This window comes from Staphylococcus sp. FW104-15G4D (genome assembly GCF_058790135.1).
Genome location: NZ_JBYTCH010000002.1, coordinates 394,846 through 452,516 on the forward strand (window position 1 = coordinate 394,846; position 57,671 = coordinate 452,516).

Here is a 57,671-nt window from a genome sequence, read left to right on the forward strand (position 1 = left end):
GTTTAACAAAAGAACAAGGTGAAGAAGCAACGATGCATGCAGAATTTGAGATTTTAGGTGTTAAAATCTTATGTTCTGATTCTTTTGGACGTGTAGATAATATAAATAATGGTATTTCTTTATTAATTGATTTTGATACTAATGATAAAACAGATACTGAACGTGTTGAGAATTTCTACAATAAAATTAAAGATCACGAATCTATCAACATTGAAATGCCATTAGAAGAGCAATTCTGGGGCGGTAAAATGGGAACTTTTACCGATAAATATGGTGTGCGTTGGATGCTTAACGGCCAAGATTATTCTCAAATGAATTAATCATATTCATGCAAATTAAAAAAGTGGCACATCTCTTACAAACTTCACAATGTAGAGATGTGTCACTTTTTATCTATATTATATTAAATTCCCTTTTCTCGTCTTATAAGTGTTGCTGGACCATTATTAACGATTTCATAAAAATGTTGAATCAATTCCTCTTTTGAAATTCTATTTTCATCCTCAACCCAATGACGTATTAAAGATAAACCAGCGCCTGAGACATAACTCATAAAATACGGAAATGGAATATCTCCGATTTTATCATTATCGTTAACTACATGATTCAAGTGCCCAGTTAATAGTTCGTATAATTTTTCATGTAAATTGGACTCTTTACCTAAGTTTAACATAAGTTTATAGAAATCTAGATGTTCTCCTATACTATTAATCACAAAATCCATTGTCTCTCTTAACTGGCTTTCTGAAATTTTCAGTTCGTCATCATTCTTACTACTCTCGAGAAAACTTCTAATTTCATCAATTTTCTCATTTTCCATCTTATCTAATAAGTCATATTTATCTATAAAGTGAGTATAAAATGTACTTCTATTTACGTCTGCTAAATCAGATATTTCTTGAATTGTAATTTCTTCAAAACGCTTCTTTTCTAATAATGTAATGAGGGCATCTTTAATTGCAGTTTGTGTTTTTCTTACTCTTCTATCATGAGACATCTTGTCACCTTCTTTTTATCTCTTTCCACAATTATAAGCATTCTGTTGGGTTTTAGACAAACTTAAGAAAATGATTATTGTTAATTATAAACACGCTTAGTAAGATGAAAGTGTATTGAAAACCATTCTCAATAAAAGGAGGTCACATTAATGAATCATTTATTAGGTAATCCAGAATTAAATGTAACTGATGTTAATGATGTTCATAAAGGGCTCAATTATATCGTTGTAGATAGCGTCCAATATGGTAATCAAGAGATGATAATGGAAAAAGATGTAGAAGTTATCATGAAAGACGGTGAAACTCTATATTTAAATATTTTTAGACCTAATAAGGAAGGTCGTTTTCCAGTTGTCATGTCAGCAGACACATATGGTAAAGATAACAAACCTAAAATCACTAACATGGGGGCAAAATGGCCTACCTTAGGTAATATAGCAACATCTAGTTTTACACCTGAGGAATCCCCTGATCCTGGATTTTGGGTACCAAATGAGTATGTAGTAGTCAAAGTAGCACTGAGAGGTAGTTCAGGTTCAAATGGCATTCTATCACCTTGGTCAAAACGTGAAGCTAAAGATTATTATGAAGTCATTGAATGGGCGTCACAACAAGAATGGTCCAACGGTAATGTTGGAACGAATGGAGTCTCTTATTTAGCAGTGACTCAATGGTGGGTAGCCTCCCTCAATCCTCCTCACTTAAAAGCTATGATTCCTTGGGAAGGATTAAATGATATGTATAGAGAGGTCGCTTTTCATGGCGGAATTCCTGATACAGGATTTTTCCGTTTTTGGATTAAAGGCATTTTCGCTAGATGGCCAAATAATCCAAATATTGAAGGTTTAATTCAAGCTCAAAAAGATCACACACTTTTTGATAGCTATTGGAAAGCACATCAAGTACCTCTTCCTCAAATTCGAATTCCGTTATTTACTTGTGCCAGTTGGTCTACACAAGGTTTACACAATCGTGGTACATTTGAAGGCTTTAAACAAGCAAGCTCAGTTAATAAATGGTTATATGTTCATGGTCGAAAAGAGTGGGAAAGCTATTATGCGCGTGAAAATTTAGAGAAGCAAAAGTTATTCTTTGATTATTACCTTAAAAAAGAGGACAACGATTGGAAAGATACCCCAACTGTGACTTATGAAGTCCGTGAGAAGTTCTATCAAGGACATTATCGTGAAGCATCTGATTTCCCTATACCTAATACACAATATACAGCTCTATATCTAGACGGAGAGAATCATTCCCTCAATTTAGATAAACCAAAACAAACTCATGTTTCACACTATCACTCTGAAAAAGATAATGAGTCACTACGTTTCACATATACATTTTCTGAAGATACAGAGTTAACTGGAAATATGAATTTAAAACTATGGGTTTCTTCTAACGAAGCAGATGATATGGAGATATTCGCAGGTATTAAAAAATTAGATAGACAAGGTAATGAAGTTAATTTCCCTGACTTCAACCATATTGAACAAGGACAAGTTGCTACAGGTTGGTTAAGAGTATCTCACCGTAAATTAGATGATGAAAAATCTACTATTATACAACCATGGCATAAACACGAACAAGAATTAAAATTGAAAAAAGGCGAGATTGTACCAATTGAAATAGAAATTTTACCTTCAAGTACTTACTTTAAACAAGGTGAAACGCTCGTTGTAGTTATAAAAGGAAATGAAATTATTAAAGGCACTAGCTCTCCTGGTTTAAGTACACGTTATGAACATCATGAAACAGTTAATAAAGGACATCACTATATTCATACTGGTGCTAACTATGATTCTCAATTAATTATCCCAATTATACCTCAATAAATAAAAAAGCTTTAGGAAGTTAAGACAATTTTATGCCCAAGCTTCCTAAAGCTCATCTTTTAAAAATTATTTTAGTAATTAAATTCCTTCATAGACTCCTGATGAAATGTAGTTGTTGTCAGAGTCTGTTTTATATATAAATTTAATTGGAGTGTTAATACGGTATGTATAAACAAGTTTCCCTTTATTATTCTTTACCTTTACGATATTTTCACCGCTACTTTGGTAGGGTTGCAGCTCAAAAGAATAATCTTTACTTTCAAATTTATCATTTTCATACTTCTTAATGATATTTATCGCTTCTGTTTGCGTTAAGTCAGCCTTCACTCTTTTCTCAGTATTATCTTCTTTATCTTCTTTATCCTCATCTTCTTTACTTTTATGATCTTCAGATGTACCTTTGTCGCCATCGTCCCTATCTTTCTTTTCTTTGTCATCTTTATCAGAGCCACTAGAGTCATCAGACTCATTAGATTCATCTTCGTATTTATTGATTTCTTCACTATTAAAAGATAGTTCGATTGTCTTATACTCTTCAGTTCCTTCCGGCAATCCTACACGTTCACTATTTGTCTTAACTGTATGTTTTCCAATTTTTCCCTCTAAATGAACCATAATATTATCATTTGAATTGTATGGTCCATATACTTTATTTTCATCGAAACGTTCATCAACTTTATTATTAATAAACAACTTAATATCATTTACTTTATAAGTATGATTAGGCTTAATCATAAAGCGTTTTTCTTTAAAATTCTCCTTAACGATAGAACGTGCTGGTGTCATTAAAATAGTTATATTACCCTTGAATGTTTGATTACCAACTTGTTTTTTGGCATCGAGTTGATAATTACCAAGTGGAAATGTGCCTACTTCAACGGATTCATCCTTTTTTAAATTGATAGTATGAGTTTGACCATTGTAATCATAATTAATTTTCCCATCATCATGTGAATACATTGCTATAGAATATTTAGGAATATTAAACGTGTAATGGTCAAACACTCCAAAACGTTTACCATTTTTCTCTATTTTAATAATTGCTAATTGATTGATACTTATTGTATGCGTCTTAGCTTTAGACGTCTTCAAATTTTTCAGACTATCTTTTAAATCTTGAGAAAGTTCATTTAATTTTCCTTCATTTTTTAAAAATCGAAGATATGCATGTGCTTGATTATCATTAAGCTTCTTTCCATCAGAAGTGAGTAATTTAGAAAGTTGACGATGGTCTTCTTTCTTAAGTGCATCTGAAATTTGATCCACACTTTGTTCTGGAGACAGTTGATGCTTTAAAAATATGAACACACTTATTAAAGTAATGGCGATGACTGCTACTAAAATTGAAATAATAATTAATGGTTTATTCGGTTTCTTAAATTGATAAGCATCACTATAACGCCCTGGGGGATAAGGTAGACGTACATCATTTCTAGACATAGACTGTTCAGAGTATCCTGTAGGTTTACCACAACGTGTACATACTTTATGATTGGGATTTAATGGGTTTCCACAATATTTACAAAATCTCAATTAAATCACTCTTCCGAACAATCTACTTAAGTCTTGCATTACTACACTTTCAATCACGTTTTCCCCAAAGATTAAAGCTATGATGGCTAAAGCAAATATCAAAATAATCACGCCGTAAACACCTGAAATTCTAGTTTCATACAATGAACTATATTTCCCGAGGATATACGCGGGTGATATTGTAAAAAATAGATACATAACAATAATAATAAGTGCCGCAAATTTATATGAATTTAATGCAAAAATTATTCCTGAGAAAATTAATAAAGCTACTGTAAACGTATTGATGATTACATAATCTGATAATAATTTATTGAACTTGATTTCAGGAATAACTGTTAATCTTACCACCGCATATGTAATTCCAATATGAATTGCTAAGATAATAGCTAAACTTAAAACAAATCTAAGTAAGATATCTTCTTTTTGTATTTCAAATAAACCTACTTGACTCGGAATAAGCATAGTAGTAAATAAACTTATCAACAGTAGTCCTGCAACAATAAGAGTAATCAGTATTCTAAAACTAAATGTTTGATTATCTTTAATAACTTGATCTGGTCGTTTAAAAGCATTAATAAAAAATTCTTTTAATTCATTAAGAAAATCTTTCTCATTTGTACGTGCCTGTTCAAATGTTTGATTAACAGGATGATGTGTATCATTTTGATTGACTACAGATTGATTAATATTTTGATGATGATTAACATCCGTAAGTGTTGATTGTACATGCTCCTTAGTTTCTTTAGTTCGTTTATCTAATGTCTCTTTATTTGTAGTTTCTGATGATGTTATCCCAGTAGTTTCTGTAGTAACAGATTGAAGCTTAGTACCACAGTTACCGCAAAAGACGTCTTCTGGTTGAATATTCTGGCCACATTTAGGACAATTCATAGATGTTTGGACCTCCACTATTAAGATATTTTAGATTATATACCATATTTATATTGTTATCTATATAATTTTATATTTATATAATAATATTAGTTTTATCCTAGTTTTTAATATAAAAATTGCCGAGCTACTCATTAGTAACTCAGCAATAATCTTTCATATATCTTTAAGTTTTAGGTATTGCTTTTTTATGGCACAATCGAGTTCTCTTTCTCATGTATCATTTCTATAATTTCATTGTACTCATTCATAACTGCTACTTTGGGTGAATGATTTTTAACTTCTTTTTCATTTAATTGTGCATAAGTCATTATAATGACGATATCACCCACTTCTACTAAACGAGAAGCTGCACCATTTAGACAAATTTTACCGCTTCCACGTTCTCCAGCAATAACATATGTTTCAAATCTGGCACCATTATTATTATTCACAATAGCGACCTTTTCATTAGGTAAAATATCCACCGCATCTAAGATATTCGAATCTATCGTAATACTACCTACATAATTTAAGTTTGACTCCGTGACCCTCGCTCTATGAATCTTAGAATTCATCATCGTTCTTATCATTATTTGCCCTCTCCAATAATCATATTATCTATCAAACGTGCTTTTGAAAATTTAACTGCTAATGAAATAAAAACTTGTCCGCTCATCCATTTCTGTTCAACTAATTCTGGATAACTGTAGATAGCTACTTCATCAACGTGTCCACTAGTATTGTTGTTTAAATAAGAAGTAATACTTTGAATGATGACACAACTTTGTCTCTCACCTTTTTCATATAAATCACGTGCAATTTGCAAACTTTTATTTAAATGAATAGCTTCTTTTCGTTCTTCTTGAGTTAAGTATACATTTCTAGAACTCTTAGCTAACCCATCCTCTTCACGTACAATATCGACACCAACAATTTGAATAGGATGATTAAAATCTTTAACCATTTTTTCAATTATTGCTAACTGTTGCGCATCCTTTTTCCCAAAATAAGCATAATCAGGACTAACGATATTAAATAGTTTATTTACTACTGTGACTACTCCTTCGAAGTGCCCTGGTCGTTGTGCACCTTCAAGCACTTCAGCTAAACGTCCTACCTTAAGCGTAATATCTAACTGATCAGGGTACATTTCCTCCACACTAGGATAAAAGACGTAATCAACATTAATACTTTCTACAGCTTTAACATCCTGGTCAATTTGACGTGGATATGCATCAAAATCTTCGTTAGGTCCAAATTGTAAAGGATTAACAAATATACTAATGACTGTTACATCATTGTTCTCAACTGACATACGCATCATTTTCAAGTGACCATCATGTAATGCTCCCATTGTAGGTATAAAGCCTATTGTCTTCCCTTGAGAACGGTATGACTTCACAATCTCTTGCATATCATTAATAGTTGTAACGATTTTAGTCATTGATGTCGACCTCGCTCATAATCTTTTTCCTATAAGTGTGAGCTTCTGAAGGGAATTCACCTGACTTCACTTCATTATCATATTGTTTTAAACCATCCACACCAACTGAAAAGTCAGCATATTGTTTTACAAATTTGGCCTGTCGATCTATACCATAATTCAACAGATCATGGTAAACCAATACCTGACCGTCAGTCTCTTTCCCAGCGCCAATGCCAATCACTGGTATCGTTAATTGTTGGCTAATGACTTGAGCTAAATCACTTGGAATTGCTTCTAATACTAGAAGCACTGCGCCTGCTTCTTGCATAGCTTTTGCATCTTCAATCAGTTGTACTGCCGCTTCCTTCGTTCCCCCTTGTAATTTATATCCCATCACACCAACACTTTGTGGTGTAAGTCCTAAATGAGAAACAATGGGAATACCCATACGTGTTGCTTTTTGAATAAATGAAACAAGATGTGCACCTTCTACTTTTAAAGCATTCGCCTGTGTTGCTTGATAAAGTTTAAGTGCATATTTCAAATCATCTTCATCACATACACCTACAGTCCCTATAGGCATATCAACAACTACAAATGTGTTAGGTGCGCCCCTTCTCACAGCCTTTCCATGATGAATCATATCTTCAACGGTCACTTGAACTGTACTTTCGTATCCTAATACGGTCATTCCAAGTGAATCTCCAACTAAGATCATGTCAATCCTAGCTTGTTCTGCTTGCTTTGCACTCGGAAAATCATAAGCTGTTACCATAGAAATTTTAGTTTGCTCGTCTTTCATCTTTATCAATTGACTTAATGTTTTCAATTCATTTCAACCTCAATTTCCTTTATTATTAGCAATAGTATAATGAATTGCACCAAGAAAGGAAAGAATTATATTATGACAATTGCCGTTATTGGTCCAGGGGCTGTTGGAACAACGATTGCTGCTGAATTAAAAGCTGCCTTACCTGATACACAACTCATTGGTCGCCATAATAAAACAATGACCTATTTCCCGGAAAATACTTCTCAAGCACAAAACATTGATGTTGTTTCATACGATAACACGCATCATTCATTCGATGTCATAATCATCGCTGTTAAAACACATCAACTTCAAAACGTCATTAAGCAATTACCAACTATAGCCCATAAAGATTCACTTATAATCTTAGCCCAAAATGGTTATGGTCAATCACAACATATTCCTCACCAACATGTTTATCAAGCTGTTGTCTATATTAGTGGTCAAAAAAGAAACGATAAAATCACTCACTTTCGTGATTATCGCTTACATCTACAAGACTCATCAGATACTCGTAAGTTAAAACAGCAGCTTTCTTCTTCTAAGATTGAACTTATTTTAGAAAGTGATATCCAAAACAAAATTTGGTATAAACTTCTTGTTAACTTGGGAATTAATTCAATTACTGCTATAGGGCATCAACCCGCTAAAATATTACAATCAACACACATGAAAGAAATATGTCGTTCTATTCTTAACGATGGGTTACAAGTTGCTCAATCAGAGGGGATTCATTTTCCAGATCAGACAATCGATGACATTATGAAGATTTATCAAGGTTATCCTGATGAAATGGGAACAAGTATGTATTATGATGTTTTAAATCAGCAACCCTTAGAGGTTGAAGCTATTCAGGGGTATATCTATCAAAAGGCTAGATTTCATAAACTTAACACGCCTTATCTAGATACAGTTTATACTTTCTTAAAGGCTTATCATCTTAAATTTATAGAAACCAAAGATTTATAATTGAATATCAATTCATAAAAAAATCCCAAAAGCGACATTATCTATCGCCTTTGGGATTAACTTTTGTTATTCAGCTTCTCTAATTTCATCTTCAATATCTTGATAGTCAATTTCAGCGTCAGTAAATGATTTCGCATCTACTGGGAAGTGTTGTTCAAACGTTTCAAAGTTTTGAATCTCTACATTAACATTATCTACTTCAAAATCTAATATGTGACCACCAAAGTCGCGATCATCATTAGCAAAGTGAATGTGGAATCCTGCTGAACCCACCCCATGGAACAATTCTGGTGTGAAGAATCCAACAATAGAACCTTTGATATTTTCACGTGTTTCTTCAGGTTGTCTACGTGCTGAATCAATAAGACGTGTATAAGGTGGTTCTTGACCAGGCATCATACGTACATGCATTTTTTTAAATGTACCTGAAATTTTCACAGCAGAAAACATATTTTCGCTTGTCATCTCTTTTTTAACTTCATCAAAAACATCGTCTTGATTTTTATCTGAAATACTGAAATTTTTGTCTGCCTTAAACTGAGTGACTGTAGCATATGGTGTCATTTCATCGCCAGTTAATTCAATAAATTCTTTATGTTCATTTGCATGGTAAGCTTTACCATCTATAAAAATGACCTCACCATTTGAACCTGTAAGTGTCCCAATACCTAAATCCCCATGTTCTAGTAACTCATTAACTGAAGCAGTTCCTTCTAATAAACCTGCCATCAAAGTTCCTAGCGTTCCGTGTTGGTACAATACATTAGTCATATTACTTTTCACTCCTATTAATATTCATTTCTTATTACTTTAAGAAACGCAAACTAAAGATGACCTATCTCTCTAGAATGCGTTCTTTTTTATATCCTGGAAAATGATTTAACAAACACATACGCTTTCAAATTAATTTAAAGCATTCGGTAACATGTTTGTAGATAATTTAACATTATCTTCGTAGTTAACTGGGATATCGATTAATACAGGACCATCTGTTTCATAACCTTCTTTTATAGCTGCTTCTAACTCTTCTTGGTTAGATACACGTAAACCTTTTGCTCCAAAAGATTCTGCATATTTAACAAAATCAACGGCACCAAAGTCTACACCTGAAGAACGTTGATATTTCATTTCTTCTTGGAATTCAACCATATTATAGCGCCCATCATTCCAAATCAATTGAATAATGTTTAAGTTTTTACGTACAGCTGTTTCTAAATCTTGAGCTGAGAATAGGAAACCACCATCACCAGCTACAGAGACAACTTGTGTGTTAGGACGGACAAGTGCAGCTGAAATTGCCCAAGGAAGTGCCACTCCAAGTGTTTGCATACCGTTACTAAATAATAAATGTCTTGGATTATAACTTCTAAATTTACGTGCCATCCAAATGTAGTGACTTCCAACATCTACAGTTACTGTAGTATCATCAGTTAAAACTTTTTGCATAGATTCAATGATTTCAACTGGGTGCATCACATCATCTTTATGCGTCGCTTTAATACCAGTAGCCTCAATAATCTCTGCTCTTAATTTTTCAAGTTCATCTAAATGATCTTGATTAATAAATGGTTCATCAACATGTTCTGAAATAAGTTCAATTGTACCAGCGATATTACCAATTAATTCTTTGACTGGTTGCATGTAGTTTGTGATTTCTGCTTGAACTTCATCGATATTAATAATTTTAGTGTCTAATTCTTTATTCCAGTTACTTGCTTCATATTCGATTGGATCATAACCAATTGTGACTACTAAATCACTTTTTCTTAATAATTCATCACCAACTTGGTTTCTAAAGAGACCTACACGACCGAAGAAGTGATTTTCTAATTCACGACTAATCACACCTGCACCTTGGAATGTTTCAACGACAGGGAGACTTGTTTTTTCAACTAACTGACGAATAGCTTCTGTTTCAGCTTGGCTTGAACTTCTCATACCAGCTAATAAAACTGGGAATTTTGCATTTTTGATAGCATCAATGACTGCTTGAACATCTTTTTCAGCTGGTACACCAAGTTGAGGTTGTTGACAAAGTGAAATTGCTTTAGCTTCAACTGGTGAAGAGATAACGTCTTGTGGAAAACTAATAAAACTTGCACCATTTTTACCTGACGTTGCTGTACGCATGGCATTAGTCATCACTTCTGATAAAGATTCTGGGTCTTGTACTTCAGCACTATATTTTGTAGATGATTTTAATAGTGCTGCGTTATCAATACTTTGATGTGTTAAACGTAATAAGTCATTGCGTTTAACTTGACCACCGATTGCTAATACTGGATCACCTTCAGATGTAGCAGTAAGTAATCCAGTTGTTAAATTACTAACTCCTGGACCACTCGTTACAAGTGCAACGCCTGGTTTACCAGTTAAGCGTCCGATTCCTTGTGCCATCATTGCAGCATTTTGCTCATGACGTGTAACAATTAATTCTGGACCATCATCTTCTAATGCATTGAATAAGTAGTCAATTTTTGCTCCCGGAATACCAAATACATATTCAATTCCATTATTTTTTAAAGTGTCAATTACCATATCTGCTGCTGAATATTGTTTGTCAGCCATTCATTTCATATCCTTTCAAAAATTTAATTTCTTTATTTCTTTTGAATTTTAAGCATGCGTTATACTAAATGTTTAATTGAGTCGTATGTTTCTTCAAGTGTTTGAACTGATTGCTTAAATAATTGTTTCTCTTTATCGCTTAAAGGTGTTTCATATATTTTAACTGCACCATTTTGGTTAATTAATGTTGGGACACCTAAGTAAACTTCTTTATGTCCATATTCCCCATTAAGTTGACTTGATACAGTTAAAACACTATTTTCGTTATTTAATAATGCTTTAGAAATTCGTAAAAGCGCTAAAGCTATACCATAATAAGTAGAACCTTTAGCTTGGATGATATCGTAAGCAGCATCTCTAGTGTTCACATATATTTCTTCAGCTTTAGCTTCACTGCCTGTTTGTTCTTTTAAAGTATCAAATACTGAGATACCTGCAACATTTGCTTGAGACCAAACTGCAAGTTCAGAGTCACCATGTTCACCGATAATGCTTGCATGTACACTTGATGGCACAACATTTAGCTCTTGGCTAATTAAATATCTAAATCTCGCACTATCAAGAACAGTACCTGAACCAATAACGCGTTCAGCTGGTAAGCCTGTGACTTCTTTAACATAGCGAGTTAAAATATCAACAGGGTTAGCTGCGATTAGGAAGAAACCATCGAAACCACTATCCATTACACTTGATACAATACTTTTCATAATTTTAGTGTTTTTCTCTACAAGTTGTAAGCGTGTTTCTCCTGGTTTTTGTGGTGCACCTGCTGTAATGACAACTAAGTCTGCATCTTTACAATCGCTGTATTCCCCAGCTTTTACTACGACTGGTGATGCACTGTAGAGTGCGCCGTGATTTAAATCTTTCACGTCTGCTTCTACTTTATCTTTCGCAATGTCAATGATGACAAATTCATCTGCAATCCCTTGAGTAACCATAGCAAATGCATAGCTAGAACCTACTGATCCATCACCAATTAATACAACTTTTTTACTAAATTTTTTCATTTTAACGACTCCTTCGCAATAAAGTGACACAATTAATGTGCTTAGTTTTATTTTTATAATATTTTCATTAAAATAACTAGAATTTTAATTGTCCTTAGTTATAAAATCACTATTTCAGTGACGAAATTGTTACAATTTGTTCAAAATGTTTTATTTAGTGACTAACTTTATTACATAATTAATTATAGTACGAAAACATGTATTAATAAAATACATAATAACGATTATAAGTATTCTTAAAAGGAATGGTTTATATATAGAAAAATATAATATATCAATAGCTATGAGATCTTTTAATCGTAAATCGTGGTAAATAATATACGCGTTATGGAAACATTTTTCTTTAATTTTATATTCTCTTATAAACTAAAACGACCTCTAACAAATTAATTAGAAGTCGCGTTTAAAATTTATTTAACTGGTTGGAGTGTTGAAATAAAGTCTATCCACTGGCGTGTTACATAATTTAAATAAGCATCTTTTCTCCATATGGCACCTAAATGCCATGAGAGTTCTACATTTTCTAATTGAATGGACGTTACATTATCTCCCATTAAACGTACTAAACTTTCAGGTACAATACTAATACCTATACCTTGTTGAATCATGTTAGCAATAAAGCTAATTTGTGAGATGTTAGCGACTGTCTTAGGATAGAAACCTATACGTTTACAGTTTTCTATAATTTGATCTTTAAGATAATAATCATCGTGGAACAATACAAATTCTTCATTTTTTAATTCTGCTAGGTCTACCTTTTCCATATCCGAGAGATGATGATCGTTACTGACTACTAGTAATAACTCTTCATTGTATAAGGAAACAGAATGGAATAATGAATGGTCCACAGGCAACGTTGTTATACCTATATCTACATCGTCATTAGCAGTTAAGTTCTCTACTATTTTCCCTCCACCTTCAATGACTTCGTATGTCACATTAGGGTATAACTTGTGAAATTGATTAAGCGCATTTGTAAACATTTGAACATTCATCATGGGTGAAAGTCCTATCTTAATATGGCCCTTTTGAACATTGACTACATCGTTCATTTCTAATGATAGTTTCTCAAATAGAGCCAAAAATTCTAGACTATTGTCATAAAATGTTTGGCCAATATCTGTCAATTTAATTTGTTTCTGAGAACGATCGAATAAAGTAATATCATATTCATTCTCGATATTTTTTATAGCTTTACTAATCGTTGATTGAGCAATATATAAATGTTCTGACGCTTGTGTCATTCCCCCTTGGCGAACGACTTCTACGAAATATTTTATCTGTTTAATTTCCATTTCTTTACTCATCCTTATGCAAATTAATATTACTGAATATTACGTTCTCTGCGATAAATCAGAAAGCTATAAAATATTAAAACGCTAATTAAAATGAATGCAGCTATTAAAATTGTATAGATTCCCATATATTTTTGAAGTAACGCAGATATAATAGCCCCCACAACAAAACTTATTACTATTCTAATGTAAAGCAATGATTTACTCAATTGTACTTTGTCTTTATTTATAATAAATTCACTTAGCGCAATCACAGCTTTTTTTAAATTACCTGTTGAAAATGTGTTAGCATATCCTTCACCTTCTATTTTACCAAACGCAGTAGTAAGCATGGCCATACTAAATGCTAAAGGTGGAATAATATAGATGTTCGGTATTGATGCAGGTATAAAACCCACTGTGATGCTACTCATTGTGATTGGTAGTAAAGCGATAAGACGCCAATATCTTGTAGCTATTTTCGCATGTATTAATGAAACAAACATGACACCTATCATAAATGAGATAACTGAAATAATCTTTAACAATCCACCATCAAGGTTATGATGAGAGACTTCAGAAGCTAGAAAGATGAGGTTACCAGTTTGACCCGCTGCTAAAGTGCCTCCACGTTCTAAAAAGGTATAAGCATCTATATATCCACCAACAAATGTCAATGCAATAGCCATCTCTTTAAATTGATAAATATTTTGTGTGAGATATTTGTCTAATGAAATAGCTACCACCTCTTTTCTATTTTTTCAATCATATTTTACACCTTGCCACTATAGAATGTTAATTTATCCGTTTTATAACCCATAAATGTAAATTGTAAAATATTGGTAAAAATTTCGTTAAAAATTCTATTTTTATTTTTTGTATATCTGATATAATCAAGTTTATCATTTCGTGAAATGCTTACATTTGATTTATTCATCAAAAGAGAGATAGAAAAGCTTTAATTTTTCAGAATTTTTAGACAAAATAAGAAAATTCTATGCTATGATATAAATTATTAGAAATAGCTGGTCACTCGTGATGTTTATATAAGGACTATAACAATCTCTATAAACACCATGACTGCTCGAAATAGATGTCTTATTAGTAAGTGGAGGTTTATTATGTCTAGTTTTTTTAACCGGATTACTCGTAAAGAGAATCCAACAATTTATCAAAATAAAGATGGACACCTTAAACGCACATTACGTGTTCGTGACTTTCTTGCGTTAGGTGTCGGTACAATTGTTTCTACATCCATTTTCACTCTACCAGGAGTTGTTGCTGCAGAGCACGCCGGTCCAGCAGTAGCTTTATCGTTCCTATTAGCAGCTATAGTGGCTGGTCTTGTAGCTTTTACATATGCTGAAATGGCATCGACTATGCCTTTCGCAGGATCAGCATATTCATGGATTAATGTATTATTTGGAGAATTCTTCGGATGGGTTGCTGGATGGGCATTACTTGCTGAGTACTTTATTGCGGTAGCCTTTGTTGCTTCCGGATTTTCAGCTAACTTAAGAGGTCTTATCGCCCCGATTGGTATCACATTACCTAACGCGTTGTCGAATACTTTCGGCAATAAAGGCGGTGTAATAGACATCATCGCTGCTGTCGTAATTATATTAACTGCGTTATTACTTTCTCGTGGTGTGACTGAAGCCGCTCGCATGGAAAATATCCTAGTTATACTTAAAGTTTTGGCAATTATCTTATTTGTCATTGTTGGTTTAACAGCAATCAACTTTAGTAACTTCGTACCATTTGTGCCTGAGCATAAAGTTACAAAATCAGGTGATTTTGGTGGATGGCAAGGTATATATGCTGGTGTATCAATGATTTTCTTAGCATATATTGGATTTGATTCAATTGCTGCAAACTCTGCAGAAGCTATTAACCCTCAAAAAACAATGCCTAGAGGGATTTTAGGTTCTCTTGCAGTAGCCATTGTACTATTTGTAGCCGTGGCATTAGTCTTAGTTGGTATGTTCCATTACTCACAATATGCAGACAATGCTGAACCAGTAGGTTGGGCTCTACGTAAAAGTGGCCATGGAATTATAGCGGCAGTGGTTCAAGCGATTTCAGTTATCGGTATGTTCACTGCTTTAATCGGTATGATGTTAGCCGGATCACGATTATTGTATTCATTTGGTCGCGACGGATTACTACCTTCATGGTTAAGTCAATTAAATCATAAGCACTTACCAAACAGAGCTTTACTTATTTTAACAATTATTGGTGTGGTAATAGGTTCAATGTTCCCATTCAACTTTTTAGCACAATTAATTTCTGCAGGTACACTCGTAGCATTTATGTTTGTATCACTGGCAATGTATCGCTTAAGAAAACGTGAAGGTAAGGATTTACCAAAACCAGATTTCAAATTACCATTATATCCAGTATTACCAGCTATTACATTTGTACTCGTATTACTTGTATTCTGGGGACTAAGCTTTGAAGCTAAATTATATACTTTAATATGGTTCGTTGTAGGTATTGTTATTTACTTACTTTATGGACTGAAACACTCTAAGAAAAATGATGAAGAAGAATATCACGCACCGAAATAATAAATACTAAGTGGCACAAGTGTTGTTTTTACAGCACTTGTGCCTTTTTTTATAAAAAAAAGATCCTCATTTAGTTTTAATAAAATGAGAATCTTTTTGATTCATTACCATCCTTGACCGGTAATTTCATACTGATCTAAGTTACCTTTTTCCAATGCTTTAAGTGCATTCTCAATGGTATCGAGTGCTGTATCAAGTTGTTCATAAGTAATTACTAGTGGTGGTTGAAATCTCAATACATTTCCTGCGACTGCAATGATTACAACTCCATGCTCAAAGCAATAATTACAAATTTTCAATGCTGCTTCTGAATCTCGTGTCTTAATTTCCTTATCAGACACAATATCTATACCTATTGATAATCCAACACCTCGTACATCTCCTACACTCTCAAACTGTGTCATCCATTGATTCATTCGCTGGCGTACGTAGTTCCCCTTTTCAGTGGCAGCGGTTAATAAATCTTCCTCTTCTATCATTTCTAATGTAGCTAATGCCGCTTCACAACTAACAGGGTTGGCACCTGTAGTAAATAAATGCGCTGGCGCTTCAAGGCTTTCCATAATTTCTTTACGACCTACCAAAGCTGACATTGGTAAACCTCCAGCTAGAGACTTTCCAAAAGTAATTAAATCAGGAGTAAAGTTAAAATGATCCACAGAACTCCATCTACCTGTACGTCCTATTCCTTGTTGAATATCGTCAACTGCAATTAAAATACCATGCTGGTGACATAAATCTTGTAGGGCTTCAAAATAACCTGATACAGGTTCAAGTAAGCCTCCATCACCTTGTATTGTCTCTACTACAATGCATGCGACCTCTTCTGCTGGAACGTATTTCGCAAACATTTCTTTGAGAGGCGCAAGATATTCTTCCACTGTATTAGATGTTGATTGTTCAAACATCCCTCTATATTTGTCTGGAAATGGAATATGATAAAAACCATTAAGTAATGGTCCATAGTGTTTTCGCATATTTAAGCTAATAGCTGACATCGATAAAGCGCCAAACGTTGAACCGTGGTATGCGTTTGTGAAACTAATCATATAGGGACGTCCGGTATAGGCACGAGCAAACTTAATAATACCGTCATTAGCATCAGATCCAGTTAAACCAAACGTTACTCTTTTTTCAAAATCTCCAGGAGCTATTTCACAAATCTTCTTTGATAAACGTACAAGTGGTTCATGATACATATATGCTGGCGTATAATGAACAAATTTTTCTGCTTGTTTTTTAATAGCATCTGTGACTTTCTTAGGTGCATGCCCCACATTTTGCGAACTTGCACTTGATAATAAATCTATATATTCCTTTCCATCTACATCTACTAGCGTCGCACCATAGCCATAATCAATAGCTAAAGGATAATATTTAATACGTCCTGACTTAGCGAAATACTTTTCATCTTCATTAATTAAATTTTTTGCTTTACTCATGATAAATTCACCTTCCCTAGGCTTTATCATCCATTTCTTATACTGTATTATTCCTTCTCATAACGCTTTTGAGTCACTTTTTATCAGTCTTAAAATGAATTCCCAGTAATATGATAGTACTCAATATACTAATAATTTTCTGATTTGTAAATATTTTCTGAATTATTAAAATATTGTTTGGGTTTATTAATTTAAAAATGAATTCAACCACTCAAATAGAAATGTCTAAATTGTTTAATTATGGGAATAATAAAAAGTAAAATTATTATGGAGGATAAATTTATGTGGCTTAGATATGGTTATCATTTATTAAGTGCAATTGTCATCAGCGCTATATTATTAATCACTACTATTGTGATGGACGTTCTATTTCAAAAGACGCATTTAACCCAGCTATTACTTAATATTGATTTCTTAATTGACCCGAAGAAAGTGCCTACAATTGTTGAAGGGTTGATTCATTTAAGTATAGGTATCGTAATCTATATCGTTTTTTTAATTATTTATCATTACTCCAAGCCCCTATATTACTTAGCATTTGTTCCTTTAACGATTATTTTTATAGTCATGTACCCATTTTTAATTGCGATTGCCCAACGTTCATTGTTTAAATTCAGTTGGAATGCATATGCATTGTGGATGGAAGCTCATATCTTATTCATGATTCTCATGGCTATCAGTATACCTACGATTGCTAAGAAACACTTATAATTAAAAGGCCCAGAAGCTATTTGTTCTGGACCTTTCTTACTATTTATTATTCCTCATCACCATGTTTATCATACTTAGTAACAATGCCATCTTGATCTATAATGTAAGAGCCTGCGAGTTCCCCATCTTTATCTGTAAATGAGAATCCCCAATTGCCATCACTGTCTTCTTCAGGCTCTTTGTAAGTATATGTGTCAGTATCTAATTTGTGTCCTTCATAATCTTCCACCAAATCGATTACATTACTTCGTGTCACTGTAGTACTATCTGAACTATTATCATCATCTGAATCTGAACTTGATTGAGTATCGATTGGATCTCCATAACTTGCAGGTTCTGATGACATTAATGCACTTATTTTATTAATTTCACTATCACTTGCGTCATATAATTTTACAGTTGAAGCTTTGTCTAGTACACGTTGTGATTCTTTCTTGCCATATTCATCACCGTAAATCGGACCGTTAAATTGTGATGGCACGGGATAAATCGTTATCGTACCGTCTCCATTATTTTTATAATAGACTGACCCAGCAGCATGAACGCTTGCAGTCAAAATTTCAGTTCCTTCTGGAAATTTTACAGAAACATCAGGTAAATAAGGATCAATTAATTTACCTGAAACATCCCCATGTTTAATATCTAAATCGTCAAATTTTATATCACTGTTTCCCCTATAGCTTTCTAATGCCGTTAACCATACTTTCGCATAATAAGTATTTGAATGCGTATTCTCCTGATTAGCGTCCTCTTGACTCTTGTCATTAGAACTTTGACTTGATGCATGATTTGAATTATTATTTTTAGAATTTTTATTACTTTTAGATGACTGAGATTTATCGTCTGAAAGATTTGAACTTCCTTTATTGTCATTACTTTGCCCCGTACTACAACTTGCTAATAATAAAGATGTCACTAGACATGCACTCACCATTTTTTTCATACCTATTAATCCCCTTTTTTCTGAAAATGAATAGCTTGATGCTTAATACATATAAACTACTATATAAATTAATTATATAGTGTATGTAAACTAAAGTGTATAGTTATTTTAAAATTACATATCACATGTTGATTGCACTCTATCGAAGACATTTTATGAATAAATTGATAAGTAAATATGAACAAATCGTGAGGATATATTAACTTCTTTAACTTATCTTAAAGTTTCAATAATGTTTCTTTTAAACCGGTATGATTATTTTATTCAGGTGGTACACTAAAAGCGTAGAAAACATTATTTCAAATTCTAAATTCTCAAATTCGAAATGGGGTTATCATTGTGAACAAGGTTTCTCTTATTGCAACAACTGTAATAACTGGGGCAGTATTATTTACGACTGCAAATGTTTCTGAAGCAAAAGCGGATGAAGTAACTGCAAATAATGCAAAAGACGTAGCACAACAAGCTATGAAAAACAGCGGTGGCAATCCCAACTTACAGAATTTCAATGCCGTAAAAGATAAAGGGGACTACTACGAAATCGGTATTAATAATAAATCTGGTGCAGGTGTGGGTACTTATAAAGTTTATAAAGATGGTGAGGTTCAATATAAAAGTGGAAACTTTGGTAATTATAGCACTTTGAATAGCGAAGATTGTTATACTGGCCAAGATATCACAACAAAACCTTATAAAGAACCTAAACACGTGGCCAAAAAAGAAGTAGCCGTTGATTCTACTAGAGAACTTAATTCATTCTATGTAGGAGACGTAAAATCTTCTGATTTACCAAAGCATTCTAAATCTTCACTTCCTGAAACAGGTCATAATGACACACATGTAGGGATGGATTTAATCGCTGGTACGTCACTTCTAGCAGGCGGATTATTAATTGGCGGACGCAAACGTAGAGAAAAAACTTCATAATCTAATAAATTTAAATTTTATTGATAGAGGGTCATATGATAGTGTTTCATCACTATGGTATGGCCCTTTTTTGACGATTTTTTGAAATCCAACATTATAGCAATGATAAATTGAATAATCGATAATTAAAACGGAAATAATAATAATGTAAACATTAATTCTAATAATGCTTACGCATTTTACTATAGATTAACAAAGTCTTAAGGAGGAATTTAATCATGAAATATGTAGTCGTTGGTACATCACATGCTGGTTATGAAGTGATTGAAACACTTTTAAAAGAAGATTCAAATGCTGAAATTCATGTATTTGAAAGTGGAGATAAACCTTCATTCTTATCTTGTGGTATTCAAAGCTATTTAGAAGATGTTTCACCGTCATTAGATTCATTACACTATGCTTCTAAAGCTTCTTATAAAGAACAAGGAGTTAACATCCATGTAAACAGTACTGTTACTGACTTAAATACAGATAAAAAAATGATAACTGTAGAACAAAATGGACAATCTAATGAAGTAACGTATGACAAATTGTTCTTAAGTCCTGGCGGTAAACCAGTTACTCCTCCAATTGACGGCATTGATCAGTATAATAACGTACTATTTATGCGTGGTCGTGAATGGGCAGATCAAATTAAGCAACGCATGCCTCAAGCTAAAAAAGCGGTTGTCGTAGGTGGTGGCTATATTGGTATCGAAGCTGCCGAAGCCTTCGCTAAAGCAGGTATTGAAACAACGATAGTTGACATTGCAGATAGAATTTTAAATACGTATTTAGATCAAGAATTCACTGACATTTTACAACAAAATTCAGAAAAACATGGTCTTTACTTCAAAGGCGGTGAAACCGTTCAATCATTAACTGGTGATGACAATGGAAACGTAACAAAAGTTGTAACCGATAAAAATGAATATGAAGCAGATACTGTTTTATTCGCAGTCGGTGTTACACCTGCAACTGAATGGTTAGATGGCAAAATTGAATTAGGCGAAAAAGGTATTATCAATATTGACCATCAACAACAAACTTCTGCTAAAGATGTATATGCCGGTGGCGACGCAACACTTGTACCATTCGCTCCAGTTGAAGAAGATCGTTACATTGCTTTAGCGACAAACTCTCGTCGTCAAGGTGTCGTAGCAGCAAAAAATATGACTGGTAAAAATATGACTATGCCAAGAGTATCCGGAACATCTGGATTGCAATTATTTGATTATAAATTTGGACAAACTGGTGTACACGGTACAGAAGCTGATAGTTATGATGGCAATTTAGGTCAAAAATATGTTGAAGAACTGATCCATCCAAAATTCATGCAAGACGAAACTACAATTCACATGAAAATCATTTACGATGAAGATAGTCATCAAATTTTAGGTGGACAAGTCATGTCTACAGAAGATGTTACAGCTTCTATCAATACAATTTCTATGGCGATATCAGCAGGATATACACTAGAACAATTAGCCGTACAAGATTTCTTCTTCCAACCTGACTACGATCGTCCATGGAATTACCTCAACGTGCTTGCTCAACAAGCGCTTGGTGATACGTTCGGTAGTGACAAAATGCTATTCTAAACTGATTTAGGTTGCATATATCAATACTCAGTGTGAAAAGTACACAAAACTTTTGCACTGAGTTTTTTATATTCATGGTATAGGTTTCTTAAAGTTTCAGAGCGATGTAAGGAATATTCTTAAAAACATTTGAGCTATATGAAGACCTTATGTACCCTATGAAATTTTCACTTCAACTTGATAAGAAATAAGCCTTATACTTTTACATTGTCAGCAATATAATTCTAATTTACGTCAAATTTATGACTTAATACAATATTCAGAATACTTTTACACATTTTTCGAGTTGAAAAGCTTGAGATAAAAAATATTTTTTATCATACTATAAATGAAAGTTAAGTTAAGGAGTGGAAAGTATGAATAAAGAACAATTAGAAAAAATGACTAATGGCAAAGGATTTATCGCAGCATTAGACCAAAGTGGCGGTAGTACTCCTAAAGCGCTTAAAGAATATGGCATTAATGAAGACCAATATAGCAATGAAGATGAGATGTTCCAACTTGTACATGATATGCGTACTCGCGTAGTAACTTCACCATCATTTTCACCTGATAAAATCTTAGGTGCAATTCTATTCGAACAAACAATGGATCGTGAAGTAGAAGGTAAATATACTGGTGATTACTTAGCTGACAAAGGTATTGTACCTTTCTTAAAAGTCGATAAAGGTTTAGCTGAACAACAAAATGGTGTTCAATTAATGAAACCTATCAATGACTTAGACGAAACATTAGACCGTGCAAATGAACGTCATATCTTTGGTACTAAAATGCGTTCTAATATCTTAGAATTAAATGAACAAGGTATCAAAGACGTTGTTGAACAACAATTCGAATTTGCTAAAAAAATCATTGCTAAAGGGTTAGTACCAATCATCGAACCAGAAGTAAACATTAATGCAAAAGACAAAGCTGAAATTGAAAAAGTATTAAAAGCTGAAATCAAAAAAGGCTTAGACGCATTAAATGATGATCAATTAGTAATGTTAAAATTAACCATTCCTACTGAAGCTAACTTATACAAAGAATTAGCTGACCATCCTAACGTTGTACGTGTCGTTGTATTATCTGGCGGTTATAGCAGAGACGAAGCTAACAAATTATTAAAAGACAACGATGAATTAATCGCAAGCTTCTCACGTGCATTAGCAAGCGACTTACGCGCTAGCCAATCTCAAGAAGAATTCGATAAAGCGTTAGGCGACGCAGTAGATTCAATCTATGACGCATCAGTAAATAAAAATTAAGGTGCGGAAGTGAGCGCTTAGGTTTTGAGCAGAACCGAAAAGCGAGCAAAACTGTTTTGTAGTTTTGACGAGACTTTGAGAGTTTCTGCCGAAAAACCTGCTCACTGAAGCCCGTCTATCATTCCGGTTATGCAACATTATCTTGCTTAACCTAATATAAAATGCCGTGTGGTAATCTATTTGACCACACGGCATTTCTTTATACTTTTTATTATTTATTATCTAATTTTTGTGCTTGATGCTCTTCAAACAATTCACCAATGTGATTAAAGAAATCGCCAAATTTTTGAGCAGCGTCATCACCAAACATTTCTTCTAAATTAGCTTGAGACTCACTTGCACTCTGTTCTGAAGCTTCATACATAGATGCTTCATATTCTTTCAACGCATCTTGTAAATTATTATTCTCTTTAAGTGCTTTCGCTAATAAATATGCATCGTAGAATGCCATATTAACACCCTCGCCTGCAAATGGACTCATTAAATGCGCTGCATCTCCGATTAAAGTGAGATTAGATTGATTCTCCCACTTAAACCCTATAGGCAATTTGTAAATTCGACGTAAGAGTACATCATCACCAGCATATTCAATATATTTTTTTAAATCTTCGTCCCAGTCCGAGAAATCTTGTAACAACTGTTCTTTAATTTCTGACTTACTCATTCCTTTAAATTTTTCAAATTCCTCATAATCCATTTGATAAGACATATATACTTTAATTCTTCCATTGCCATTCACTTGACCAAGAATTGCTTTATGGTCACCAAATGCCATCATTTTCCCATTTTTATTAAACGCTGCTAAATCAGGATATTGATTGTATGCATCTTCTACATTTAGTTCAACCATTGAAATACCATTATATTCTACGTCCACATTTGCTAAATAAGGTCTCACTTTTGAAAATGCTCCATCAGCCCCAACTACAAAGTCAAACTCAGCTGTATCTCCCTCAACAAATGAGACTTCAACTTGTCCATTGTCTAAGCGACGAAGTGATTCGAACGCTTTACCATATATTACTGTGCCTTCACTTAATTGTTCACTGATGATATCACATAGTTCACCACGATCAATTTCTGGACGTCCTCCCTCAACTTCAGGATCGGCTGTTTCTTCATAATAAACCTTACCATTTTTATCTAAAACGCGAGTATCTTCACCCTCAAAACGAGCAAGCTCTCTAAATCGATCAATAATACCTGTTTCTTTTAATGGTAACTGGCCACTCTCCTCATGAATATCTAAGGAACCTCCACGGTCTCGATTTACATCTAACCCAGCTTTCTCAAAAATTGACACTTCAAATCCTTGTTGTTGCAAAAGAAGTCCTAGCATTAATCCACCAGGTCCTCCTCCAATAATACCTACGCTTTTAACATCTTTTATATTCATTTGAACTCCCCCACTATCTATTTTTATTTAGAAAATTGTTCCAAACGTGCTTTTGTTTCTTCTACAAATTGGTCAAACTCTTTTTTCAATTCTTCATCTTGTAGTGCTTGCTGACTCGCTTTCATAAATCCTTGGAACACCTCATGTAATTGTTCTCTTGATGCTTTTAATTGCTCAAAGTCTATATTTTGAAACTGTTCCATTCGTTGTGTAAATTCATCATTATTAATATTCTCCTCTAAGAACTTCTCACCTTCTTCAGTGATTGAGTACACTTTCTTTTTACCATCTTTAGAGATTGATACAAATTCTCTATCTTCTAACATTTGTAAGATAGGATAAACAGATCCAGGACTAGGTGAATAGAAGCCTTTAAAACGTTCTTCTAAATCTTTAATAATTTGATATCCATGACGTGATTCTTCCTTCAACATTTTAAGAATGACAAATTGTAAATTGCCTTTCTTGAAAAAGCGGTCACGACCGCCGCCTCTCGGACCACCAAATCCTCTGCCAAAATCAAATCCTTCAAATCGCTCCATTCTTTGTCTTATCATTTCAGGTCTTCTTCTGAACATTTAAATCACCTTTCTTTATTTGTTATTTCGATATATCAATATCCTAAGCGATATATCGAAATATGTCAACGATATATCGTAATAATTTTTCGAAAAATAAATACCATTTTAACAAATACTGTTAAAACGGCATTTAGAAGTCGTACCTTCAATACATTTAGTCTTGTAATGTGATAAGTACTTTCCCAAACTTACCACCTGTAACTACGGGTACATGATCGCCATATTTATCTCGTAAATATTGTTCAATACTCTCTTTTTGTTGCGCATTCATTTCAATTTCCACTTCTTTTAACCAAGAAGGTAATTGACGCATGACTTCATCTACACTTTTTTCAGCATGTTGTGTATGACGCTCAATTAAGGTTTCATACGTATAGTTATTGCAATAAAGTAGCTGCAATAAATAATATAAATCAGCAGTCATCGGCGAAGGTTCTAATTCAAGAAAAGCAACGACCTCATCCACGATTGAGTTTTCTTTAGGTCCTGCTATTAAGCTGACATAAACATATTGATGAGCTATATCTATAGCTTTTTCCACGGCTTCCCATGTTGTTACTGCAGGACACATTGATGCAAAGACTAAATCGAATTTTTTAATCTCTGTCGTTTCAATATTTTCAAATGATTCATTAATTGTTTCAATCTCTACACCATAATGTTGCGCATTATCTTTTAACATACCGTGCAATATGGATGAGGGTTCAAGACTAGTAACTTTAGCGCTTTCTTTTGAGAACGGTATACTAAACACTCCTGAAGCAGCACCAACATCCAGTATACTTAGGTTTTCAAATCCTCCTGTTTGATTCTGAATCCATGACATAATTCGTTTTACTCTTTTTTGACTCTCTTCAGTAAAAGAATTTTTATTAAAATTTTCAGCCCATTTTTCAAAGCCTGGAGCATCAGGTTGACCTAAACCTGCACGTTTCATTCTTTTATCTTGTGTATTAGGATCATTGTCCCAAGCCTCTTTCCAAAACTGTTGATCAAAGATATTTTCATTTGTCATATCATCAAACTCCTTCGACTCTAACTTTGACTCCATTGTATCTCTTACCTTTATTTATTAAAATTAATTAATATTCTAGGCATGAGGTGAAATATTTGTATATAAAAAAGACGTGTGAGACATCTTTACATCTCACACGTTAAAAATATCTATTCTATTTTTTAGCTTTATCATAATAACCTAGTTCTAGGTCTTTTGAAGTTTGTTTACGGATTTTTCTCATTAATTGTTCATCATTAATTAATGATTCTCCATAAGAAGGAATCATTTCTTTAATTTTCGGTTTCCAATCAGAAGTATATTCAGGGAAATTACGTTCTAATACTTCTAATGCAACTGAAACTGAAGTAGAAGCTCCTGGTGATTCACCTAATAAAGCGATAACTGAATGATCTTCAGAGTTCACAACTTCAGTACCGAATTGAATGAAGCCTTTACCATTCTCTTCAGTATCTTTAATAACTTGTACACGCTTACCTGCTGTGTATAATTGCCAATCTTCATCACGTGCTTCAGGATAGAATGTACGTAAGTGATTCATGCAACCTTCTTTAGTCATAATCACTTGATCAATTGAATATTTAATTAATGGCACATTCTTAATTGCTGCAGCTAATAATGTTGAGATGTTATATGGCTTAACAGATCTGAATAAATCAAGGTTAGAACCAAATTTAAGGAATTTTGGTCCAATATTCGCGAATGGTCCAAATAATAATGTTCTTTCACCATCGATATAACGCGTATCTAAGTGAGGAACTGTCATAGGTGGTGTGCCAGGTGGTTCTTTACCGTATACTTTGGCATCGTGTTGTTCAATAACTTGAGGGTTAGTACAAGCAATAAACTGACCACTAATTGGGAATCCACCTAAGTGTTTACTTTCTGGAATGCCAGTTTTTTGTAGAAGTGGAATCGCTCCACCGCCGGCACCAATAAATACATAATCTGTTTGATGTTCAAATACATCACCAGTATTACGGTTTTTAATTTTAACTAACCATTTACCATTAGATAAACGTTCAAAGTCTACAACTTCATGATTGTATTGTACTTCAACGTTTGAAGAGTCATGAAGGTTTTTAGCCATTTTACGAGTAAGAGCACCGTAGTTAACGTCTGTACCTTCATCAATTTTACTAGCCGCCATAACGCCACCGTTATTTTCACGACCTTCCATCATTAACGGAATCCATTTTTTCATTTCTTCAAAGTCTTCTGTATATTCGATATTATCGAACATTGGGAAGTTTTTCATTGCTTCATAACGATCTTTTAAGAATTTCACGTTATTTTTACCACGTACGAAACTAATGTGTGGTAATGGATGAATAAACTCTCTAGGATTTTCAATTTGTCCACTTTTTACTAAGTGACCCCAGAATTGTTTAGAAATCTCAAATTGTTCGTTGATTTCTTTTGCTTTTTCGATATCAATTGAACCATCTGGTTGTTGAACTGTATAGTTCAATTCACATAACGCAGCGTGTCCTGTACCCGCATTGTTTCGTTCATTTGAACTTTCAATACCGGGACGATCTAGACGTTCATATAAATGGATATCCCATTCAGGTTCGATGCTTTTTAACATTGAACCGAATGTTGTACTAAGTACACCGGCACCAATTAATACAACGTCTTTTTTCTCAGACTTTGCCATGTTGTTCACCTCTCAAATAATTTAAAATATATTACACCAGTACATTAGAGTTGTTCTTTTATTAAATCCCAATTCACAACTCCAAAAATTAAAGAGCATCTTAAACTCTTTACTAGTTACTACACTTCTATGTTAAAGCAACAATAAGGAAATGTAAATTATTCTAACTAAGATTATTCAATTGTTTAATAATAATTTTTTTATACTAAAATATATTAATTACAAAATATTTTTTCTCTTTTAATCCGACTACAATATTGCTCTTAATGCACACCCACATCAACATGAAATAACAGCACAAAGTTAAAGTTTTCTACTTCAACCTCGTACTGTTAAAATAAGCAATTTAACGTTGCATTAAAAACTTTTCTATATAAAATGCAGATTCTTCAATAGATTTATACTCAGTATTGATGACTGTAGCATTCAATTTTTTGAAAACTTCTTCTGCATAAGAGAGTTCTTTCTTAATTCGTTCCAAACTATTATATGTAGACTCAGCAGATAACCCTAACGTTTCAGCACGATTGCGACGAATGTTTGCAATATAGTTCGGACTTGCAGTTAAGCCAAACACTTTTAGTCCCTTTTGTTGAAATACATTGTCTGGAATGGCAACTTCCGGTACTAAAGGGATGTTTGCTATTTTATAACCTTTGTTGGCTAAATACATGCTTAATGGTGTTTTAGACGTACGTGAAACTCCTACAATTAACGCATCCGCTTCACCAATATCTGTAAAATGTTTACCATCATCATATTTGACTGAGTATTCAATAGCTTCAATACGTTTGAAATATTCATCATTAAGTTTACGTAATGCGCCACTTTCCATTAAAGGTTTAGCATCTGTATGCGTTTCAATTATTCGAATTAACTCTGACATATAATCGACGTATGGAATATCATGTTCTTTCGCAAACTGATGACCTAAAGCATTAAATGATTCGCTCACTAATGTTGTCGCTACAATTGCATTTTGTTCTCGAGCAAGTTGAAGCACATTAAGAAATTCTTGTTCATCTTTAATGTACGGAAATTTCTTAATCTCAACTTGGGTCAAATCTGGGAATTGGGTTAATGTAGCATGAATCATACGTTGTGCCGTTTCCCCAATTGAATCCGAAACAATAAATAACTTTAAAACTTGATCGTTCTTCTCTTCCACCTTATCGCTCGCTTTCCTCCGCCTGACTTTGAGCAGTAGCTAATATCGCACCAGGTACTCTGAATGGCGAACATGATACATAGTCAATAGACCATTGATTAAATTGATGAATTGATTTAGCATCACCACCAAGTTCACCACATACGCCTATCTTGATCTCTGGTTTTATTTGCTTAGCTTGTTCAACCGCGTATTGAATCAATTGTCCCACACCATCTTTATCTAATGTTTGGAATGGATCAATCTGTAAAATGTTACTTTCAGTATACACGTTTATAAATTTCCCTGCATCATCTCTTGAAAAACCATAAGTTAATTGTGTTAAATCATTTGTACCGAAACTAAAGAAATCACAATGTTGTGCGAGTTGTTGCGCAATTAAACATGCTCTCGGTGTTTCGATCATTGTACCAATAAGATAATTCACATTTGTTTTTGCGTCATTTTCCAATTGAGTAATTGTTTCTGCTAAACGGCCTTTTAGAGTAATAAACTCTTCAACAGTTGAAACAAGTGGAATCATAATTTCAGGATGACACTCTATGCCCTCTTTCTTAAGTTTCAATACACTTTCAATAATCGCCTCTACTTGCATTTCGTATAACTCAGGATAAGTTATAGCTAAGCGACAACCACGGTGACCTAACATAGGATTAACTTCGTTGAGTTCAGCGATACGCTTACGTAATACATCTTTAGGAATATCAAGTTGTTCGGCAACGCTTGCGATGTCTTCATCTGAGCTTGGCAAAAATTCATGTAATGGTGGATCTAATAAGCGCACAATTGTAGGTCGGTCTTGAGAAAGTCTAAATATAGCTTCAAAATCCTCTACTTGATACGTTCTAATCTTCTCTAATGCACCAATACGTGCTTCATGGTCTGAAGCTAAAATAAATCGGCGCATCTCTATTAAACGCTCAGCTCCAAAGAACATATGCTCTGTTCTTACAAGTCCAATCCCTTTAGCACCAAAATTATATCCTGCTTTAATATCTTGAGGTGTTTCGGCATTCATTCTGACTTGTAAGCGCGCAGTTTCTTCAGACCATTCCATAAATTGTTCAAATGCTTCACTGTGTTCTGCATTGACCGTTTCAATCTCACCTACATATAAATCTCCTGTGGAACCATCTACCGAAACCACATCACCTTCATTCAATTCGCCATCTGAATAATAAACCGTTTTATTTAGAGTATCGATTTCAACATCTGAACAACCTGTAACACAACATTTACCCATCCCTCTTGCCACAACTGCTGCATGAGATGTCATACCTCCATGAGTTGTAACGATAGCTTCACTAGCAATCATACCTTCAATATCTTCTGGGGACGTTTCCGGACGCATCAGAACTACACGATGACCTTTTTCAGCTTGTTCTTTCGCATCTTCAGCTGAGAAGACGACTTGGCCTGTTGCTGCACCTGGACTTGCAGGTAACCCTAATTTCGAAATAACAGTTGCTTGCTCTAAGGCTTCTTCCTTAAAATTAGGATGCAATAATTGATCGATTGATTTTACATCCACATTCGCTACTGCCTCTTTGCGAGTGATTAAACCTTCATTAACCATATCCACAGCAATTTCAATGGCAGCTCTTGCCGTACGTTTCCCATTACGTGTTTGAAGTAAATAAAGCTTGCCGTTTTCAATCGTAAATTCGATATCTTGCATGTCTTTATAGTGTGTTTCAAGTTGCTTTGTCACTTCAACAAATTCTTGATGAACCTCTGGCATTTGCGCCTTTAATGTATCAATATCTTGTGGTGTTCTAATTCCTGCTACAACGTCTTCACCTTGCGCATTAAGTAAGTACTCTCCAAATAATTGGTTATCACCAGTAACTGGGTTTCTGGTAAACGCAACACCTGTACCACTCTGTTCTCCACTATTACCAAATACCATTTCTTGCACATTGACTGCAGTTCCAATATCATGCGGAATATCATTTAATTCTCTATATACACGCGCTCGATCGTTATCCCAAGATTTGAATACCGCTTCAATCGCTTCCTCTAATTGCTTTAATGGTTCTTGAGGAAATGGCTTATATACCTCTTCTCGGTAAATCTCTTTAAACCTTTCACATATCGTTTGCAAGCCGTCAGCAGGTATATCCGCATCGTTCTTGTAATTATGTTTATTTTTGAAATCATCAAAATATGTATCAAATGCCATCATAGGGATACCATAAACGACTTCACCAAACATTTGTAATAAACGTCGATAACAGTCATAGGCGAAGCGTGCATCATTTGTTTTATCAGCAAGTTTCTTCACGTTGTCATCGTTCAAACCTAAATTAAGGATAGTATCCATCATTCCAGGCATAGAAATTTTTGCGCCACTACGCACTGAAACTAATAATAAATCTTCGTCAGAGGAGAATGATTTTCCTGTTCTTTCTGAAAAGGACGTTAAGTGATGTATCAATTGTGTTTTAACTTCTGTTGGCAATTGTTCATTTTGTTTTAAGTAATCAATACATGCCTCGGTTGTAATTGTAAATCCATCAGGTACCGGTAAACCTAAACGTTTCATCTCAGACAGGTTAGCACCTTTCCCACCTAATAAATCTTTCATTGAAATGCGTCCTTCGTCAAATGCATAAATATATTGTGTCATCATAGACCACCTCTTCTTTTAATATGTCATACTAATCATTTTTGAGTATGTCATATTAAAAGAATAATTACAACTATTTTTATGAAAAGGATTTCATAAAAATTACGATTACGTGAATAAAAGCCTTTAAAACAACATTAGTGAAAATATAAATATGTTATACACAAAAAACTGTCGACTCAGTTTAATACTGAATCGACAGTTTAATACATAATTATAACTTTATAGTACGAATTAAATTAATCTTGGTTATTGTATTTTGCAATTTCCGCATCACGCAGTTCGACACGGCGAATTTTACCAGAATTTGTTTTTGGTAAATCATCGACAAATTCTATTGCTCTAGGATATTTGTAAGGGGCCACTTCATTTTTACAGAATGTCTGAAGTTCTTTAACTAGTTCATCATTGCCTTCATAGTTATTTTGTAAAATGATAAAGGCTTTAACAATATTACCACGAATCTCGTGAGGACTAGCAACCACTGCACATTCCTTAACAGCAGGATGATTCGTCAATGCGTCCTCTACTTCAAATGGACCGATTGTATAGCCAGAGCTGATAATAATATCATCACGACGTCCTTCAAACCAGAAATAGCCATCTTCATCTTTATGCGCTAAATCTCCTGTGACATAATAATCACCTGCTGAAGCCGCTTTCGTACGTTCCTCATCTTTATAATATCCTTTAAATAATGCAGGCAAATCTAATGGCACAGCGATATTACCTTTAGTTTGAGGTGGAACTTCATTACCATCATCATCAATAATTGTGACAAAACTACCTGGAATGCCTTTACCCATAGACCCCGTACGTGGTTCTGTATCTTTAAGAAAACCGATAAGCAATGTACTTTCAGTCTGACCATAACCATCTCTTACTGTAAGATTAAAGTTGTTCTTAAATTGCTCTACAACTTCACGATTAAGTGGCTCGCCTGCTGAAACCGCACTGTGTAGATGTTCTAAATGATAGTCATTTAGATTACTTAATTTTGCCATCATACGATATTCAGTCGGCGTACAACATAATACATTAATTTGATAATCTTGTAATAATTCAAGATACGTTTCTGGTTGGAAACGTCCATTATATACAAAGGCTGTTGCGCCAGTTCCTAGTATTGATAAGAACGGACTCCATACCCACTTTTGCCAACCTGGAGCAGCCGTTGCCCACACAAGATCATCTTCTTTGATACATAGCCAATGTTTCGGTGCCATTTGTAAGTGCGCATATCCCCAGCCGTGAGAATGTGTAACAGCTTTAGGATTACCAGTAGTTCCCGAAGTATATGAAAGAATTGCTAAATCATCACGTGTCGTTTCAGCACTTTCAAGTTCATTACTTTCGTTAGCTTTTTCATCTTCAATAGAAATCCAACCATCTTGATGACCAGCAATAATGAATTTAGTAAGTTCCTCGTATTCTTTAACGCCTTCAAATTCTTTAGTTAATGTGTGAAATGCAATCACTGCATCAATTTCACCATGTGTAATTCGATATTGTAAATCTTTTGTACGTAACATTTCTGAGCTTGGTATAATTGCGATACCCAATTTTAACGCAGCGATGTATAATTCGTATGTGGCGATAGCGCGTGGCATCATGATTAATACTTTGTCACCTTTTTTAAGACCATGTTTTAAAAAGACATTCCCTACTTTATTTGCATTTTGCAATAGCTCTTCATAACTTACTGAAATATTATCATGTTCGTTATCTTTATAAATAATCGCTTTTTTAGATGAATCTGAAGCGTATTTTTCAATTTCAGAAATAATATTATATTTCTCTGGAGCAAGTAAATCTGATTTGTTCATAACTGTACTTCCTTTCAATTCACATTCATACTCATACTATCAGAACTTAAAGTCCATTCAAATGGATTAAACTTATATTATAGTAATTTTCTGAATTTTTAGTATTATTGGGGTTATATTGATAATTGTTCTTGTATTACTTATTAGAGCACTGTATATGCGTAAGGAATATGATGAACAGAATCAGAAACAGTTACTTATAAGTCACTTTTAAAAATAATCCTTACGCGGTTAGGCATTAAACTAGCCTTTTGTGTCTATATTGATACAATCACTTATTTAGAGAAGAGAAACTATAGATAACTAAATAGATAATTATAATGACTATGACATGAATGGCTCCTAGAAATATTGCAAAACCATCTGTCGAAAATGGGGTGAAATAACCTGATGAATTATAAACATTCATAAATAAATGAACACATATCCAAGAGAGAAATATCCCAATGACCCTACATATTACAATGCCTATGTTATTTTTTATACCAGTTTTAAAAATAGATAAACTCACTAAGAGCGCGACAATCACAAATGGAATATAACCTATTAGTGACCCCGTATGATAATCAATATTTAGGCCGATAAACTCTATTGGAATTAAGGAACAAATTATCGTAATGAGTTTGAAAAAATTCATTTTAGATTCGTGCTCTCCTAACTATTTAAATTTGTCTATTTTTCAATATTTAATCGTATTTGGAAATCGTTAATCGACTTTATAACTATTAAAGTTGAGAAATGTCATATTGTCAAAATGATACAGTGACCTCAAAACCTTCTATTCTAATTATGAGTGAGGGGCACGTTTACCAATTTAAACTTGTAAAAGCAGTTTAGAATTAAATGCCTATAAATAAGAAGGCTAAGACACAAATGATTGTCTTAGCCTTAATTAACATATTAGCAATGGATGACTATTTTAAAACTGCGCTTACATCAATTTTCTACAATTCTAAACATTTTTATTGGTGGACTCCCAAATCAAAAATTATTTTAAAGATTTCAACAAGCTATGTAAGTTGGATGCGGGACAATAGAATTATATTTCTGCCCTTCTCTCCACCTATTTACCTATATGACGCTTTCAAAATCTATATGATGATGAAGTTTTTCAAGTTCAATTCTAACATTATATGATAAATCGCGATTAACAATGCGATGATCCACACCTTTTGATGTTCCACGTTTCTTATGTGTTTCTGCGTACTCAGCAGAATTCTGCCAATCATAAAATGCTTGTCGATCTTCCCATAAAGTTACGATTATATAATGTCGACCTACAGTTTTAGGTCTTAAAAATCTCAACGCTCTAAATCCTGGTACATTTTCTAAGTGTTTGTTTCTTTGTAAAAACTTTTGTTCAAAAGCTTCTTCGTTTCCTTCATTAACAAAAAGATGATTTAACACGCAAAATGCGTCGTTCGATAGTGTATTTATAGATTCTAGCACTTCGTAATATTGTTTATCATTATTTTTCTCTATCATAAAAGAATGATCAGTTTCTTCTATAATATATGCCTTGTATGCATCATTGATTAACATATATAATTCCTTCATTTCACTTCAATTTATAAGTATTACATCCTACTTTGTTCATAAAGGGATAATGAGCGTTTAACAATTTCTATGAGTTCATGATCGAAATCTTTAAGTTCATTGAAATAATTGAGTATATTATCAGCTACAGTCTCTTCAATTGGAAAATGAGCATCTTGGTTAATCCACGCCGCTAACTCTCCCAATGGCGTTTGATCTCCCACAAAGTTCTGAATAAATTCATAGAAACTCACGCTAACACCCCTTTTTTCGTAATATAAATTTATACTATCACGAAATGACTCATAAAACATCATATCAAAGAATATTCAGTGAAATTTATTTGCATTTTCAAAAAGAAAACTCTTTAAAACGTTTGTTTAATTTAAAGAAAATAGACGATTCTTATGAGGTCTTTTTAGTATTAGGAAGTGTGAGCCATACAATAAAGTATGCAGTGAAAGCAATCATTGTATTAAACCATAGCCCCATCATTGCTCCTAATTTTGGATCAAATAATGTTGAAAATATGCTATAAATTGAACCTGAAATGGCCACACCAAAAGCGCCACCTATTGAAGAAGCCATTTTATAAATACCTGAGGCGACGCCTACCTTTTCCTCTGGAGAATGAGAAATGGCTGTATCAGTCGAAGGCGTTGCAAATAAACCTAAACCTAATCCAAATAATAAAAATCCTATCACGCATAAAGTGATATACACTGGAATAGGTAAAAACGTAATCGACATTAAGAATATTCCCACTGTTGTCGACATCGTACCAATTAGCATAGGTTTTCTAGGACCAAACTCTTGTAAGATTTTCTCTCCTACTCGAATCATTGTTAATACTGCAATCAAATACGTGAGTGACAACAAACCTGTTTCAAATGAACTTAAACCTATACCTTGTTGGACAAACGTATTCGTTATGAGAAGCGTACCAGCAACTGTATTAATTAAAAAATTAGCAAATGTCGCACTCGTATAGAATCGATTACGAAATAAAGCAAAATCGATGAGTGGATAGCGTTTTCTATTTTCAAGGATGATAAATAATATTGTAGATAACACAAATGTAACAAATAATGACACAATCGCTACGGAAAATAAACCTAAATGTGCAGCTTGTGTAATCATAATATTTAGACTGAGCATCATTACAACTAGTAAAATAAGACCCACAATATCAAACTGTCTTGATGATGCATGTTGATTCTTAGATTCTGGCGTACCTTTAATTAAAAGTACTGCAATGAGGGAGACGATAATTGAAAAGACAAATATCCATCTCCAACTTAAGAATGTAGCTATCATCCCTCCAAATAAAGATGCGAAACCAGAACCTCCCCAGGAGCCTATAGACCAGAAGCTGAGCGCACGCTGACGTTTGTCACCATGATAGTATGCTTTAATTAATGATAGTGTCGCAGGCATAATCAATGCAGCAGAAAGACCTTGAATTGCACGTCCCATCAATAATAACGGAATGTAGTCAGAAACGATAATAAGTAATGAGCCAAAAATATTTAACCATAGTCCAATTATCGTTAAACGTACACGTCCAAAATAATCTGCCAAACTGCCCACTCCAACTACAAACATGCCACAAAATAGAGCTGTTAGACTTACCGCAATGCTTATTGTACTTAAATAACTGCCAAATGACGTTTGTAAATTTGGAATTACATTGATTAAAGAATTAGCAAATAACCAAAATGTGATGACTGCTAATACGATTCCTATTAAAAGTTTACGAGTCCCTATGTATTCATGTTGCTGTTTCATTGATGATTAAATCTCCTTTTAAGTTAAATAATCTAAAACAACAGTGCCCACTGCTTCAGCAGCAACAAGCATTGATGATTCATTAATATTAAATTTAGGATGGTGGTGAGGGTAAATATCACCATCTTCAGGTGCAGCACCTGAATAAATAAATGTACTTGGTAATTCAGTAGCATAAAATGCAAAATCTTCTGATGGTGGCTGAGGTTCACATATCTCAACACCTTTAATATCATCAATTTGTGCATTTTTGATTGTTTCTGCGACATATGAAGTGAATTCTGGATCATTATATAACGCAGGATAATCCTTTTTGAACTCGAATTCACATGTTACTCCAAATGTTTCCTCTATACCTTTAACAATTCTAGTTAATTCTTGTTGAATTGTATCTCTAGTCTGGTCAGTTAGAGCACGAACGTCTCCTTCTATTTCAATTTGATCTTTAATCACATTGAATTGACCTTTACCATCAAACGAACCTATAGTGACTACACCCGTTTCAAATGGGTTCAGACGTCTTGATACTACTGTTTGAGCAGTAGTGACAAAGTTGGAACCAGCCACAATTGCATCATTAGCCATGTGAGGTGATGAACCATGACCACCTTTACCTTGTACAACTAGTTTAAAATAAGCACGACCTGTTTGAACATAGCCTTCTTTGTAAAAGACTTTACCTGCTTCCATCGTACTCATAACATGCGCACCTAATACATGATCCACACCATCAAGCACACCATCTTTAATCATACCTTGGGCCCCACCTGGCGGCATTTCTTCTGCAGGTTGATGAATGATAACGACTTTACCTTTGAATTGTTCTTTCATTTCTATCAATGTTTCTCCGAGAATAAGCATATATGCTGTATGCGCATCATGGCCACACGCATGCATAACGCCTTTATTTTTTGAAGCAAATGACAGTCCAGTTTGTTCTTCAATAGGTAATGCGTCAAAATCTGCACGAATCGCAATCGTCTTACCTGATTTCCCACTATCAATTGTTACTTTAACACCATTGGGTCCTACATTCGTTTCAACGTCACAATCTTTCTCTTTATAAAAATCGGCAATGTATTGAGGCGTTTCAGTTTCATGAAAAGAAAGTTCAGGATGTTCGTGAAGATATCGTCTGATTTCAATCATTTTACTTTCTTTCTCACGTAAACGTTTAATTAATTCTTGATTCATTTATATCCTCTCCTCAATTCAATTATAGAACTTAATCGTCAAGGAATGTTGCACAGTGTCTTTTTACTATATTTTTTATTTATGATATTAACAACTACAATATTATACTTTTTGAAAATTAATAGAAAATGAATTACCAAAACATAAATAAAAAGCCTTTAAATGAATTTGAATTCAATTCACTTAAAGGCTTCGCTAATTATAGAATAGCTTTTGTTCATTTAATTGACGAACTTAGTTCGATTAATATTGATAAAACGGATCGTCTTCCATTGCGCCAGCTTTCTCATCATGAACACCATGTTTATAGTAATCTACATATTGAGGTTCTAATGGTTGTCTACCACGAATAATGTCTGCTGCTTTTTCAGCTAACATTAAAACTGGAGCATGAATATTACCATTTGTTGTACGTGGCATTGCTGATGCATCTACGACACGTAAGTTTTCCATGCCATGAACTTTCATAGTTAATGGATCTACAACAGCCATAGGGTCTGAAGAAGGGCCCATTTTAGCACTACAAGATGGGTGTAATGCTGTTTCGCCATCCTTACGTACCCAATCTAGAATTTCTTCATCAGTTTGTACTTCTGGTCCTGGTGATATTTCTCCACCATTAAATGGATCCATAGCTTTTTGTTTAAGAATATTACGTGCAACACGAATTGCTTCTACCCACTCGCGTTCATCTTCTTTAGTTGATAAGTAGTTAAACACGATACTTGGTTTTTCAAATGGATCTTTAGATTTAATTTTCAAGCTACCTCTTGAATTTGAATACATTGGACCTACGTGAACTTGATAACCATGCGCAACAGGTGCTTTTTGGCCATCATAACGTACAGCTATAGGTAAGAAGTGGAACATTAAGTTAGGATAATCCACTTCATCATTTGATCTTACAAATGCGCCACCTTCGAAGTGGTTAGATGCTGCGGCACCTTTACGTGCAAAGATCCATTGTAAACCGATAAACGGCATACGTTTTACATCAAGACTTGGTTGTAATGATACAGGTTGTTTACATTTATGTTGAATGTATACTTCTAAGTGATCCTCAAAGTTTTCACCCACACCTGGTAAGTGCATACGTGGCTCTATGCCTTTAGATTTTAAGAACTCTGAATCACCTATACCAGATAATTGTAATAATTGAGGTGTGTTGAACGCACCGCCTGATAAGATGACTTCGTTAGCTTTAACCGTTTGTTCTTTACCATTTTTCTTATAAGTGACGCCTGTTACCTTTTTACTATTGTTATCATCGAAATTAAGTTTCGTAACGAATGCACGTGTCTCTACGTCTAGATTTCTACGTCTCATTGCTGGGCGTAAATACGCTCTAGATGCTGACATACGGCGACCATGATGAACTTGACTATCGAATGGACCAAATCCTTCTTGTCTAAAGCCATTTACATCTGGTGTTTTATGATATCCCGCTTCAACACCTGCATTAAAGAATGATTTAAATAATGGATTTGTAGCAGGTCCACGTTTTAATTTAACCGGTCCGTTATGTCCACGTACTTTATCATAAGGTGACGCACCATAAGTTGTTTCTAACTTTTTAAAATATGGTAAGCAGTGAGCGAAGTCCCATGTATCCATACCTTCTGGCTCTGCCCAGCCTTCATAGTCCATTGGGTTACCTCTTTGATAAATCATACCGTTAATTGAGCTTGATCCACCAAGCACTTTACCTCTAGCATGGTCAACTTTACGTCCCATATGAGGTTCTTCTTCAGTTTGATATCTCCAGTCATAGAATGGGTTACCAGATGGGAACATTAATGCTGCGGGCATTTGAATAAATAAATCCCAGAAATAGTCACTACGTCCAGCTTCCAATACTAATACATTTTTATCTTTATCTTCAGATAGACGGGCACCTAGTACTGAACCTGCGCTTCCGCCACCAATAATGATGTAATCATATGAATCATGTTTTCTACTCATCAAATTCGACCTCCAAAATTGATAGTTTTCTTTGTTTTTCAACATCTCTTTCTTAAAAGGTTTTACATATTGAAGTGAGCGCCATTATGTTTTTCTAAGCGCTCACTCGCAATGAATATTTTTTAATTTCGAAAATTAAATCAGCATACTTTTTCAAATGGAAGAATTATTTACTAAACCAATTCACTGGTTCTGGATTCGTGTTTGTTAAGATGTGTTTAGTAATCAAGTATTCTTCAAGTCCTTCTTTACCAAGTTCTCTACCGATACCTGATTGTTTATAACCTCCCCATGGCGCTTGAGCGAAATAAGGATGGAAATCATTAATCCAAACGGTACCTAATTTTAATTTGTTAGCTACACGTTGTGCTTTACCAATATCTTTAGTGAATACCGCACCAGCTAATCCATAGATTGAATCGTTAGCTAAACGAATTGCTTCTTCTTCATCTGAGAAACCTTCAACAGTTACGACTGGTCCAAAGACCTCTTCCTGAACAATACGCATTGATGTATCACAATCTGTGATAACAGTAGGTTCAAAGAATAAACCTGCTTGTAAATCTTCACGTTCAGGACGTTTACCACCGATAGCAATTGTAGCGCCATCTTGTTTAGCAACTTCCATGTAATTTTCAATTTTCTCACGATGTGCAGTTGAAATAACTGGTCCCATTTCAGTGTCTTGATCGAAACCATTACCAATTTTAATTTTACTTACACGGTCGATCAGTGCCTTTTCAAACTTATCTTTAATATCGTTATGAACTAAAATTCTAGAACCTGCAGAGCAAACTTGACCTGCGTGGAAATAACCACCATTTAGCGCTTGATCCACTGCTAATTCAAAGTCTGCATCGTCAAAAATGATGTTTGGATTCTTACCACCAAGTTCTAAAGCAACTTCAGTTACATTGTCAGCAGCTTGTTTCATGATGTGTTTACCTGTTTCAATACCGCCTGTGAATGATACTAAGTCAACTTCTTCATGGCCAGACATAACGTCGCCAACTTCTGAACCTGCACCTAGAATTAAGTTGATTGTACCTTTAGGGAAACCAACCTCTTCCATTAATTCAAATACACGAATTGTTGTTAATGGTGTAATTTCACTAGGTTTCATAACTAAAGAACAACCTGTAGCTAATGCAGGTGCAATCTTCCATGATGCTTGAAGTAAAGGATAATTCCAAGGTGTGATTTGTGTAACTACACCGATAGGTTCTTTGATAACTTTACTTTCAGAATTTGGGATTGGCGTATTAATGATTTCGCCACCATCTTTATCAGCTAATCCTGCGAAATACATGAATACATTATGAATATCATCCATATCTGCATAAGATTCTTCTAATGTCTTACCAGTATCTAATGTTTCAAGTTTAGCTAATTCTTCTCTATTTTCTTTAATTTTATCTGCGATGGCTCTTACTTTTTTACCTCTAACTTCACTTGTTTCAAGTGACCATTCGCCCTCTTCAAATGATCTTCTTGCAGCTAAAATTGCTCTTTCCGTATCTTCTTTAGTCCCCTCAGCTACTGTAAAGATAACTTCTTGATTATAAGGATTTATAATATCTCTTGTATTTTTATTTGAACTTTCAACCCATTCACCATCGATATACTGACGGTTTGATAATTTATCTACAAGTTCCATCAAAACAACCTCCGTTAAGTTTGTTAAATTTTTATTTAACGAATTTTACAAATTTATGTTAGCATAGGTATTGAAAACGTGTCAATTTCTTAAAATACATTTGTAATACACAAGTAAATATCCAAACTTAACATTATTCTCCTTACTTACAACTTTAATTTGATAAATTAATTTTAATTTTTGTAAAAAGGTTTTATAATAGTTTGGCATGTAAAATTTTCAATTTTAAGTTATTTAACTTAATTGACGTGGTAAAAAAATTGAATATTAGAATTGGAGGTGCAGTGATGACACGTACGAATAATGACGCGCACCAAGTCGAACAAGCGAAAGATTTAGTGATAAACTCTATTGGAGAAACGATGGATTTGTATGGTATTAATCGTAGCGTCGGCAATTTATATGGCATCATGGTTTTTGAAGGCAGCATGACACTAGATGAGATGCGTCAACAACTACAAATGAGTAAACCAAGTATGAGTTCAGGTGTAAAGAAACTTCAAGAATACGACATTGTTAAACAACAATTTACACGCGGAAGTCGTAAGCAACATTTTATCGCAGAGAAAGACTTCTTTAATTTCTTTAGAAACTTCTTTACAAGAAAATGGGAACGAGAAATCGATACTAACATGGAAGCAATTAAAGATGCCGAAAAGATCATCAACCCACTATTAAACAAAGAAAATTTAGATGAAGAAGCAAAAGAAAATGCGTTAAATGTTAAAGCTCAATTAGATCATTCAAAAATATATTATGAATGGTTAGAACAATTAAGCGAGTCATTGGAATCTGGAGAAATATTCAAATACTTCCCTATTCCTGAACATGAAAATGAATAAAATTAAATTTAAATTATAACGTAAAAAAGCCAAGGGATATTCAAACGTATTTAAACGTGAATATCCCTTGGCTTTTTTGAATTAGTATTTATAAATTATCGTCTTCTGGTTCTTCTTTGACTTGAACGATTCGAAGTGATCGTCGTTCAACTTCTTTCAATTTATCTGCACGTGTTTCAAGTTTTATTCGATCTCGACCCAGTATGATGAGGAAGGAAATCATCATAAAGGTGAAAATGACGAGTAAAGGTACACTGGCCAATATTGATGCTGTTTTCAATACTTGAAGTGCTCTCTCGCCACCCACTAACATGAGTGAGAATGGAAGTAAACATAATGCGAATGCCCAGAATAAACGATTGGCTCTTAAAGGTTCCCCGATAACTTTTTTCTGTGATGCAGCTGCTAGGATATAAGAACCAGAGTCAAATGTTGTTGCTAAGAATAAGAATGCTGAGATTAAGAATAAAATAATTGTAATTGTTGGGAATGGTAACTGATGCATTACTTCAATAATTGTTGCTTCAGTACCATGACTATTTAAATAATTAATAACATTAAATTGTCCAGTAATTTGTAGGTAAACTGCATAGTTACCAAAAATACCGAAGAATAATACACATCCTAATGTACCGTAACACATTGTACCTAATACTACTTCTTTAAGTGTACGACCTTTAGAAATGCGGGCGATAAATAAACCGATGAACGGTGCATATACTAACCACCAAGACCAATAGAAAATTGTCCAATCTTGAGGGAAATGAGTTTCCTTACGACCATGAATACCGCCAAATGGTTCCATCCAAGTCGCCATGTGGAAGAAATCTCTTAACATGTTACCGAACCCAGTTACCGTTGTTTCCATAATAAACACTGTTGGACCAACGATAAACACGAACGCTAGTAATATGAATGATAACCACACGTTGACGTCACTTAATTTTTGGATACCTTTTTTCAATCCAGTATAAGAACTAATTGCGAATATAACTGTAATGGTTAATAAGATGATTGAACGTAACACCATATTAGTTCCATCTAAACCAGTTAACTTCTCAACACCAGCTGAAATCATTGGCACACCAAGTGCTAATGACGTAGCGGCACCTCCAAGTAAACCAAATATAAATAATATATCTACAACTTTACCGATAAATTTATCAGTTTGACCTTTTAAAATAGGTCGACAAGCTTGACTAATTTTATAAATCGGTTGTTTCTTAACGAACACAAGATAACCGATTGGTAGTGCTGGTAATACATAGATAGCCCATGCAATAGGGCCCCAGTGGAACATACCATACTGTGTCGCATATTGAAGTGCTTCATCTGACATTGGTTTTGCACCATTAGGTGGGACTTGGTAGTAAAACGCCCACTCAATCACACCCCAATACAAGATATCTGAGCCGATACCCGCACAAAATAGCATCGCAGCCCATGTGAAATTATTAAATTCTGGCTTGTCACTTGCTTTCCCTAATGTGACATTGCCGTATTTACCAAACGCTATGTAAAGAACGAAACAAAAGATTGCCAGTCCCATAAATAAATACACAGAACCAATTGAATTAGAAATGGCACTATTGATGTCTGTGATGATTGTTTCACTTGCTTTCGGAAAAACCATCATAGGTATAACGGCAAAAAGTAATACTATGACTACGCCTATGAAGGTCGTCCAGTCCATAACTTTTTCCTTTTTCAATTGTGATCCCCCTAATATTATTTTTATGAATCGTGTGTTCAATTACGCTCAATATTTATTGATTCACAAAAAAGACAATAACGAAGTTTTAATAATAATGCAAATTACATACAAAGATTTTTAACCGTTATAGTGAATATTTATATAGTTTGAGGCATTTTAATGCTCATTTAAAATGACTATGACAACAGTGTTAAATTAAAATTTAACAAAATAAACGAATTTTACAGAATGTTGATTATGCATAAAAATACGCATTCAAAGAATATTTATTTATTTTCAAAACTTCGACTCTTAAAGAAATAATTCCTTATACAAAAGAAAAACTACTTTCCAATTTCATTGAAAAGTAGTTTATGTAAACCGTAGAGAATGATTTAATTTTTAATAACCTAATAGTGCTTTAATAGTGAACCCAATGATGATAGATACAGTAATCACAAAGAATCCTGGGACGGCGAAGCTGGTTGGTCTCGTTCTGCCTGTTTCATCTAACTCCACAGCAAATAGTAATGTAGGTTGAGCTGGTATCACGAAGTTAACGTTCAATGTTTGTACCATGGCTACGAAATAAATAGGTGGAATGCCTAAACTCATAACGATCGGCACCATAATCGATGCAGTGGCAGTTTGAGATATTACAATCATCGCTACAATGGAAACCAATATAATGACTAACCATGGAACTTGGCTAATCGTTTGTCCGATATCATTTTTTAATATTTTTAAATTTTGTGGCGCATTAAAGATTGTTGCACCTAACCAACCCGGTCCAAGCACAGCAAATAAAGCTCCCGTTGCTGATTGCGTAATATGAGAAGTTAAAATATCTGATGTGTTAATTTTGACTAATAGTAAATTAATTGCTGAACTTAAATACATAAAGAATTGTACTATCTCAGTCATTTCTACTTTGACTGTCTTTCCATTAACATCGAATGTAGGCATAAGATGTGGGAATATACCAAATGTTAAGATGCCTAACACACATAATAGAAAGCTTAGCACGCCTATTTTTACTTTTCCTGAAAATTGATTTTCAAGCTCGTCCTCCGGCATTTGAACTAAACGCTCAGATGAATCATGTACTTTCTCTTTACGCCCTACAAAAGTACAAAAAATACTAAGTAGCAACATACTAATAAGAGCAGTTGGTAAAACGATACTTAAATACTTACCCATCGATATATGATATCCTGCTAAAACTGAAATGATATATGCGGTAGCTGAAGCTGCAGGGCTACAAAGCAGTGCTAAATTTGCAGTTAAAACTGATGCAGTTAAGGCTCTCTTAGGTTGTATATGTGCCTTCTGCGCCGTTTTTGCAATAATAGGTTCTAAGGATAAAGCTATATTAGCCGTACCTATACCAAAGACGAAAAGGAAAACAATCATCGGAGCAATAAATATAATCGATTTTGGAAAGCGTTCAATCACACGCGAAGCAATATAAACGAGATAATCAATACCACCTGTTGCTTGAAGAGTTCCGCCTGCGATACCAATAGATAAGATAATTAAAACTGCTGTAACAGGAGCTGAACCTGGAGGTAATCGAAAGATAAATATCATTATTAACTGAGCCACAATCGCAAAGATACCACATCCAAGTGCGCCAGCTGTTCTAAGACCTAATAATATCGCAAGAATCATTATTATGATTTCTATGATAAATAAAACCATGAGAAGATCTCCTTAAACTTGGTGAACAAATTTTGTATACATTAATATTTTATCACTTAAAGATGTAAATAGTATATATATAGGTAGAATATTATTTATTATCACTTTAAATTTGATTAGGTATTATCATTTTTCCTACTTTAGTGATTAATATCTCTTTTAACATTTTAGATTATGAAATAAACTGAAGCGAGTGTTATCACCCGCTTCATTATTACACATATTCAATAATCCCATGGCTACGCAAAGAATCTTGAACGTCTATCACGCGTTGGTTAAGAGAGCCTTTATAAGGTAAATTGGGTTTATATAGCTGATACATAAATAGTCCATCAACCAAAATATCAGTAAGTTCAAGTAATTCTCGTCGTTCATCCGTTTGATGTTTCAAATATTCGAATAGAAAGCCAGTCCATATCCAAATCGTTTTACTGTAACCAAATCTCTCTCTAAACGCTCGTGCAATCTTTAAAGATATATTCAAATTGCAAAAAGGCTCTCCACCCAAAATACTGATTCCAGAAATATATGAGGGGGCACAATTTTCAAGTATTTCTTGCAAGATATCTTCAGAAAATGTTTCACCATATTTAAAAATCTGTGCTTTTTCGTTATAGCACTTTTTACATTGAAAAGGACATCCTGATACATATACACTACAACGTACACCCTCGCCATCCACAAAGCTATGACTTTCAATTTTAGCAATGTGATTTTGTCCTGTTTTAATGTCTAACATGCTCATGAACGTGGTTCCTTCATATGTTTAACTCTTGCACAAATTTCTTTTTGACGTCCTTCTATTACTGGTCGTTGTACTGGATTTCCTAAATAACCACATGTTCTTTTCACGACATCGACGGTCTTAGGATCGCTATTTCCACAGTTCGGACATTTATAACCATTTTCAGTAGTTTCAAAATCACCATCATAATCACACTTGTAACAATGATCAATAGGAATATTCGTTCCTAAATAGCCAACTTTATCATAAGAATAATCCCACACTGCCTCTAACGCTTTAATGTTGTGATTAAGTTTAGGATATTCACAATAATGAATGAAACCACCACTTGCATAGTAAGGGTAATCCTTTTCAAAATCTAACTTCTCGAAAGGTGTTACATCTTTACGCACATCATAATGGAAGGAATTCTGGTAGTATCCTTTATCGGTAATATCAGGTATTTCACCAAAGCGCTCTTTATCTAAGCGACAAAATCGGTCGGTCAAAGATTCGCTTGGCGTACTATAAATACTAAACCAAATATCATATTGGTTAGTCCATGCATTCTGATAATATTTCATTTCTCTTAGAATATCTAATGTAAATGTTTTAGCTTCAATATTATCCTCCCAATCAGGACCGTAAAACATTGTTGCGGCTTCATATAAGCCAATGTAACCCATTGAAATCGTCGCACGTTGGTGTTTAAACAGTTCTTCTACATTTTCAGAAGCGTTTAATTTGTATTTAAAAGCACCACTTTTATAAAGAATTGGCGCGTTATTAGGTATTGCATCTTTTAAGCGTTTAATTCTATAAACTAATGCATCATGCATCAATTGCATTTTTTGATCAAATAACTCCCAAAACTTGGCCATATCACCATTAGATTCTATTGCAATTCTTGGGATATTCAATGTGACAACGCCTAAGTTACAGCGGCCATTATTTTCAAAGTTTCCTGTTGCATCTTTCCAACTAGGTAAGAATGAACGGCAACCCATTGGCGCTTTAAAATCACCCAAAAGCTCAACGATTTTGTCATAATTTAAGATGTCAGGATACATACGTTTCGTTGAACACTCAAGCGCGAGTTGTTTAATATCGTAATTGGGATCATCTGGGCTAAAGTTAGTACCCTTTTTAATTGAGAAGACAAGTTTCGGGAAAATAGCTGTCATACGGTCTTTACCCAGTCCTTTAATACGCGTACGTAAAATAGCTTGTTGTATTTTGCGACTAAGTTCATCTGTACCTAAACCAAATCCTAATGTTACAAATGGCGTTTGACCGTTGGAGGTATAAAGTGTATTAATTTCGTATTCCAAACTTTCGATGGCATCGCCGATATCTTTAGTCACTTGTTGCTCTACGTAAGATTCTATTTTATCCGGTTGGACATATTGTTGTGCCATTTCACGATGATGTTCTGCATTTAATTTAGCATATGTACTTAATAATTCATCTACGCGGTCAACTGTACAACCACCATATTGGCTGCTTGATACGTTTGCGATAATTTGAACAAGTTGTGCAGATGCGGTTTGTATTGATTTAGGGGAGGTCACATGTGCATTACCTATTTCAAAGCCATTTTCTAACATATCTTTAGCATCAATTAGACAACAATTCGTTAATGGTTGAAAAGGATGGTAGTCTAAATCATGGAAATGTATATCTCCAGATAAATGTGCTTTAGCTACGTGTTTTGGAAGTAGATTTTCTAGTGCATATGATTTAGATACAGTTCCAGCTGTTAAATCTCTCATTGTAGAGAAAGTATTACTATCTTTATTTGCATTTTCATTTAATATTGTCGGGTCTTTTGTTATCAATCGTGTTAATGATTGTTCTAAAGCAGTCATATTATCACCTTTTTCTATATATGGTATCTATTTACAAAATATAACACTATATATAGTATTACAATCGATAACTTAGACGTTAACGAAAGTGTCAAAAAGATTTTAACGTTTCATGAACTATATGTAGAAAGGGCACTTTATTGCGAACAATTAGAAAACTCTAACATGTGTGATTATCATCTACATGTCAGAGCCTTATGAATAAAAAATATTCTACTTATCTATCTTTGTCTTTAAACCGTTCTTCAACTTTTTCATTATCTACTGAATGATGTGCTTTATCTTCAGTTTGATGGTGTGGTGCTTCACTCTTTTCACTTTCTTCATCTGTGTGACCTTTTGCCATTTGAAGGTTCTTTTCTGTGTTTTTACGTTTTTCTTCTTTTGAACGTTTATCGTAAGCACGTTCTTCATAAACTGAACCAACTGTTAATATAAGAATAACAGCTATAGTGACAATGATAATAACTGCTAAAATAATCCACATCCAAATGTTAAATTCCATGTTACTTCACCTTCCTTAAAGCTAAAAATAGCTCAACTCTAATCTCTTTATTTTTAAATTTCCCTTTTAAAATAACTTCAATCACATAATCATTGACTTAACTCTTTATATGTATAAAGTTTCTTATCTATATAAAAAAGCCATGAACCGTTTAAGTTCATGGCTTCAGTACTAAAAATATTTCTAGTCACTCGATTATGAAATGTAGTTATAAGCGCCAGCTTGGCTTGCTGAGATTGTACGAGTAGATACAACTCCAGGTCCACCGTTATAGTTCATTTCAGATACTTTTACTGAACCGTCATTATTTACGTTCTCAACGTATGCAACGTGACCGAATGCACCTTGTGAAGTTTGCATGATTGCACCTTGTTTAGGTGTATTGTTTACAGTGTAACCTGATGATGCTGCTGCGTTAGCCCAGTTGTTAGCGTTGCCCCAAGTTGAGCTGATTTTGCCGCCAACTTTGTCATAAACATAGTAAGTACATTGACCTGAAGTGTATAGGTTTGAACCTGAAGATGTTTGACCTGCGAATGCAGCTGATGCATTGCTTGAAGATTTTTGAGTTGGTGCTGATTGAGTTGTTACTTTAACGTTTCTATCAGAAGTTGAATAATTTGCACCTAAACCTCCACCATTATTTGAGTTGTAGCTTTGAGTTTGGTTATTTGTTCTATAATTATTGTAGTTATTGTATGAATTGTAGCTTTGTGTACTTTGGTTAGCATTTGAGTAGTTAGAGTTGTTTCCTTGTTGAGCTTGTTGTGGACTCCAGTTACCTTTCCAATCGTAATGATAGTTACCTTGTTGATCGATTGTATAAGTGTAGCTGTAAGAATAAGGATCGTTAGGGTTATATCCATTATTGTTATTTTCCGCTGCATCTGCATCGTGTTGCATGATTCCAAATGTTGCAATACCTGCTGTAGCGATTGTAGCTGTAGCGATTTTTTTCATTTTAATATCCTCCTATAATTTGGGTAAATCTTTTAACTATCTCGTGGCTACCTTCAATTATCTTTAACATTTAAGTTTAATTTTTTCTTCGTTAATTAACGACAAGAAACACTGTAACAGACACACAACCGTTTGTGTACAATGTTAATACTTTGTAAATGAATCATAATAATGTAACGCCCTCTTGTAAAAAACGTGTGTCAATTTTACACAATTTAAACCACTTTCATGACAGTAGTTATAGCGATTTAATCAACATCGTTGTTACAGTTGTTGTAATTTATCTGATAATTTTTAGAGTAAATTATTTCATTGAAAAAGGGATGAAAACTTCGTTTCATCCCTTCTGTGATAGCGCCTTCACACTAAGTATATGATTTAATTAAAATCTAAACAGTAACGACGCCCATAAGTACTGCGATGAGTAGTAGCACAATAGCAAATCCCCAAATCCAAAAGAATGCATACTTAATGTAAGTACCCATATTCGCTTCAGCAAGTCCAATGGCTAACCATAATGCTGGTGAAAACGGACTTACGAATGTACCAATAATATTACCTATCACCATTGCATATGCTGTAGAAACAGCTGAAACATGAAATTGACTAGCAGTTTGTTCAACAATAGGTAAAACAGCAAAGTAATATGCATCCGTACTTGTTAATAAATCTAACGGCACACCGAATATTCCAACAATGATATGCAAATATGGACCTACTGCATCTGGAATAATCTTAATAAAATCAGTAGCAATCGCTTTAAGCATACCCGTTTCATTAAGAACACCTAAGAACATTCCAGCTGCAATAATGACTGCCGCCATCATTAAGGCATTAGGAGCATGAGCCTTTAATCGATCCATTTGTTCATCAACACTTTTATAGTTGATAATTAGTGCGAGTGAAGTGCCTATCATGAAAGCAAACTCTGGTGGCGCTAGATTTGCTAACATGATGACGATAACTAAAATCGTTAATACTACATTTATCCATATAATATAAGGATTATTCCTAGCACGGCCTTTAACTGGAAACTTAATATCTTGTTCACGTTCATAAATATTAACTAATCTATGTATATCTACATCTTGCGTTTCTTCTACTTCGCCTTTTTCTATCGCCTTCTTAATAAGTTTCTTTTCACGAAATCCTAAGTATACTGCGAAGATGATTACGAGGACGAATCCAATAATTTGAATTGGAATCAGACCATACCATAATTCATTCACACTTTTCACTTTCAATACTGTTGCCACACGTGCCATAGGTCCACCCCACGGAACCATGTTCATAATTGCTGCACTTAATGCAAGTAATAATATTAGTAGGTATTTATTCATATTTAGCGCTTTATATAATGGAAGCAATGCTGGTATTGAAAGTAGGAAAGTCACTGCCCCAGCGCCATCTAATTGTGCAAATGAACCAATTAACGCAGTCATAACACAAACAATAATCACATTACCTCTCGTCATTAATATCAATCGCTTCACTAAAGGCTTAAATAATCCACTATCAGTCATAATGCCAAAAAAGATGATGGCAAATATAAACATTATGACAACGTTCATAACTTGTGATAAGCCCTTATCAAAGAATTTTACTAAATCTCCCACACTGTACCCCAATATCATTGCACCGATACATGGTATCAATGTCATGCCAACAACCGGGCTAATTTTCTTCGCTATGAGTAAACCTACAATTGAAACAATGATCGCTAACCCAATCATCGTTAACCATATATTATCTCCATGCATATTTAACATCCCCTTGTATTAACTCCGCTATGTCATACGTAGGTTTAATAAGTATTACTATACACAGATGTATAAAATTTTAATCATCCCCCAATAAATCATTCCTCATCATACTCGTTAAATCCCCTTGTATTTTGTAAGCGCTTTCTATAATTGTAACAAAGATTTTCAAAATAAAAAATATGTATAGACATATAACAATTCAAACATAAAGCATGTATGTTCATTGACATACATGCTTGTGAGTTAAATATATTGATGTTGCTTAAGGTATTGAATCACACGATCAACTGATTGATCAATTGATTCATGTTCAGTATCTAAAATGATTTCTGGATGATCTGGAGCTTCATAAGGGGCGCTAATACCTGTAAACTCAGGAATTTCTCCAGAGCGTGCTTTCTTATACAATCCTTTAGGATCGCGGTTCTCACATTCTTCAACACTACATTTCGTATATACTTCTATAAATTCATCATCTTTGAGAATCGCGCGTACATTATCGCGATCTTGTTTATACGGTGAAATGAAAGCTGTCACAGTGATTGAACCTGCATCAACCATGAGTTTGGCAACTTCACCTATACGGCGTATGTTTTCAGTACGATCTTCAGGACTAAATCCTAAATTTTTATTAAGACCATGACGCACATTATCCCCATCTAAACGATATGTTTGCTTTCCTTCATTGAATAGCGCTTTTTCTAAAGCGACAGAAACGGTCGATTTACCTGAACCAGATAACCCCGTAAACCAAATAACTGCACTTTTATGACCATTACGATTTTGTCTTTCTTCTTTCGTCACTTCTGAATCATGCCAAGTAATATTGTTAGATTCACTCATGCTATCTCTCCTTTTACTTTATTATTTTTCTCGTAAACCTCTAATTAGTACTTCAGCGACTTCTGGTCTTGAAAATTGAGTCGGCAAGGATTCTCCGTTACGTAATTTTTCTCTAACTTTTGTACCACTTAAATGTAAATGTTGAGAGGCATCATGAGGGCATGTCTTAGCCGTCGCCATATTACCGCATGCTTCACAATAAAAAGCATGTTCAAATTTTAAGATTTGAATATCTAGTTCATCTTCAAATTGAGTGATAAGCTCTTGCGCTTCATATGTGCCATAGTAATCACCCACACCCGCATGATCACGTCCCACTATAAAGTGTGTACAACCATAATTCTTACGCACTGTTGCGTGCAATATTGCTTCACGAGGGCCGGCATAGCGCATTGCTGCAGGATAAATCACTAGTCGTGCTCTATTTTCAGGGAAATAATTCTTGAGGATAGCTTGATAACTTTCCATACGAACATCAGCAGGTATATCATCTGATTTAGTTTCTCCAACTAAAGGATTGAGAAGTAATCCATCTACAATTTCTAAAGCTGATTTCTGGATATATTCATGTGCACGATGAACTGGATTTCTAGTTTGGAATCCGACAACCGTTTTCCAACCTAAATCATGGAATAATTGTCTTGTTTCAGATGGATCTAGATGATAATCAGAAAATTCATCATGTTTAGGGCGATTGATTAATTGAATAGGTCCAGCTAAGTACACATTACCTTTTTCATACACTTTCTTGACACCTGGATGTTGTTCTTCAGTAGTTCCATAGACTAATTTTGCTTCTTTTTCTTTATCGTACGTGTACTTCTCTTCTAATTTTAATGTTCCATATAATTCACCATCTTCACCGTATAAAGCAATGTCATCACCAATTTCTAATTGATTCGCTTCTTCTTCAGATACTGGTAAAGTAATGGGAATACTCCATACTAATCCATTTTCTAAATGAGTGTCTTCAACAACTTTGGTATAGTCTGCTTTATTCATAAATCCTGTTAACGGACTAAAACCACCAATACCAATTAATTCTAAATCTGAAATACCCCAAGGATTTAAAGTAATTGATTTATATGATGATGCTTCCTTAATTAAACGTTCTCTTTCCTCACCTTCAACAACTCGGTTAATTAATTCACCACCATGTGGTTGAATTGTATAGTTAATTACTTCTTCATTTTTAGACATCGTTTTATAACCCCTTTATCCAATTAATTATATTTGTTTACTCGGCTTTTCTTGTAAGAAAAAGACAATTTCTTGTTTCGAATCACCTGAACGATGAGTAAAACAAAAATTGCTGCTAAAATAATACATCTAACTGTATTTGAGATTGTTGTATCTTTAATGAAATAACTTAATAATGCATTACTATTTGTGAAAATAATTAACCCACCCACACATATTGCTAAAATATTTATAGGTAAAATTTTAACTAAATATGCTGAAATTGGAGCAGCAAGCATGCCACCAACACTTAGTGCAATGACAGCAAACCAGTTAATCTGAGTTAATCCTAAAAATATAATAAAACTAATTGCTGCAGAAGATGTAACAAAGAATTCACTAGCTGAAACCGTACCAATCGCATAACGTGGTTGAATTTTCTTGCTTGAAAGTAAGAGCGGTGTATTCACTGGACCCCAGCCTCCACCACCGATAGCATCTAAGAAACCTGCAATCGCACCTTGTGGAATCACTTTGAAACTACTCAAATCACCAACATGCGTATGGTGTTCATGTGTTCTTTTAAATAAGAATTGATATAAAATATAGAATCCCATGCTTAATAAAAAGAGTGCAATGAATGGTTTAATGTAATTACCGTGAATAAACGTTAAAACGCCTGCACCTATGAAGGCTGAAATAGAACCAGGTATCGCAAGCTTTAACATCGTTGGCTTATGAACATTTTCAAATTTCCAATGAGATGTACCAGAAGCTGCAGTGGTAGCAATTTCTGAGAAATGAACTGTTGCAGAAACTACTGCTGGCGCAATACCATAAGTGAGTAAAATGGATGATGATGATGCACCAAATCCCATGCCGAGTGACCCATCTACAAGTTGTGCTAAAAATCCCGCTATTGCGAATATTAATACTTTGCGCATATATCAAATGCCCCCATTCTTCATTAAACCTGTGATTGAAGCCATCGGATGAATTCATGTTGCTTATTCTCATCTAAATATGTGTCTGATAAAATTTGTTCAAGTAACGCATGTTTATCAGATGGCTCTATGCTGAGTGCTTTAATGTATTGTCTACTTTCATATAGAAATTGAACATAAGTTACATACTCCTCATTATATGTATCCTCTAAATGATTAATAATACGTTGTCCTAACTTTGGACTCGCACCTTCAGTGGATACACTAATCGTTAAGCGATCCCTTCGAAAAACATTAGGAAACGTAACATTACCTAATTCAGCTTGTTCTGCATGATTAAATAACACATGTTCAGGTACTGATAACCTTACCTCTTCATTGACCTCTGAATGATTGGTAGCAGCAATTACCATATCTGCCTCTTCAATATCAGTAGGTTCGAAACGTTTTTCCAAATAAGTGATGCGCTGAGTTTCAACCCATTGTGCTATTTGATTAGTGATAACCGGGCTTACAACGTGAATATGTTCTGTGTAATTTAACAATGTTTTAATACGTCGTGTAGCAATTTTCCCACCACCGACAACAACAACTTTTTTGTTTGTTAAATCTAACATTAATGGCATATTCACGGTAAATCCCTCCTCGTATTTGTCATATTCATCTTACTATTTTTCTTCATTTTCAGAAAATAAATGATAAAACTAAAACAGTCCTATTTAGATGTCACTTTAGGAATTGACAATTTGTTTACATCAGCTTGCTCCACAAACCAATTGATCTTCTCTCGCATATGGACTACATCACCAATGATGATCATAGCTGGGTTCGTTATTTGATGTGCCTTATCTACAATATTACCAAGTGTACCAGTAATCGTTTTTTGTCGTATTGATGTACCCATGTGAACGAGTGCGACTGGCGTTTCTGATGAACGACCATGTTTCGTTAATAAATCACAAATTTCTGGAAGTCGTTTAACTCCCATATAAACGCATAACGTTTCTGGTCCATTCGCTAAATGTTCCCAATATTGTTCTTTATCCATACCTGGTTTATTGACTGCGGTTACGAATGCGACAGATGAACTAAAATCTCTGTGAGTGACAGGAATACCTGCGTATGCTGGTGCAGCAATACCCGATGTAATACCAGGTACAATTTCAAACGGAATATTGTGATTTGCTAGTACTTCCGCTTCTTCGCCACCTCTACCAAAGACGAAAGGATCGCCACCTTTTAATCGTGTAACAGTATGCCCTTTCTTAGCTAAAGTGACCATCATTTTATTCGTTTCTTCTTGTGGTAATGAATGCTTATTAGGATCTTTACCACAATAAAAGAATTTAGTGGAAGGAGAGGCGAATTCTAAAATTTCTTTATTAATCAAACGATCGTAAAGAATCACATCTGCTTTTTTAATTGCTTTTAAACCTTTAATTGTTAATAAATCAGGATCACCAGGACCTGCACCAACTAGAAATACCTTGCCCATATTAATCACTCCCCCTTTAGATTAGCTATGGAAGTCGCGACCATCATGGACTTTTGCTACCACACCTGAACGTATGACGAAATCACCAAAGTGCTCGCCTTCAAGTCGTTCTTTACCGTAACTCATCAACAATGGACGTAAACTTTCTAATATTTCATTTTCACCGATATTTTCTTTATACAATTTATTGAGACGCTCACCTTTGAAGCCACCACCTAAATACATGTTATATTTGCCAGGTGCTTTTCCGATAAATGCGACTTCAGCAAGTGCAGGTCTTGCACAACCATTTGGACATCCTGTCATACGAATTGTAATTTCTTCTTCCTGAACTCCAGCTTCATCTAATAAATCTTCAATTTTAGAGATTAAAGATGGTAAGTATCTTTCCGATTCTGCCATCGCTAATCCACAAGTTGGAAAGGCTACACATGCCATAGAGTTTCTACGTAATCCAGTATAGTTCTTACCATCTGTAAGACCATACTTATCAATGATAGCTTGGATTTCATCTTTTTTCTCAAGTGTAACGTTAGCGATTACTAAATTTTGATTCGGTGATAATCTGAAGTCACCTGTATGCATTTCAGCAATTTCTCTAAGTGCTGTTTTCAATTTATAATCTTCAGTATCTTTGACTCGTCCATTTTGAATAAACAACGTAAAATTCCAATTGCCATTACCCTCAATCCAACCTAAACGATCACCATTATGTTCAAATTCAAAGTCACGTGCATCTTCAATATCCCATCCTAATCGACGGTTCAATTCTTCTTTGACCCAAGCTTCACCAAGACGATCGACTGTATATTTAAAGCGTGCATTTTTACGATTTTCACGATTACCGTAATCTCTTTGAATTGTTAAAAGCTTTTCACAAACATCTACAGCTTTTTCTTTTGGTATGAATCCTATTAAACGCCCTAGTTGTGGATACGTTTGAGTATTACCGTGAGTCATACCCATACCTCCACCAATCGTGACATTAAATCCTAGTAATTCATCGTTATCTACAATAGCAATAAGTCCGATATCTTGTGAATAGACATCGATATCGTTAGAGGGTGGTACAGCAATACCGATTTTAAATTTACGTGGTAGATACGTATTACCGTATATCGGCTCCTTTTCCTCACTGGAATCTAATACTTTCTCGCCATCTAGCCAAATTTCATGATATGCGCCAGTTCTTGGAAGTAAATGATTACTAATGTCAGTAGCATATGTGTTCACTTCTTTGTGAACTTTTGATTGATAGGGATTTGGGTTACACATCGTATTACGATTTACATCGCCACAAGCAGCTATTGAATCTAAGACAGAGTCGTTGATCTCCTTCATAGACTGTTTTAAGTTACGCTTTAAAATTCCGTGAAATTGAAATGCCTGTCTTGTGGTCAATTTAATCGTTTGATTAGCATGATTATTAGAGATGTCATCCATAGCAATCCATTGATCTGGTGTCGCTTTCCCCCCTGGTACACGAACACGTATCATAAAACTATATGCTGGTTCTAATTTTTGTTTACGACGTTCATCTCTTAAATCTCTATCGTCTTGCATGTAACTTCCGTGGAACTTTAATAGCTTAGCGTCATCTTGTGAAATCGAGCCCGTAATTGGATCGGCAAGCCCTTGTTCGATTGTTCCACGTAGAAAGTCACTGTCGGCTTTTAAAAATTCCATTTCATCAAGATTCTTATCAAGTTCTTCTGAAATTTGTTTATTTGTTCTAGCCATGTATCCCCCATCCTTTCTATTAATACACGTCTCGTTGATATCTCTTATCTCGTTTCAATTGCTTCAAGTATTCTTCTGCATCTTCTTCAGAAAGATTTTGTTCTTTCACTAATACATTACGAATAGCTTGATGAACATCCTTAGCCATCTTACTCTCATCACCGCACACATAAATCGCTGCACCATTTTCAATCCATTGGTTAAATTGCTCACTATTTTCAGCAATTTTATGCTGTACATACACTTTTTGATCCGTATCTCTTGAAAAGGCCACGTCTAACTTAG

General features: G+C 34.3%; 50 protein-coding genes (2 of these 50 only partly in view). 9 read left to right on the forward strand and 41 right to left on the reverse strand.

Features of this window, described 5'->3' with window-relative positions; genetic code table 11:
• On the forward strand, positions 1-320 hold the 3' portion of the coding sequence (locus AC3WQX_RS08325) for a VOC family protein (RefSeq protein ID WP_002432211.1). The gene continues 127 nt to the left of window position 1, outside the view; 320 of the gene's 447 nt are visible here — the last part of the coding sequence; the start codon falls outside the window, past its left edge; the stop codon is at positions 318-320.
• 83 nt (positions 321-403) lie between these two features.
• Here the strand turns inward: AC3WQX_RS08325 and AC3WQX_RS08330 are convergent, their stop codons facing one another.
• The gene (locus AC3WQX_RS08330) at positions 404-997 is read right to left on the reverse strand and encodes a TetR/AcrR family transcriptional regulator (protein ID WP_492740051.1); all 594 of its coding nucleotides are present in this window, start codon (positions 995-997) and stop codon (positions 404-406) included.
• A gap of 150 nt (positions 998-1,147) precedes the next feature.
• Between AC3WQX_RS08330 and AC3WQX_RS08335 the strand changes: the two genes are divergently transcribed.
• Positions 1,148-2,830: a CocE/NonD family hydrolase gene (locus AC3WQX_RS08335; protein WP_064212216.1), complete on the forward strand. Its 1,683-nt coding sequence runs from the start codon at positions 1,148-1,150 to the stop codon at positions 2,828-2,830.
• Positions 2,831-2,908: 78 nt separating this feature from the next.
• Here AC3WQX_RS08335 and AC3WQX_RS08340 read toward each other — a convergent pair whose 3' ends face one another.
• The 5 genes from AC3WQX_RS08340 to panB form a co-directional block, all read right to left on the reverse strand.
• Positions 2,909-4,363: a TcaA second domain-containing protein gene (locus AC3WQX_RS08340; RefSeq protein ID WP_030059093.1), complete on the reverse strand. Its 1,455-nt coding sequence runs from the start codon at positions 4,361-4,363 to the stop codon at positions 2,909-2,911.
• Positions 4,364-5,257, reverse strand: coding sequence for a zinc ribbon domain-containing protein (locus AC3WQX_RS08345; RefSeq protein WP_492740052.1), 894 nt, complete (start codon positions 5,255-5,257; stop codon positions 4,364-4,366).
• Positions 5,258-5,445: 188 nt separating this feature from the next.
• Positions 5,446-5,829, reverse strand: coding sequence for an aspartate 1-decarboxylase (gene panD / locus AC3WQX_RS08350; protein WP_030059091.1), 384 nt, complete (start codon positions 5,827-5,829; stop codon positions 5,446-5,448).
• Entirely contained in the window at positions 5,829-6,683 is an 855-nt protein-coding gene (panC, locus tag AC3WQX_RS08355) for a pantoate--beta-alanine ligase (RefSeq protein ID WP_002432476.1), read from the reverse strand. The genes panD and panC overlap by 1 nt, the downstream gene beginning before the upstream one ends.
• Positions 6,676-7,494: a 3-methyl-2-oxobutanoate hydroxymethyltransferase gene (panB, locus tag AC3WQX_RS08360; protein ID WP_030059089.1), complete on the reverse strand. Its 819-nt coding sequence runs from the start codon at positions 7,492-7,494 to the stop codon at positions 6,676-6,678. The genes panC and panB overlap by 8 nt, the downstream gene beginning before the upstream one ends.
• Before the next feature lie 75 nt (positions 7,495-7,569).
• On the opposite strand from panB, the gene AC3WQX_RS08365 reads away from it, so the two are divergent.
• Positions 7,570-8,445: an oxidoreductase gene (locus AC3WQX_RS08365; RefSeq protein WP_049427820.1), complete on the forward strand. Its 876-nt coding sequence runs from the start codon at positions 7,570-7,572 to the stop codon at positions 8,443-8,445.
• Positions 8,446-8,511: 66 nt separating this feature from the next.
• On the opposite strand, the gene budA is transcribed toward AC3WQX_RS08365, so the two are convergent.
• The 5 genes from budA to AC3WQX_RS08390 all read right to left on the reverse strand — a co-directional run bounded on the left by budA (position 8,512) and on the right by AC3WQX_RS08390 (position 14,043).
• Positions 8,512-9,216: an acetolactate decarboxylase gene (gene budA, locus AC3WQX_RS08370; RefSeq protein ID WP_002432571.1), complete on the reverse strand. Its 705-nt coding sequence runs from the start codon at positions 9,214-9,216 to the stop codon at positions 8,512-8,514.
• Positions 9,217-9,348: 132 nt separating this feature from the next.
• Positions 9,349-11,013, reverse strand: a complete 1,665-nt coding sequence (gene alsS / locus AC3WQX_RS08375; RefSeq protein WP_213667896.1) for an acetolactate synthase AlsS — start codon at positions 11,011-11,013, stop codon at positions 9,349-9,351.
• Positions 11,014-11,072: 59 nt separating this feature from the next.
• On the reverse strand, positions 11,073-12,023 hold the full coding sequence (locus AC3WQX_RS08380) for an L-lactate dehydrogenase (RefSeq protein ID WP_002454082.1): 951 nt from the start codon (positions 12,021-12,023) through the stop codon (positions 11,073-11,075).
• A gap of 410 nt (positions 12,024-12,433) precedes the next feature.
• On the reverse strand, positions 12,434-13,318 hold the full coding sequence (cidR, locus tag AC3WQX_RS08385) for a cidABC operon transcriptional activator CidR (RefSeq protein ID WP_002432944.1): 885 nt from the start codon (positions 13,316-13,318) through the stop codon (positions 12,434-12,436).
• Positions 13,319-13,347: 29 nt separating this feature from the next.
• Positions 13,348-14,043 (reverse strand): YoaK family protein, encoded by a 696-nt coding sequence (locus AC3WQX_RS08390; RefSeq protein ID WP_002432493.1) that lies wholly within the window; start codon positions 14,041-14,043, stop codon positions 13,348-13,350.
• 375 nt (positions 14,044-14,418) lie between these two features.
• On the opposite strand from AC3WQX_RS08390, the gene AC3WQX_RS08395 reads away from it, so the two are divergent.
• The gene (locus tag AC3WQX_RS08395) at positions 14,419-15,867 is read left to right on the forward strand and encodes an APC family permease (protein ID WP_030059074.1); all 1,449 of its coding nucleotides are present in this window, start codon (positions 14,419-14,421) and stop codon (positions 15,865-15,867) included.
• Between the two features lie 104 nt (positions 15,868-15,971).
• Here AC3WQX_RS08395 and AC3WQX_RS08400 read toward each other — a convergent pair whose 3' ends face one another.
• Positions 15,972-17,309, reverse strand: coding sequence for an aspartate aminotransferase family protein (locus AC3WQX_RS08400; RefSeq protein WP_492740054.1), 1,338 nt, complete (start codon positions 17,307-17,309; stop codon positions 15,972-15,974).
• A gap of 282 nt (positions 17,310-17,591) precedes the next feature.
• Between AC3WQX_RS08400 and AC3WQX_RS08405 the strand changes: the two genes are divergently transcribed.
• The gene (locus AC3WQX_RS08405; protein WP_002432723.1) at positions 17,592-18,020 is read left to right on the forward strand and encodes a hypothetical protein; all 429 of its coding nucleotides are present in this window, start codon (positions 17,592-17,594) and stop codon (positions 18,018-18,020) included.
• Positions 18,021-18,066: 46 nt separating this feature from the next.
• On the opposite strand, the gene AC3WQX_RS08410 is transcribed toward AC3WQX_RS08405, so the two are convergent.
• Positions 18,067-18,963: a YdeJ family lipoprotein gene (locus tag AC3WQX_RS08410; RefSeq protein ID WP_070474513.1), complete on the reverse strand. Its 897-nt coding sequence runs from the start codon at positions 18,961-18,963 to the stop codon at positions 18,067-18,069.
• Between the two features lie 339 nt (positions 18,964-19,302).
• Between AC3WQX_RS08410 and AC3WQX_RS08415 the strand changes: the two genes are divergently transcribed.
• The 3 genes from AC3WQX_RS08415 (at position 19,303) to AC3WQX_RS08425 (ending at position 22,717) form a co-directional block, all read left to right on the forward strand.
• Positions 19,303-19,890 carry a hypothetical protein gene (locus AC3WQX_RS08415; RefSeq protein ID WP_023351068.1) on the forward strand — a complete coding sequence of 196 codons (588 nt, stop codon included), beginning with the start codon at positions 19,303-19,305 and terminating at the stop codon, positions 19,888-19,890.
• Between the two features lie 218 nt (positions 19,891-20,108).
• Positions 20,109-21,470 (forward strand): FAD-dependent oxidoreductase, encoded by a 1,362-nt coding sequence (locus AC3WQX_RS08420; protein WP_030059068.1) that lies wholly within the window; start codon positions 20,109-20,111, stop codon positions 21,468-21,470.
• Between the two features lie 356 nt (positions 21,471-21,826).
• Complete coding sequence (locus AC3WQX_RS08425; protein ID WP_002432552.1) at positions 21,827-22,717, forward strand: fructose bisphosphate aldolase; 891 nt, start codon at positions 21,827-21,829, stop codon at positions 22,715-22,717.
• A 211-nt stretch (positions 22,718-22,928) separates the two neighbouring features.
• Here the strand turns inward: AC3WQX_RS08425 and AC3WQX_RS08430 are convergent, their stop codons facing one another.
• The 14 genes from AC3WQX_RS08430 to betB form a co-directional block, all read right to left on the reverse strand.
• Positions 22,929-24,113, reverse strand: a complete 1,185-nt coding sequence (locus tag AC3WQX_RS08430) for an FAD-dependent oxidoreductase (protein ID WP_030059066.1) — start codon at positions 24,111-24,113, stop codon at positions 22,929-22,931.
• Between the two features lie 23 nt (positions 24,114-24,136).
• Positions 24,137-24,691, reverse strand: a complete 555-nt coding sequence (locus AC3WQX_RS08435) for a PadR family transcriptional regulator (protein ID WP_002432898.1) — start codon at positions 24,689-24,691, stop codon at positions 24,137-24,139.
• 157 nt (positions 24,692-24,848) lie between these two features.
• Positions 24,849-25,709 carry a class I SAM-dependent methyltransferase gene (locus tag AC3WQX_RS08440; protein ID WP_193626818.1) on the reverse strand — a complete coding sequence of 287 codons (861 nt, stop codon included), beginning with the start codon at positions 25,707-25,709 and terminating at the stop codon, positions 24,849-24,851.
• 154 nt (positions 25,710-25,863) lie between these two features.
• Positions 25,864-27,369 (reverse strand): L-lactate dehydrogenase (quinone), encoded by a 1,506-nt coding sequence (gene lqo / locus AC3WQX_RS08445; RefSeq protein ID WP_002432748.1) that lies wholly within the window; start codon positions 27,367-27,369, stop codon positions 25,864-25,866.
• Between the two features lie 346 nt (positions 27,370-27,715).
• Positions 27,716-28,537 (reverse strand): pyruvate, water dikinase regulatory protein, encoded by an 822-nt coding sequence (locus AC3WQX_RS08450; protein WP_002432738.1) that lies wholly within the window; start codon positions 28,535-28,537, stop codon positions 27,716-27,718.
• 1 nt (position 28,538) lies between these two features.
• Positions 28,539-31,166 (reverse strand): pyruvate, phosphate dikinase, encoded by a 2,628-nt coding sequence (ppdK, locus tag AC3WQX_RS08455; protein ID WP_037550613.1) that lies wholly within the window; start codon positions 31,164-31,166, stop codon positions 28,539-28,541.
• A gap of 239 nt (positions 31,167-31,405) precedes the next feature.
• Positions 31,406-32,992 carry an acyl-CoA synthetase MbcS gene (mbcS, locus tag AC3WQX_RS08460; RefSeq protein WP_030059171.1) on the reverse strand — a complete coding sequence of 529 codons (1,587 nt, stop codon included), beginning with the start codon at positions 32,990-32,992 and terminating at the stop codon, positions 31,406-31,408.
• A 271-nt stretch (positions 32,993-33,263) separates the two neighbouring features.
• The gene (locus tag AC3WQX_RS08465) at positions 33,264-33,629 is read right to left on the reverse strand and encodes a hypothetical protein (RefSeq protein ID WP_030059172.1); all 366 of its coding nucleotides are present in this window, start codon (positions 33,627-33,629) and stop codon (positions 33,264-33,266) included.
• 434 nt (positions 33,630-34,063) lie between these two features.
• Positions 34,064-34,534, reverse strand: coding sequence for an antibiotic biosynthesis monooxygenase family protein (locus AC3WQX_RS08470; protein WP_030059173.1), 471 nt, complete (start codon positions 34,532-34,534; stop codon positions 34,064-34,066).
• Positions 34,535-34,569: 35 nt separating this feature from the next.
• Positions 34,570-34,782, reverse strand: coding sequence for a sterile alpha motif-like domain-containing protein (locus AC3WQX_RS08475; protein ID WP_023351057.1), 213 nt, complete (start codon positions 34,780-34,782; stop codon positions 34,570-34,572).
• Positions 34,783-34,933: 151 nt separating this feature from the next.
• Positions 34,934-36,316 carry an MFS transporter gene (locus AC3WQX_RS08480; RefSeq protein ID WP_492740057.1) on the reverse strand — a complete coding sequence of 461 codons (1,383 nt, stop codon included), beginning with the start codon at positions 36,314-36,316 and terminating at the stop codon, positions 34,934-34,936.
• Positions 36,317-36,334: 18 nt separating this feature from the next.
• Entirely contained in the window at positions 36,335-37,510 is a 1,176-nt protein-coding gene (locus AC3WQX_RS08485) for a M20 family metallopeptidase (protein ID WP_030059176.1), read from the reverse strand.
• 243 nt (positions 37,511-37,753) lie between these two features.
• Positions 37,754-39,472: a choline dehydrogenase gene (gene betA / locus AC3WQX_RS08490; protein ID WP_002432573.1), complete on the reverse strand. Its 1,719-nt coding sequence runs from the start codon at positions 39,470-39,472 to the stop codon at positions 37,754-37,756.
• Positions 39,473-39,638: 166 nt separating this feature from the next.
• The gene (gene betB, locus AC3WQX_RS08495; RefSeq protein WP_023351054.1) at positions 39,639-41,129 is read right to left on the reverse strand and encodes a betaine-aldehyde dehydrogenase; all 1,491 of its coding nucleotides are present in this window, start codon (positions 41,127-41,129) and stop codon (positions 39,639-39,641) included.
• A 287-nt stretch (positions 41,130-41,416) separates the two neighbouring features.
• Here betB and cudC point away from each other — a divergent pair, with 287 nt between their 5' ends.
• Positions 41,417-41,971, forward strand: coding sequence for a choline uptake/conversion transcriptional regulator CudC (cudC, locus tag AC3WQX_RS08500; RefSeq protein WP_030059178.1), 555 nt, complete (start codon positions 41,417-41,419; stop codon positions 41,969-41,971).
• An 88-nt stretch (positions 41,972-42,059) separates the two neighbouring features.
• Here the strand turns inward: cudC and AC3WQX_RS08505 are convergent, their stop codons facing one another.
• The 14 genes from AC3WQX_RS08505 to AC3WQX_RS08570 all read right to left on the reverse strand — a co-directional run.
• A complete protein-coding gene (locus tag AC3WQX_RS08505) occupies positions 42,060-43,682 on the reverse strand; it encodes a BCCT family transporter (protein WP_002469734.1) in 1,623 nt (540 codons plus the stop codon).
• Between the two features lie 384 nt (positions 43,683-44,066).
• A complete protein-coding gene (locus AC3WQX_RS08510) occupies positions 44,067-45,365 on the reverse strand; it encodes an anaerobic C4-dicarboxylate transporter family protein (RefSeq protein WP_002436174.1) in 1,299 nt (432 codons plus the stop codon).
• Between the two features lie 214 nt (positions 45,366-45,579).
• Complete coding sequence (gene nrdG, locus AC3WQX_RS08515) at positions 45,580-46,110, reverse strand: anaerobic ribonucleoside-triphosphate reductase activating protein (RefSeq protein WP_030059181.1); 531 nt, start codon at positions 46,108-46,110, stop codon at positions 45,580-45,582.
• Entirely contained in the window at positions 46,107-47,957 is a 1,851-nt protein-coding gene (gene nrdD, locus AC3WQX_RS08520) for an anaerobic ribonucleoside-triphosphate reductase (RefSeq protein WP_023351049.1), read from the reverse strand. The genes nrdG and nrdD overlap by 4 nt, the downstream gene beginning before the upstream one ends.
• A 217-nt stretch (positions 47,958-48,174) precedes the next feature.
• On the reverse strand, positions 48,175-48,462 hold the full coding sequence (locus AC3WQX_RS08525) for a hypothetical protein (protein ID WP_030059182.1): 288 nt from the start codon (positions 48,460-48,462) through the stop codon (positions 48,175-48,177).
• A gap of 195 nt (positions 48,463-48,657) precedes the next feature.
• Positions 48,658-49,422 carry a CHAP domain-containing protein gene (locus AC3WQX_RS08530; RefSeq protein WP_002436224.1) on the reverse strand — a complete coding sequence of 255 codons (765 nt, stop codon included), beginning with the start codon at positions 49,420-49,422 and terminating at the stop codon, positions 48,658-48,660.
• A 389-nt stretch (positions 49,423-49,811) separates the two neighbouring features.
• Positions 49,812-51,182 (reverse strand): CitMHS family transporter, encoded by a 1,371-nt coding sequence (locus AC3WQX_RS08535; RefSeq protein WP_049427796.1) that lies wholly within the window; start codon positions 51,180-51,182, stop codon positions 49,812-49,814.
• A gap of 246 nt (positions 51,183-51,428) precedes the next feature.
• On the reverse strand, positions 51,429-52,028 hold the full coding sequence (gene cysC, locus AC3WQX_RS08540) for an adenylyl-sulfate kinase (protein WP_030059184.1): 600 nt from the start codon (positions 52,026-52,028) through the stop codon (positions 51,429-51,431).
• Positions 52,029-52,049: 21 nt separating this feature from the next.
• Positions 52,050-53,228 carry a sulfate adenylyltransferase gene (gene sat, locus AC3WQX_RS08545; RefSeq protein ID WP_037550631.1) on the reverse strand — a complete coding sequence of 393 codons (1,179 nt, stop codon included), beginning with the start codon at positions 53,226-53,228 and terminating at the stop codon, positions 52,050-52,052.
• A gap of 23 nt (positions 53,229-53,251) precedes the next feature.
• Positions 53,252-54,151, reverse strand: coding sequence for a sulfite exporter TauE/SafE family protein (locus AC3WQX_RS08550; protein WP_037550633.1), 900 nt, complete (start codon positions 54,149-54,151; stop codon positions 53,252-53,254).
• Positions 54,152-54,174: 23 nt separating this feature from the next.
• Entirely contained in the window at positions 54,175-54,783 is a 609-nt protein-coding gene (locus AC3WQX_RS08555) for an NAD(P)-binding protein (protein WP_030059188.1), read from the reverse strand.
• A gap of 83 nt (positions 54,784-54,866) precedes the next feature.
• Positions 54,867-55,646, reverse strand: coding sequence for a uroporphyrinogen-III C-methyltransferase (gene cobA, locus AC3WQX_RS08560; RefSeq protein WP_023351043.1), 780 nt, complete (start codon positions 55,644-55,646; stop codon positions 54,867-54,869).
• Between the two features lie 21 nt (positions 55,647-55,667).
• The gene (gene cysI / locus AC3WQX_RS08565; protein WP_213667900.1) at positions 55,668-57,386 is read right to left on the reverse strand and encodes an assimilatory sulfite reductase (NADPH) hemoprotein subunit; all 1,719 of its coding nucleotides are present in this window, start codon (positions 57,384-57,386) and stop codon (positions 55,668-55,670) included.
• A gap of 19 nt (positions 57,387-57,405) precedes the next feature.
• Positions 57,406-57,671, reverse strand: the 3' end of a protein-coding gene (locus tag AC3WQX_RS08570) for an assimilatory sulfite reductase (NADPH) flavoprotein subunit (RefSeq protein ID WP_037550636.1). The gene runs 1,600 nt beyond the window's last position; 266 of the gene's 1,866 nt are visible here — the last part of the coding sequence; the start codon falls outside the window, past its right edge; it ends in the stop codon at positions 57,406-57,408.

Bases quoted from the DNA above. Each gene is read 5' to 3' on its own strand.
- AC3WQX_RS08330 (WP_492740051.1), bottom strand. From the start codon at position 997: ATGTCTCATGATAGAAGAGTAAGAAAAACACAAACTGCAATTAAAGAT.
- AC3WQX_RS08335 (WP_064212216.1), top strand. From the start codon at position 1,148: ATGAATCATTTATTAGGTAATCCAGAATTAAATGTAACTGATGTTAAT.
- AC3WQX_RS08345 (WP_492740052.1), bottom strand. From the start codon at position 5,257: ATGAATTGTCCTAAATGTGGCCAGAATATTCAACCAGAAGACGTCTTT.
- panD (WP_030059091.1), bottom strand. From the start codon at position 5,829: ATGATAAGAACGATGATGAATTCTAAGATTCATAGAGCGAGGGTCACG.
- panC (WP_002432476.1), bottom strand. From the start codon at position 6,683: ATGACTAAAATCGTTACAACTATTAATGATATGCAAGAGATTGTGAAG.
- AC3WQX_RS08365 (WP_049427820.1), top strand. From the start codon at position 7,570: ATGACAATTGCCGTTATTGGTCCAGGGGCTGTTGGAACAACGATTGCT.
- budA (WP_002432571.1), bottom strand. From the start codon at position 9,216: ATGACTAATGTATTGTACCAACACGGAACGCTAGGAACTTTGATGGCA.
- alsS (WP_213667896.1), bottom strand. From the start codon at position 11,013: ATGGCTGACAAACAATATTCAGCAGCAGATATGGTAATTGACACTTTA.
- AC3WQX_RS08380 (WP_002454082.1), bottom strand. From the start codon at position 12,023: ATGAAAAAATTTAGTAAAAAAGTTGTATTAATTGGTGATGGATCAGTA.
- cidR (WP_002432944.1), bottom strand. From the start codon at position 13,318: ATGGAAATTAAACAGATAAAATATTTCGTAGAAGTCGTTCGCCAAGGG.
- AC3WQX_RS08395 (WP_030059074.1), top strand. From the start codon at position 14,419: ATGTCTAGTTTTTTTAACCGGATTACTCGTAAAGAGAATCCAACAATT.
- AC3WQX_RS08400 (WP_492740054.1), bottom strand. From the start codon at position 17,309: ATGAGTAAAGCAAAAAATTTAATTAATGAAGATGAAAAGTATTTCGCT.
- AC3WQX_RS08405 (WP_002432723.1), top strand. From the start codon at position 17,592: ATGTGGCTTAGATATGGTTATCATTTATTAAGTGCAATTGTCATCAGC.
- AC3WQX_RS08410 (WP_070474513.1), bottom strand. From the start codon at position 18,963: ATGAAAAAAATGGTGAGTGCATGTCTAGTGACATCTTTATTATTAGCA.
- AC3WQX_RS08420 (WP_030059068.1), top strand. From the start codon at position 20,109: ATGAAATATGTAGTCGTTGGTACATCACATGCTGGTTATGAAGTGATT.
- AC3WQX_RS08425 (WP_002432552.1), top strand. From the start codon at position 21,827: ATGAATAAAGAACAATTAGAAAAAATGACTAATGGCAAAGGATTTATC.
- AC3WQX_RS08430 (WP_030059066.1), bottom strand. From the start codon at position 24,113: ATGAATATAAAAGATGTTAAAAGCGTAGGTATTATTGGAGGAGGACCT.
- AC3WQX_RS08435 (WP_002432898.1), bottom strand. From the start codon at position 24,691: ATGTTCAGAAGAAGACCTGAAATGATAAGACAAAGAATGGAGCGATTT.
- AC3WQX_RS08440 (WP_193626818.1), bottom strand. From the start codon at position 25,709: ATGACAAATGAAAATATCTTTGATCAACAGTTTTGGAAAGAGGCTTGG.
- lqo (WP_002432748.1), bottom strand. From the start codon at position 27,369: ATGGCAAAGTCTGAGAAAAAAGACGTTGTATTAATTGGTGCCGGTGTA.
- ppdK (WP_037550613.1), bottom strand. From the start codon at position 31,166: ATGACACAATATATTTATGCATTTGACGAAGGACGCATTTCAATGAAA.
- mbcS (WP_030059171.1), bottom strand. From the start codon at position 32,992: ATGAACAAATCAGATTTACTTGCTCCAGAGAAATATAATATTATTTCT.
- AC3WQX_RS08465 (WP_030059172.1), bottom strand. From the start codon at position 33,629: ATGAATTTTTTCAAACTCATTACGATAATTTGTTCCTTAATTCCAATA.
- AC3WQX_RS08470 (WP_030059173.1), bottom strand. From the start codon at position 34,534: ATGTTAATCAATGATGCATACAAGGCATATATTATAGAAGAAACTGAT.
- AC3WQX_RS08480 (WP_492740057.1), bottom strand. From the start codon at position 36,316: ATGAAACAGCAACATGAATACATAGGGACTCGTAAACTTTTAATAGGA.
- AC3WQX_RS08485 (WP_030059176.1), bottom strand. From the start codon at position 37,510: ATGAATCAAGAATTAATTAAACGTTTACGTGAGAAAGAAAGTAAAATG.
- betA (WP_002432573.1), bottom strand. From the start codon at position 39,472: ATGAGTAGAAAACATGATTCATATGATTACATCATTATTGGTGGCGGA.
- betB (WP_023351054.1), bottom strand. From the start codon at position 41,129: ATGGAACTTGTAGATAAATTATCAAACCGTCAGTATATCGATGGTGAA.
- cudC (WP_030059178.1), top strand. From the start codon at position 41,417: ATGACACGTACGAATAATGACGCGCACCAAGTCGAACAAGCGAAAGAT.
- AC3WQX_RS08510 (WP_002436174.1), bottom strand. From the start codon at position 45,365: ATGGTTTTATTTATCATAGAAATCATAATAATGATTCTTGCGATATTA.
- nrdG (WP_030059181.1), bottom strand. From the start codon at position 46,110: ATGAGCATGTTAGACATTAAAACAGGACAAAATCACATTGCTAAAATT.
- nrdD (WP_023351049.1), bottom strand. From the start codon at position 47,957: ATGACTGCTTTAGAACAATCATTAACACGATTGATAACAAAAGACCCG.
- AC3WQX_RS08525 (WP_030059182.1), bottom strand. From the start codon at position 48,462: ATGGAATTTAACATTTGGATGTGGATTATTTTAGCAGTTATTATCATT.
- AC3WQX_RS08530 (WP_002436224.1), bottom strand. From the start codon at position 49,422: ATGAAAAAAATCGCTACAGCTACAATCGCTACAGCAGGTATTGCAACA.
- AC3WQX_RS08535 (WP_049427796.1), bottom strand. From the start codon at position 51,182: ATGCATGGAGATAATATATGGTTAACGATGATTGGGTTAGCGATCATT.
- cysC (WP_030059184.1), bottom strand. From the start codon at position 52,028: ATGAGTGAATCTAACAATATTACTTGGCATGATTCAGAAGTGACGAAA.
- sat (WP_037550631.1), bottom strand. From the start codon at position 53,228: ATGTCTAAAAATGAAGAAGTAATTAACTATACAATTCAACCACATGGT.
- AC3WQX_RS08550 (WP_037550633.1), bottom strand. From the start codon at position 54,151: ATGCGCAAAGTATTAATATTCGCAATAGCGGGATTTTTAGCACAACTT.
- cobA (WP_023351043.1), bottom strand. From the start codon at position 55,646: ATGGGCAAGGTATTTCTAGTTGGTGCAGGTCCTGGTGATCCTGATTTA.
- cysI (WP_213667900.1), bottom strand. From the start codon at position 57,386: ATGGCTAGAACAAATAAACAAATTTCAGAAGAACTTGATAAGAATCTT.